Here is a 48558-nt window from a genome sequence, read left to right as displayed (position 1 = left end):
GTGCCGGCCGCTGGCCGGCAACCACAGACAATCCGGGAAGCCGGCCAGCGACCGGCACTACCCTCTCGAATTTGGCACACCCCTTGCAGCTTCCCGGGCAACGTTCCTGTGGGAGTGCACCGTGCGCAACCTGATTACCGACTACCTGGGCGTCCACGCCCAGGCCATGCCGTTGCGCGAACAGCGGATGAAGCTGATCGCCAGCAACCTCGGCAATGCCGACACTCCCGGCTACAAGGCCCAGGATCTGGACTTCGATGCCGCCCTGCGCCACGCCCAGGGGCAGGATGCCAATGGCCTGATGGCCACCACCCACGAGCAGCACTACGAGATCAGTAGTGGCCTGAACCCGTTCCAGATCGCGCGCGAAGGCGTGCAACCCAGCCTGGACGGCAACACCGTCGATCCCGATGCCGAGCGTGCCGCCTATGGCCGCGCCGCACTCGAATACCGCGCCTCGCTCAGCTTCGTCGAGAGCAAGGTGCGTTCCATGCTGACTGCGATCACGGGGCAATAAGCCATGAGCAACCTGCCGATCTTCGATATCGCCGGCTCCGCGCTGCAGGCGCAGTCGGTGCGCATGAGCACCATCGCCTCCAACCTCTCCAACGCCGACACCGTCGCCGGTTCCGCCGATGCCGTGTACAAGCCGCTGGAACCGATCTTCCAGGCAGTGACCAGCAAGAACGATCCGAACATCACGTCGGTGAAGGTCAAGGAGATCACCCAGAGCGAAGCCGCGCCGATCAAGCGCTATGAACCGGGCCACCCGCTGGCCGACGGTGATGGCTACATCTACCAGCCCGATGTCGATCCGGTGGCGCAGATGGTCAACCTGATCTCGACTTCGCGCAATTACCAGGCTGGCGTGGAGATGCTGACCACCGCCAAGGAACTGGCCCTGGCGACCTTGACCATGGGCCGCTGAGGCCCGCAGCACCGGATACCACCATGACCACCGCCGTCAACAACCAGACCAACCAGGACGTCTACGCCGCGCTCGGCCTGAACGCCCCGAACAGCAACGCCACCAAGAAGAAGAACACGCTGGACCAGGCCGATTTCCTGCGCCTGATGACCGAGCAGCTGCAGCACCAGGATCCGTTGAAGCCGATGGACAACACGCAGATGGTTGCGCAGATGGCGCAGATGTCCACCGTGCAGGGCATCACCGATCTGAACAAGACGGTGAAGGGTTTCCAGGAATCGATGGCCAGCGACCAGGTGCTGCGCGGTGCCGCTCTGGTTGGCCACCAGGTACTGGTGCCGTCGGAAAAGCTGGTACTGGAAAAGGAAGGCAGCGTCGAAGGCACGGTGGCTGCGCCCTCGGCCGGCATCGTGACCGTCGACATCACCGATGCCAACGGCACCAAGGTCACCTCGCTGAGCGTAGAAGCCAAGGCCGCTGGCGAAACCGCGTTTCAGTGGGACGGCAAGGATGCCAACGGCAAGCGCATGGAACCGGGCAAGTACTCCATCGTCGCCAACCACGTCGACACCGCCGGCAAGAGCACCAAGCTGTCCACCTTCGTGCAGGCCCCGGTGGAGAGCGTGACCGTCGGCTCCGACGGCCTGTACCTGAATCTCAAGGGCCTGGGCACGGCCCCGATCGACTACGTGCTCCGCGTCAGCTGAGCCGCACATTCCGCATCTACCAGGAGCATCCCATGGGCTTCAACGTCTCCCTGTCCGGCATCAATGCCGCCAATACCGACCTGAGCGTCACCGCCAACAACGTCGCCAACGTCAATACCGCCGGCTTCAAGCAATCACGCGCCGAGTTCGCTGACCTGTTCGCCTCCACCAGCTACGGCCTGTCGAAGAACCAGACCGGCTCGGGCGTGCGTGTTTCCAACGTGGCCCAACAATTCATCCAGGGCCACAACGAGCAGACCGGCCGCAGCCTGGACATGGCGATCTCTGGTGAGGGCTTCTTCACCATGAACATGAACGGCTCGCGCGTGTACTCGCGTGCCGGCAACTTCCAGACCGATTCCGCCGGCTATGTGATCAACCCGCAGGGCGCACGCCTGCAGGTGTTCGCGCCGAACGCCGATGGCACCAACTTCGATGCCGGCCGCCTGGTGGACCTGCAGCTGCTGACTACCGACAGCGCGCCGAAGCAGACCAGCGAAGTGAAGGTCGGTTTCACCCTGCCCGCCAACGCCAAGCAACCGACGGTCACCAATTTCGATCCGACCGACTCCAACAGCTACAACCACTCCAGCGGCGGCATCACCGTGTACGACTCGCTGGGCGTGAGCCACATCCAGGTCTCGTACTTCGTGAAAGGCGCCAACCCCAACGAGTGGACCGTGCGCAACTACGTGGATGGCCAGCCGGCCGGCGCACCGACCCCGGTGACGTTCGACAACAGCGGCAAGCTGACCAATCCTGCCAACGGCAAGGTCAGCCTCGGTACTTTCACCCCGACCACCGGCGCGGGCCAGCTGAACATGACGCTGGATATCAGCGGCTCGACCCAGTACGGCGAGAAGTTCGCGCTGCGCAACACCCAGCAGGATGGCTATGCCGCTGGCAAGCTCAACGAGATCACCGTATCGGAAACCGGCGTGGTCTATGCCCGCTACTCCAACGGCGACGACAAGCCCCTCGGCCAGGTCGCGCTGACCACGTTCAACAACACGCAGGGTCTGGAGCAGAAGGGCAACAACCTGTGGGTGGAGACGTTCGAGTCGGGCACCCCGCGCACCGGCATGCCGGACACCTCCAACCTCGGCAAGATCCAGGCCGGCTCGCTGGAAGCGTCCACCGTCGACCTCACCGAGCAGCTGGTCAACATGATCACCGCGCAGCGCAACTTCCAGGCCAACGCGCAGATGATCACCACGCAGGACCAGATCACCCAGACCGTCATCAACATCCGTTGATGACCTGCTGACCCCGTCACGGAACTCCCCGCATGGATAAAGCCCTTTACGTGGCGATGACCGGTGCCCGCGCCTCCCTGCAGGCGCAGGGTACGCTCAGCCACAACCTCGCCAACTCCGACACCCCCGGCTTCAAGGAAGCGCTGGCCAACACCGAAGCCTTCCCGATCCGTGGCCCGGGCTTTGCCTCGCGGGTGGATGCGCTGCATGTCGACGCCGGATTCAACCGCACGCCCGGTTCGCAGCACATCACCGGCAAGCCGCTGGACCTGTCCCTGCAGACCGGCACCTGGCTGGCCGTGCAGTCCAGTGACGGCAGCGAGGCGTACACGCGCGGCGCGGCGTTGTCGGTGACGCCGAACGGCCAGCTGGTGACCTCCAGCGGCCGTCCGGTACTGGATGACAACAACAACCCGATCGCCATTCCGCCCTACCAGGCGATGGAGATCGGTGCCGACGGCACGCTCTCGATTATCCCGCAGGGCGAAGGTCCGCAGACCATGGCGCAGATCGGTCGCATCAAAGTGGTACAGGCACCGGATGAACGCCTGGAGCGTGGCCTGGATGGCCTGTTCCGCAACACCGACCCGCAACAGCCGTTCGCACCGGCACAGGGCACGGCCGTGCACAGCGGCCAGCTGGAAGGCAGCAACGTGGATGCCGCTGGCGCGCTGGTGCAGATGATCCAGCTGCAGCGCCAGTACGAAATGCAGGTGCAGGTGATCAAGCACGGCGACGAAAACGCGCGCAGCGCCAACAGCATGCTGCGCCTGGGCAGCTGACGGAATTCCGGCGCCGGTTGATGCCGGCGCTGGCACACCGCTTGCACACCCGCATACAAGGGCCGCACCACGCGGCCGGCTTCAGCAGACAGGACATCGAAGATGAACCAGGCATTGTGGATCGCGAAAACCGGACTGGATGCGCAGCAGATGCGCATGTCGGTGGTTTCCAACAACCTCGCCAACACCAACACCACCGGCTTCAAGCAGGACCGTGCCAGTTTTGAAGACCTGCTGTACCAGCAGGTGCGCCAGCCCGGCGGCTCCTCGTCGGCGCAGACGCAGCTGCCCACCGGCCTGCAGCTGGGTACCGGCGTGCGCGTGGTCGCCACCGCCAAGAACTTTGAACAGGGTGGCCAGCAGCAGACCGGCCGCGCCCTGGACGTGATGGTCAATGGCCGCGGCTTCTTCGAAGTTCAGATGCCTGATGGCAGCTCGGCCTACACCCGTGATGGCTCGTTCAAGATCAACCAGGACAGCGAGCTGGTCACCAACAGCGGCTACCCGGTGCAGCCGGGCATCCAGATTCCCGAAGGCGCGCAGTCGGTGACCATCGGCACCGATGGCACCATCAGCGTGAAGATGGCCGACGGCGCCGCCTCGGTGGAAGTCGGCGCACTGACCCTGACCGACTTCGTCAATCCCGCTGGCCTGCAGGCACGTGGCGAGAACCTGTTCCTGGAGACCACTGCGTCCGGCCCGGCACAGAACGGCAACCCCGGCCTCAACGGCCTCGGCACTGTGGTGCAGGGCGCGCTGGAAGGCAGCAACGTCAACGTGGTGGAAGAGCTGGTGTCGATGATCGAAACCCAGCGCGCCTACGAGATGAACGCCAAGGCGATCTCCACCACCGACTCGATGCTCGGTTATCTCAACAACAAGCTCTGACCGGCCAAACCGGGAAACTGCCATGTCGCCCATTTCCAACTTCGCCCGCACTGCCCTCGCCTGCGCCGTGGCCGCCCTGCTCGGTGGCTGCGTGATCGCGGGCGACGTGCGCCCCTACCCGACGATGGCACCGATCCAGCCGATCATGCCGCCGCAGGCACAGCCGACCGCCGGCGCGATCTACGCTGCCGGCCCGACCCTGCAGCTGTATTCGGACCGGCGCGCGCGCGATGTTGGCGACCTGTTGACCATCACCCTGCTGGAAAACACCACCGCGCAGACCAGCGCCAACACGGCCACCAACAAGGAATCGAACCTGAGCCTGGGAACGCCGTCCATTCTCGGCGCTCCGGTCACCCTCGGCGGCAAGGACATCCTGAGTGCCACAGCCAAGGGCGCGCGTGACTTCACCGGCAAGGGCAACAGCGCGCAGAGCAACCGCCTGCAGGGCAGCGTCACCGTCACCGTGGTGCAGCGCCTGCCCAACGGCAACCTGGTGGTGCAGGGTCAGAAGAACCTGCGGCTCAACCAGGGCGATGAACTGGTGCAGGTGCAGGGCATCGTGCGCCCGGGCGACATCAGCCAGGACAACACCATTCCGTCCAGCCGCGTGGCCGAGGCCCGCATCGTCTACGGCGGCCGCGGTCCCGTCGCGCAGTCCAACGCGATGGGCTGGCTGAGCCGCTTCTTCAACTCCGGCCTGACGCCGTTCTGAGTATGGCCATGAAACTCTTCTCCTCTTCTTCCTGGCAGCGACGCATGGCGTCGTTCGTCGCGCTGATGCTGCTGGTCGTGGCTGCCCCGGCCAGCGCCGAGCGCATCAAGGACCTGGCCCAGGTCGGCGGCGTACGCGGCAATGCGCTGGTGGGTTATGGCCTGGTGGTCGGCCTGGATGGCAGCGGCGACCGCACCAGCCAGGCACCCTTCACCGTGCAGAGCCTGAAGAACCTGCTCGGCGAACTGGGCGTCAACGTGCCGCCGAACGTCAACCCGCAGCTGAAGAACGTGGCCGCCGTGGCGATCCACGCCGAACTGCCGCCGTTCGCCAAGCCGGGCCAGCCGATCGACATCACCGTGTCCTCGATCGGCAACGCGGTCTCGCTGCGGGGCGGTTCGCTGCTGATGGCGCCGCTGCGCGGTGCTGACGGCCAGATCTATGCCATCGCACAGGGCAACCTGATCGTCGGCGGCTTTGGTGCGCAGGGCAAAGACGGTTCCCGTGTCTCGGTGAACGTGCCCAGCGTCGGCCGCATTCCCAACGGTGCCACCGTTGAACGCGCCCTGCCCGACCCGCTGGCCAACGGCGGCGACATCACCCTGAACCTGCACAACAACGACTTCACCACGGTCTCGCGCATGGTTGCCGCGCTCAACAACGCCTTCGGCGAAGGTGCGGCGCGCGCGGTCGATGGCGTGACCGTGGCGGTCACCGCCCCGACCGACCCAGGCGCGCGCATCGGCCTGCTGGCACGCATCGAGAACCTGGAACTCACCCCCGGCAGCGCCCCGGCCAAGGTGGTGGTCAATTCGCGTACCGGCACCGTGGTCATCGGCCAGCAGGTGCGCGTGGGACCGGCGGCGATCTCGCATGGTTCGCTGACCGTGACCATCCAGGAAAACACCAACGTCAGCCAGCCCAATGCGCTGTCCGGTGGCCGCACCGTGGCCAGTCCGCAGTCGACCATCACCGCCACCAACGACGGCAGCCGCATGTTCAAGTTCAGCGGCGGCACCACCCTGGACGAGATCGTGCACGCGGTGAACGCGGTTGGCGCGGCACCGGGCGATCTCATCGCGATCCTGGAAGCCCTGAAGCAGGCCGGCGCATTGAGTGCCGAGCTCGAGGTGATCTGATATGCGCATCACTCCCGCATTCGATCTGCACCCGGCGCAACAGAACGATCCGGCCAAGATCGACAAGGTCGCGCGCCAACTGGAAGGCCAGTTCGCGCAGATGCTGGTCAAGAGCATGCGTGACGCCAGCTTCGGCGACTCGCTGTTTCCCGGCGAAAACAAGATGTTCCGCGAGATGTACGACCAGAAGATTGCCGAGGCGATGACCCGCGGCAAGGGCCTGGGCCTGTCGGGCATGATCAGCCGGCAGCTGTCCGGCCAGGCCGCCGAGGGCCCGGCGCTGGATACCCGCGTGGACCCGGCCAAGGCCAGTCGTGCCTACCAGCTCAATGCACCGGCCAAGCCGGCACCGTCGCTGCCGCTGGAAGACGGCAGCCAGGCGGTGCGCCTGCTGCAGCAGATGGCCGCCGGTGCGCAGCACGGTGCGCAGGCCGCGGTTGCGCCGATGGAACAAGCCCTGGACCTGATCGCCGGGCGCGAAAGCAGCAGCATGCACCGCTCGCTGGGCACCGACGATCCGTACATCGGCAGCCTGCAGGGCGAGGACTGGGCCGCCAACAGCGACCAGTGGTCGGCCACCGCCAGCAACCGCGGCACCGCCATCAGCCCGGCCGATGCGATGGCTACCCGCACCGCCGTCGCCCAGCTGGGCGAGCACACCCCGGAAGGCTTCGTTGCCAGCATCTGGCAGCACGCGCAGAGTGCAGCCAAGGAACTGGGCGTGGATGCCCGCGCCCTGGTCGCCCAGGCGGCGCTGGAAACCGGCTGGGGCAAGCGCCACATCAAGCATGCCGACGGTAGCACCTCGCACAACCTGTTCGGCATCAAGGCCAATGGCTGGAACGGCCAGCGCGCCGTGGCCGGCACCCACGAATATGTCGATGGCGTGCGCCGCAACGAGACCGCCAGCTTCCGCGCCTACAGTTCGCCGGCCGAGAGCTTCGCCGACTATGTGCGCCTGCTGAAGACCAGCCCGCGTTACCAGCAGGCCCTGCAGGCCGGCACCGACGTGCAGGGCTTCGCCCGCGGCCTGCAGCGCGCCGGCTATGCCACCGATCCGCGTTACGCGGCCAAGATCGCCGCGATCGCCGGCGGCCCGACCATCGAGCGCGCCGTCAGCGCCGTCGCCGATGCCGGCTCGCGCCTTGGCCAGACCTTCGCCAGCACCGCAACCGCGGCGCTGGGTATCACTCGTCGTTGAGGAACCCCATGTCCAGCGTACTTTCCACCGGTACTGGTGCCCTGCTCGCCTTCCAGCGTGCGTTGGCGACCACCAGCCACAACGTCGCCAACATCAACACCCCTGGCTACAGCCGGCAGAAGGTCGACTTCGCCACGTCTGATCCGCAGAACTACGGCTTTGGGGACGTTGGCAGCGGCACCCGCATCACCGATATCCGCCGTGCTGCCGACCAGCTGGCCATCTCGCGCCTGCTCGACAGCAGCGGCGAGCTGGCACGCCTGAAGCAGCTTTCGGGCATGGCCGACCGGGTGAATGCCCTGTTCTCGGACCCGGCCACGAATGTCGCCGGCTCCTGGTCCAACTTCTTCGACGCCGTCAGTGGCCTTTCGTCCAACGCGGCCGGCACGGCCGACCGGCAGAGCCTGCTCGATGGCGGCAAGGCCCTGGCGAGCCGCTTCGTGCAGCTCAACACGCAGATGAACAACCTGAGCAGCGAGGTCAACAACGGGCTCATTGCCGGCGCCACGGAAGTCAATCGCCTGGCGCAGGAGATTGCGCAGATCAACGGCGCCATTGGCAGCAACGTGGCCAACGCGGCGCCGGACCTGCTCGACCGTCGCGACCAGCTGATCTCGCAGCTGATCGGTTACACCGGTGGCACTGCCGTCGTCCAGGATGGCGGCGTGATGAACGTCTATACCGCAGGCGGCAATGCGCTGGTGGTGGGCACGACCGCGTCCAAGGTCACTACGGTGACCGATCCATACCAGCCCGAACGCCTGCAACTGGCGCTGGAAACCCAGGGCAACACGATCACGCTCGATCCCAAGGCAGTGGGCGGAAAGATCGGCGGCATGCTCGAGTTCCGCGATACCGTGCTGACACCGGCCCAGGCCGAACTGGGCAAGCTCGCCGTCGGCCTGGCCGAGAGCTTCAACCAGGCGCACCACCAGGGCGTGGACATGTACGGCAAGATGGGCGGCGACTTCTTCACCATCGGCAACCCACGCGTCACGCCCAACGCAAGCAATACCGGTACCGGCAGCCTCACTGCGACCTATGGTGACCTGTCCAAGCTGGAGGCACAGAACATCGTCCTCAAGTTCGACGGCACCCAGTGGCAGGCCACCCGCGCCGACACTGGCGCCACCGTTGCGTTGACCGGTACCGGCACGACCGCCGATCCGCTGGTGATCAATGGCGTCAAGCTGGTGGTCGGCGGCACCCCGGCCACCAACGACCGTTTCCTCCTGCAGCCGACCGCGGGCGTCGCCGGAAGCCTGGAAACCGCCATCACCGATCCCTCCCGCATCGCCGCAGCGGCAGCGGTCAAGGGTACGGCTGCACTGGCCAACACCGGCACCGGGAAGCTGACCGGCGTCACCGTCAACGATGTATCCAATCCGAACCTGCGCGATCCTGCCGCAATCGTGTTCACGTCGGCGACCACCTACACCATCAACGGTGGGCCGCCGCAGACCTACACACCGGGCCAGACCATCAGCGCCAATGGCTGGAGCTTCGTGCTGGACGGTGCACCGAAGGTCGGCGACACCTTCAATATCAGCCCTACTCCGGCAGGCTCGTCGGACAACAGCAACGCGGCAAAGCTGGCCAAGGTCGAGGACGCCAAGGCCTTCAACGGCGGCACCGTCACCCTCAACGGTGCGCTGGGGGGGTTGACCACGCAGGTCGGCGCGGCGGCACGTTCTGCCGAGTACTCGCTGGACGCGCAGCAGGTCATCACGGACAAGGCGCAGGCAGCCCGCGACGAGATCTCCGGCGTCAACCTGGATGAGGAAGCAGCCGACATGCTGCGGTTGCAGCAGGCCTATCAGGCCGCCTCACAGCTGATCTCCACCGCCGACAACATGTTCCAGACCATCCTGGGAGCCGTCCGTCGATGAGCAGCCGAATTTCCACCGGGATGATGTTCAACCAGTCCGTGTCGCTGATGCTCGCCAAGCAGTCGAAAATCAGCCACCTCGAGCAGCAGATCGCGACTGGCAGCAAGATCACCTCCGCCAAGGACGACCCGGTCGCTGCAGGTACGGCTGTTGGCCTGGACCGTGTCGTGGCCGGGCTCGAGCAGCTCGGCAAGAACGCCAACAGCGTGCAGAACCGCCTGGGCCTGCAGGAAAACGCCTTGGCTCAGGTCAATGAGCTCATGTCGCGCGCCGTGGAGTTGAGTATCCAGGCCAACAGTCCGGTGCCCAAGGCCAGTGACCTCAAGGCCATCGTCAGCGAGCTGAAGACCATCCAGGAAAGCCTGCTGTCGCTGGCCAATTCCAGGGATGGCAGCGGACGCTACCTGTTCGGTGGCAGCAACGACGCTGACGCCCCGTTCCAGCGAAGCGGCGGCACCGTGACCTACAGCGGTGACCAGAACCAGCGGCAGGTGGAGGTGGCACCGGGCCAACTGGTCTCCGACGCCCTGCCCGGCAGCGAGATCTTCATGCGCATCCCCACCGGCGATGGCCGTGTGGATGCCAGCGCGGCCGCCGGCAACACCGGCAGTGGCCTGTTGACCTCGGTCAGCCGTGACGGCAGCGGCAGCTGGGCCGGCGGCACGCTCAATGTCCGCTTCACCGGCACTGCCGAAGGTGCCTATGAGGTGGTTGATGGCACCGGCACGGTGGTCGGCAGCGGAACCCACAAACCCGGCGAAGACATTGTCGTTGGCGGCGTGCGCATGCGCATCGAGGGCAAGCCAGCCGCCGGTGATCAGTTCAACGTCAGCGACGCGGGTAGCCGCGACATCTTCTCCACCCTGGACAAACTGGTCGCCGCACTGGAAACCGACCCGTCCACCGAAAGCCAGCGCACGGCGCTGCAGAACACGCTGCAGTCCAGCATCCGCGACCTCAACAGGGCCTCGGAAACGATGATCGACGCCCGCGCCAAGGGCGGCGCCCAGCTGGCCGCCATCGATACCGCGGCCAGCGCCCGCGAAGCCACAGCCGTCACCGTCAAGAGCACCCTCTCGACGATGCGCGACCTCGATTACGCCGATGCCATCGGCCAATACAAGCTGGAGACCGCCGCCCTTCAAGCCGCCCAGACGATCTTCAGCCAGATGCAGGCGATGTCCCTGTTCAACAAGATCCGCTAGTCCCTTTCCTCGTTCCATCCGTCTTCCAGCACGGCGCGTCCCGCGCCTTCCACACCGAAACAACCGAGCAACCACGGAGAAGCACCATGGCACAGATCATCAACACCAACACCATGTCGCTGAACGCTCAGCGCAACCTGTCCACCAGCAGCAGCTCGCTGGCCACCTCGATCCAGCGCCTGTCCTCGGGCATGCGTATCAACAGTGCCAAGGACGACGCCGCCGGTCTGGCGATCTCCGAGCGGTTCACCACCCAGATCCGTGGCATCAACCAGGCCGCGCGCAACGCCAACGACGGCATCTCGCTGGCGCAGACCGCTGAAGGCGCACTGGGCGAAGTCGGCAACAATCTGCAGCGCATCCGCGAACTGGCCGTTCAGGCCCGCAGCGCGACCAACTCGGCCTCGGACCGCCAGGCGCTGAACGCCGAAGTGCAGCTGCTGAAGCAGGAAATCCAGCGCGTTGCGGAGCAGACCAACTTCAATGGCACCAGCCTGCTGGACGGCAGCTTCACCAACCAGGCCTTCCAGATCGGCGCCGACCAGGGCCAGACCATCAACATCTCGCAGATCACCAATGCGAATGTGCACATGCTGGGCAGCTGGACCAGTGCGTCAACTGATGGCTCGCTGACCGGTGCCGTGCCGAATACCGGCAACGTCGCCTCTACGGGAGCATTTGGCGCATTTACCCCGACAACCAGCACTGCAGCCTTCACCATTGACGTGGGCGGCATCAATATCGTCAACGTCGCCGACGCGTCTGGTGTGACGGAAACGAGTCTTCAGGCCGCGATCGATGGCAAAGCAGCGGCGCTCACGGCAGCTGGTATTTCCGTCTCAGGCGATGTCGCCACCGGCGACCTTACGTTCACCAAGTCCGATGGACAGACCCTCCAGGTGAACATGAGCACCGCTGCGGCGGCAACCTTCGGCAACAGCGACAAGGTCAAGGGTCCGCATACCGCCGGCGGGTACAGCCCGACCAGCTTCCAGCTTTCAGGCTCCAAGGGTTCGGCAACCATCGATCTGGATCCGGCAAAGAACGCCAGTGATCGTGCCACTCAGATGGTCAACGCGGTGAACGCAAAGACCCACGCCACCGGCGTGAGCGCGGCACTGGTGGATGGCAAGCTGCAACTGACCGACAAGGAAGGTAATGTCACTGTAGGCTTGGCCGGCACCACGGACGCGCCTGCACTTCTGAAGGAAACTGGCCTCGCCCCTGGCAGCTCCACGACCTACGCTGCCGGCAAGGCAACCGTTGGATTCGCTGATCTGGATATTTCGTCACAGGCCAACGCCGACAACGCCATCCTTGCGATGGATGCCGCGCTGCAGTCCGTCAATTCGGCGCGTGCCGATCTCGGTGCAATCCAGAACCGCTTCACCTCGACCATCGCCAATCTGAACACCAATTCGGAAAACCTGTCTGCTGCGCGCAGCCGCATCCGTGACGTTGACTACGCACAGGAAACCGCCGAACTGACCCGTGGGCAGATCCTGCAGCAGGCCGGCACGGCCATGCTGGCCCAGGCCAACCAGGTGCCGCAGAACGTACTGCGCCTGCTGCAGTCGTAATACCTGCACCACTCGAGCTGGAGCCGGGCCCCGCCATGCAGATGGCGGGGCCTTTTCGTTTGACCAGAGAAAAAGGATCGAAACTCCGCTAAAGGCCGGAGGGGTAGTGCCGTTATTGATTTCAGCAGCGGTAGCACACCCCTTGGGGGGGAGCCAGCCACTGCCCCCCGAAACCGGTCAGGCTGCTCTGCCGGACACACTGCCTACAAGGAAACCGCACCATGGCACAAGTCATCAACACCAACACCATGTCGCTGAACGCCCAGCGCAACCTGGGCACCAGCGGCGCCAACATGGCCACCACCATTCAGCGCCTGTCCTCGGGCATGCGCATCAACAGCGCCAAGGACGATGCCGCCGGCCTGGCGATCTCCGAGCGCTTCACCACCCAGATCCGCGGCGCCAACCAGGCCGCCCGCAACGCCAACGACGGCATCTCGCTGGCCCAGACCGCCGAAGGTGCACTGGGTGAGATCGGCAACAACCTGCAGCGCGTCCGCGAGCTGGCCGTGCAGTCGCGCAGCGCCACCAACTCGGCCTCGGATCGCCAGGCCCTGAATGCTGAAGTGCAGCTGCTGAAGCAGGAAATCCAGCGCGTCGCCGAACAGACCAACTTCAACGGCACCAACCTGCTGGATGGCACCTTCACCAACCAGGCCTTCCAGATCGGCGCCAACCAGGGCCAGACGATCAACATCTCCCAGGTTACCAATGCCAACATCAGCAAGCTGGGGAACTGGACGACCGCCTCGACGGATGGCTCCTTGACCGGCGGCGTCCCGAACACCGGCACCGCCACCACCTCCGGCAGCTTTGGTGGCTTCACCGTTCCGGCTGGTTCCGGCGCCTTCACGATCGATGTCGGTGGCGTGAATGTGTACACCAATAATGACGCCTCCACTGCCACCGCTGCCGCAATCGACACCGCCATTTCCGGTAAGACCGCTGAACTCGCCGCCAAGGGGATCGTTGCGTCGGGTACGGCAGCAGCTGGCAATCTGACCTTCACCAAGGCCGACGGGCAGAAGATGGAGGTCAAGCTCAGCGCTGACGCTGCAGGGGCATTTGACAATGGAAGCACGGTACAGGGCACGCACACTTCCGGTGGCTTCGGCAAGGCGAGCTTCACGCTCTCCGGCAGCACCGGCAGCGCTCAGATTGACCTGACCGCCGTTGGCAACGCCGGTGATCGTGCGACCCAGATGGTCAACGCAGTCAATGCCCAGACCCACAATACCGGCGTTACCGCGGCACTGGTCGAGGGCAAGATGCAGCTGACCGACAAGGCCGGCAATGTGACCATCGCGGTGGCCGGCACTACCGACGCTGCCACGTTGACCAAGGAAACCGGTCTGTCCGTAGGCTCGTCGGCGAACTACGCAGCAGGCAAGGCCGCCACTGGCTTTGCTGACCTGGACATCTCCTCGGTCAAGGGTGCCGACAACGCCATCCTGGCGATGGAGGCAGCCCTGAACTCGATCAACTCCGCCCGCGCCGACCTGGGTGCAATCCAGAACCGCTTCACCTCGGTGGTTGCGAACCTGAACACCTCGTCGGAAAACATGTCGGCTGCCCGCAGCCGCATCCGCGACGTGGACTACGCTTCGGAAACCGCCGAGCTGACCCGCAACCAGATCCTGCAGCAGGCCGGTACCGCCATGCTGGCCCAGGCCAACCAGTCCAGCCAGAACGTGCTGAGCCTGCTGCGCTGATCCAGCGGTAGTACAAGGCAACAACGGGAAGGGGGCGCAAGCCCCCTTCTTCGTGCCCGCTGGCGGATTGGCATGGGCCTTGCAGAAGGCTGGAGAGCGTTTCCACGCTCAAGCTCGCCCCTCCCAGGCCGATAGCAGGTGCAGGACACCCGCCCGGCCCGTCCAAGAAAAAGGATTCCCCTCATGGCCATCGGCACGATTGGTTCCGGCCTCGACATTCCCAGCCTGGTTGCACAGCTGACCGCCAAGGAACGCGAGCCCCGGGAAAAGCAGATCAACTCGGCGGGTGTTGCCGCCAGCGCCAAGCTTTCGGCGCTTGGCACCATCAAAAGCGGAATGACAGGTCTGCAGAGCGCGCTGAAGACCCTGGTCAAGGGTGTGGCCACCCCCGGCCTGAAAGTCAGCACGCCGACCGAGTCGAACTTCACTGCGACCCTGGACACCAGCACGACCGCCGGCAAGGCCGCTGCGGGCAGCCACCAGGTGGAAGTCAAATCCCTGGCACAGAACCAGAAGCTCAGTTCCAAGGCGTATACAAAGGACGCCGTGGTTGGCGACGGAACGCTGACGATCGCATACGGCGACAAGTCCATCAGCGTGAACATCGAACCCGGCGCGACGATGGAGAAGATCGCAGCCGAGATCAATTCCGCCGCCGAGAGCAAGGGCGTCACCGCGGCCGTGGTGACCGCCGACGATGGCATGCACCTGGTATTGACCGCCGTTGATTCCGGCAGCAAGGGCGCGTTGAAGGTCAGCGCCAGTGGCGGCAATGGCGGACTCTCCGAGCTGGCCTATGACGGCACATCCGCATCGAAGATGACCGAAATGGTGCCCGCCAAGGATGCGGTGGTGGTGGTGGATGGTTTCACCCGCACCAGCAGCTCCAACACGATCACCGACCTGGTACCCGGTATCAGTCTCACCCTGACCAAGGCGAAGGAAGGCGAGACGCAGACGCTGACCGTCACTCCGGACAACAGCACGCTGAAGACCAATCTCACGGCCTTCATCACCGCCTACAACGGCATCCAGACCACGTTGAAGAATTCCAGCGCTTACAACGCTGAGACGCGCACGGCCTCGACCATGACCGGCGACGCCATGGTCCGTGGCCTGCAGCAGCAGCTGCGCGCCCAGCTGAGTGCCAACGTCAACGACCTCAAGGATCTGGGCATCACCATTGCCGCCGACGGCAGCATGAGCCTTGATGGCGCCAAGCTCGACACCGCGCTGGCGAAGAACCCGGAGGCCGCCACCAAGCTGTTCGGTGCAGAGGGCGCGCTGGGCAAGCCGATGACCGAACTGCTCAAGAGCAGCCTGGACGCGACTACCGGCACGATCACCCAGCGTACGGCGACCTTGAACAAGCAGATCAAGGCACTGGAAAAGCAGCTGGACGAGCTGGACAAGAACATGGAAAAGGTGGCCGACCGCTACACCAAGCAGTTCACCGCGATGGAAAAGATGGTCACGCAGATGCAATCGGCCGGCGGCTCGCTCATCCAGCAGCTCGGCAACTGATTTCCAGGCATTTTTCCGGCGCAGTCGGTACTCAAGTAGAGCCCCGGCTGCGCCGATAACCCGTTAGACCCGTGCCGAACCCCTCAACCCACGCGGATGGGCAGGCATTCCAGGAGACTTCCCCTATGTACGGTTCCAATCGGCAGTTCGCCGAGCAGTACCGAAAAGTCGGCGTGACCACCTCGGTCGTCGATGCCGATCCACACAAGTTGGTAGCGCTGCTGCTGGCCGGTGCCTGCGAGCGCATCCGCACCGCTGAAGCCTCTTTGCAGCAGAATGACCAGGCGCGCAAGGGCAAGGCCATCGGCGAAGCCTGCGCCATCGTCGGCCACCTCAACGGCTCGCTCGATCACGAAGCCGGTGGCGAGATTGCCGGCAATCTGTCGGCACTGTACGACTTCGTCATCATGCGCCTGACCGAGGGCAACCTGCACAACGATCCGACCGCACTGAAGGAAGCCCTGGGCTTGATGGTGGAGATCGACTCGGCCTGGAACGCGATTCCGGCAGACCAGCGCCAGGTCACCAAAGCGGTGGCGCCATGAACCTTCAGACTATGCACGACGCCCTTGATACGCTGGAAACCAGCCTCGAGGGCGAGGACCACGACACCAGCGAACGCCTGATGGCCGAACACCTGGAAGCCGTGGCTGCCCTGTCGCTGATTGTCGAGCGCCCCAGTGATGCCGCCATCCTCGCGTTGCGTGACCACCAGCAACGCGTACTGGCGCGCATGATCTCCCTCCGCGATGAAGCCGCAGCTCACCTGAAGCACACCGGCCGCTCCCTTCGCGCGGCGCATGCCTACCTGCAGGCAGAATCACTCGCATGACCCAACTGCCGACCACGTCGCTGCACCACCCCGCCGAAAGCGAGCTGTTCGACGAAACGCTCAGCTGCGAGCTGGCCTTGCCGGCCGAGTTCCAGGCAGGCAGCGCCGCCGGTCGCACCAGCAGTGCCGAAGGCCTGCTGCGCAGCCTGGCCTTGGTCGAGGACAGCCGCGTTGACGAGCACGACGACCGCAATGAGTCCAGCCTGCAGCTGCAGCGGCTGGAAGCCAAGCTGGATCTGGCAATGGTGCTGCTCGGCCGTCTGGTACGCCAGCAGGGCCAGGAACTGACGCTGCGCCCCGTGCGCTGGTCACGCCGCGGCATCCGCCTGCAGCTGGGGCCGCGCAGCGGCGCCAGCCCCGGCCAGGCCGGCCTGGTGCGCCTGCAGCCCAGCGACTGGTTGCCTGACCATATCGACCTGCCCGTGGAAGTGATCGCCGAAGCGGCGGACGGTGGCGGTGGTCATTACCTGTGGCTGCGTTTCCAGCGTCTTGGCGATGGCCTGGAGATGGCAATGGAGCGGCATCTGTTCCGCCTGCATCGCCGCCAGGTGGCCGAAGCACGCCGCGCCCGCTGAAACCTGCCACCATGACGCCGGATGGACAGCCCTTGGCGCGCCCGTTCAGCTAAGTTAAGGTGGACTCCCCTCACGGACCTCCAACGTGCCTGTGCGAGTTCTCATCGTCGACGATCACACCCTGGTCCGCGCCGGCCTGGCGCGGCTGCTGCAGGGGTTTGCCGACGTGCAGCTCGTCGCCGAGGCCAGCAATGCCGAGCAGGCACTGCAGCTGGCCCTGCAGCACGCCCCGGACGTGATCCTGATGGACCTGTCACTGCCCGGCCGCACCGGCCTGGAAGCCCTCAGCGACATCCGCCTGCGCGCCCCCGGCACGCGGGTGGTGATGATGACCATGCACGACGACGCCGCACACGTGCGCGATGCACTCGATCGCGGTGCGGTCGGGTTCCTGGTCAAGGATGCCGCACCGCAGGAGCTTGAACTGGCGCTGCGTGCCGCGCACGCCGGCCAGGTGTTCCTGAGCCCGCAGATCTCCGCCAAGATGCTGGCACCGATGCTCGGTCGCGAGAAACCCACCGGCATCGCCGCACTGTCGCCGCGTCAGCGCGAGATCCTGCGCCGCATCGGCAAGGGCGAAAGCAACAAGGAAATCGCCGCCGACCTCGGCATCAGCGTCAAGACAGTGGAAACCCACCGCGCACGCATGATGGAGTCGCTGGGCTGTCGCCGCGCCAACGATCTGCTGCTGCTGGCCGCGCGCCACCAGCACGAGCTGGAGTGATCCTCCGCGAAGGAGGTCAGATCCGCACTGACGACGAATTCCCGTCACCCCGACACGCCCCGACAGGAATCCGTACACGGCGCAGCCCGCTTAACCCGGCACCCACACCGGGAATCAGCAACTTAGCGGCGATCATCGTCAACATTCCGCGACTATGTAGGGAATACCCCTACACCCTGTCAGGACATTCACGAAGCCCCTCAGGAACCCCCTGATTCCGCCCCCGCCGGATCAAAAGCAAGATGCGTTCCACAAGGCGCCGGGGAGCGGTGCCGGGGAACCACGATGAAGGCTGCACTCTCGGCCCAGCTGGGCCAACAACTTCACCTCACCCCGCAGTTGCTGCAGTCGATCCGGCTGCTGCAGCTTGATGGCCTGCACCTGGAACAGGAAATCCAGCGCCTGCTGGACTCCAACCCGCTGCTGGAGATCGAAGAGGCTGAAGCACCCACCGCAGAAGCCACCGAGGCCGGCGCCACCACGCTGGAAACCGCTGCGTTCGACGAGCTGCCCGAGTCGTCGATGTGGGACGTGGCCGGCGCCAGCTGGCAGGACGGCGACGACGACCGCATGGCGCGCATCGCCGCCGGCGAATCGAGCGACCCGCAGCTGCGCGTGCTGCAGCGCCTGTCGCTGGACATGGATGACCGCGAGCTGGCCGTGGCCGCCTTCTGGCTGGACCATTGCGATGAGGCAGGCTACCTGCAGGCACCGCTGGACCAGCTGCAGCTGCTGGCCAGCGCCCAGTTCGACATCGCCGCCGACGGCGTGGAAGCCATCCGTCAGCAGCTGCTGCATGGCGAGCCGGCCGGCATGGCCGCACAGGACCTGCGCGAAGGCCTGCAGGCCCAGCTGCGCAGCCTGCACGGCGTAGTCCCCGCCCGCCACCTGGCCGCCCGCATCCTCGATGGCGCGCTCGAGGCGCTGGCCGCCCACGACTACCCCGCCCTCGCCCGCCTGCACGACGCCGAGATCGACGACGTGCGCGAGGCGGTGCGCCTGATCCTCTCGCTGCAGCCGCGCCCGGGTGACAGTCTGCTGCCCGAACGCAATGCCGTGGTGGTGCCGGACGTGGTCGCCTGGCACGCCGACGACCAGTGGAAGGTGGCGCTGAACCCGGCGACCAGCCGCCGCGTCTCGATCAACAGCCAGTACGAACAGGCCCTGGCCGAGACCAGCGAGGCCGCACCGGCACTGCGCGAAATGCTGCAGGAAGCGCGCTGGTTCAGCCGCGGCCTGTCGATGCGCTACGACACCCTGCTGCGCACCGCGCGGGTGATCGTCGAGCGCCAGGCCGCGTTCCTGGTGCGTGGCGAGGAGGCCATGGCGCCGCTGACCCTGAAGGAAGTGGCCGAGGAAATCGGCATGCACGAGTCCACCGTCTCGCGCATCACCACCGGCAAGTTCCTGCAGACCCCGCGCGGCACCTTCGAACTGAAGCACTTCTTCGCCGTGCGCCTGGAAGGCGCCAGCGTCTCCGGCCAGGCCGTGAAGGCCATGGTCCGCCGCCTGATCGACGCCGAACCGGCCGGCCGGCCGCTGGCCGACGAGGCCATCGCCGGCCTGCTGTCGCGCCAGGGGGTGAACATTGCCCGCCGAACCGTCGCAAAATACCGAGAACAACTGGACATCGCCCCGGCCCGTGAACGGCGCCGGCTTGGCGCCAGGCAACCGCAGCTGGCCCGGGTGGGCTGAAAAGGATGTTGGACATGAACAAGCTCACGGTCCTGCTGGTCGATGACCACGAGGGCTTCATCAACGCGGCGATGCGCCATTTCCGCAAGATCGACTGGCTGCAGATCGTCGGCAGCGCCGGCAACGGCCTGGAAGCGATCGAACGCTCGGAAACGCTGCGCCCGCAGGTGGTGCTGATGGACCTGGCGATGCCCGAAATGGGCGGCCTGCAGGCCACCCGCCTGATCAAGTCGCAGGACGATGCACCGTACATCGTGATCGCCAGCCACTTCGACGACGCCGAGCACCGCGAACACGCGCTGCGTGCCGGCGCCGACAATTTTGTCAGCAAGCTGTCCTACATCCAGGAAGTCATGCCGATCCTGGAAGGCCTCAGGGAGGATCGATCGTGAGCGAATCGCGCATCCTGGTGCTGGACAACGACGCCGTGCGCGCAGAGCGCACCGTTGCCCTGCTGGAATTCATGGATTTCAACCCGCGCTGGGTTTCCGACGCGGCCGACTTCGACCTGGGTCGCCAGCGCCAGAACGACTGGATGGCCGTGATCGTCGGCAGCCTGGACGACACCGCTGCCAGCACCGCGCTGTACAACTGGCTGGGCGGCAGCAGCCTGCCGCCGCCGGTGCTGCTGGCCGACGGTGATGCCGCAGCCTTTGCCCATCAGCACGGCCTGCACGAAGCCAACATCTGGCCGCTGGAAACGCCGCTGCGCCATGCGCAGATGGAAGCCCTGCTGCGCCGCGCCAGCCTCAAGCGCCTGGACGCCGAGCACCAGGCCGGCGCCGCCCAGGACCAGGGCCCGACCGGCAACGGTCCGGCGGTTACCGAGCTTCGCACCATGATCGAACAGGTGGCCGCATTCGACACCACCGTGCTGGTGCTGGGCGAATCCGGTACCGGCAAGGAAGTGGTGTCGCGCGCGATCCACCAGCGCTCGCCGCGCCGTGATGGCCCGTTCGTGGCGATCAACTGCGGCGCCATTCCGGCCGACCTGCTGGAAAGCGAACTGTTCGGCCACGAGAAGGGTGCCTTCACTGGCGCACTGACCGCGCGCAAGGGTCGTTTCGAAATGGCCGAAGGCGGTACCCTGCTGCTGGACGAAATCGGCGACATGAGCCTGCCGATGCAGGTGAAGCTGCTGCGTGTGCTGCAGGAGCGCAGCTTCGAGCGCGTCGGCGGCAACCAGACCATCCGCTGCAACGTGCGTGTCGTGGCCGCGACCCACCGCGACCTGGAAACCCGTATTGCCGAAGGCAAGTTCCGCGAGGATCTGTTCTACCGCCTCAACGTGTTCCCGATCGACGTGCCCGCCCTGCGCGAGCGTCGCGAAGACCTGCCGGCACTGGTCGAAACCATTGCCGCGCAACTGGCCCGTACCGGCCGTGGCGAAGTGCGCTTCACTCCGGAAGCCCTGCAGGCCCTGGCCGGCTACGAGTGGCCGGGCAACGTGCGTGAGCTGACCAACCTAGTCGAGCGCCTGGCGGTGCTGCATCCGGGCGGTTCGGTGCGCGTGCAGGACCTGCCGGCCCGCTACCGTGGCGACGCTGCACTGGCAGCGGTGGCCGCACCGGCACCGGTACAGCCGACGGCGAGCGAAGAACGCCTGGACCTGCGCAGCTTCTCGTTCCACACCCCGGGCGGCGGCAGCCAACCGGCACTGGAGCACGGCATTGCCGTCAATCGCGCCGCAGCACCAGCGGCGCTGCCCGATGAAGGCATGGACCTGCGCAACCATATGGCCAACATCGAACTGGGCCTGATCAACGAAGCACTGGAACGCACCCAGGGCGTGGTCGCCCACGCCGCCCAGCTGCTCGGCCTGCGCCGCACCACCCTGGTGGAAAAGCTGCGCAAGTACGGCATCGAACGCGAGCAGGCCGAACTGGCCGGCTGAACCTCGCGACCAGCATGAAGGGGGGCACGAACGCCTGGGCTTGCCCGGGCGTTGGTGTTTCCAGTACCAGGGGGTCAGATCCCTTTCCTGCGGAAAGAGATCTGACCCCATTGCATTTGCACGTTTTCCTAAAGACATCACCGCCGCAGTGCGGAGCATGGCAAGGACATCCCAACGAGGTCCCACCATGCATCGCCTCACCCTGCTCGCCGCCTTGCTCTGCCCGCCCCTGGCCAGCGCCGCCGACTGCACCCTGCCCACCACACTGGACCAGCGCCAGTTCACCAACCTCAGCGACCCGCTGTACGCACCGGACAACCCCAATGCCGGACGCATGGTGCAGGTCAGCTTTACCGGCAGCCAGTACGTGCTGGACATCCTCGGCACCGACCTCCGCATCGGCGGCAGCTACCGCTATCAGCGCCTGGCCCCGCACATCGCGGAAATCGAGATGACTGAAGCCCACCCCGCAGGACCGGCCCACTACACCCTGCTGCTGACCTGCCAGACCAATCACCAGGGCCGTTTCATCTACACCCAGCACGACGGCCCCATCGCACCCCGCCAGCGCCAGAATTCCGGCCGCTGGACCCTGCAGCCATAGGCCAGAAAACCGACGCCGGTTAAATGGCGCCTTCAATGGGGTAAGAGCCCGTGCCGACCAGAACGTGTCGACCAAGGTCGACACCCACCATGGGCAGTCCATGCTCGTCCGTCAGATCGCAGGACATTGTCGAAGGCGGGGTGGGTCCGGTTGCGGGGGCGTGAGCCGCATGGATGCGGCGACCGAGCCTCCATGGACGGATTTACGGCGTCCCCCGCAACCGGACCCACCCCGCCACCCCACGGATAGCCCGATTTTGACGTTGATGTTGACGTGGCGTCGGCGGGTGCAGGGCGCAGCCCTGCCAGCACCCCCAACCCTCACTTCACTGAATCGAAAACCGGTTTCGGCACGGCACTTGCACTGGCTACAGCAGACAACCCCATCCCTGTTTCTGGAACCGTTGCAGATGTCCCACTCCGTCACTTCGATCCTTTCGCAGATCCGCTCCTATCAGACCCAGATGGGACAGCCGGCGCTCAACCCGCTGGGCGAAACGCCGCGCAGCAACGCCCTGCCGGGCACGGTGCTGGATGCACCGCAGGCCCAGCCGGCCAGCTTCACCGAAACCCTGCGTGGTGCGATTGCCGGCGTCAACGACGCGCAACAGAAATCCGGCGCCCTGGCAAAAGCCTTCGAAATGGGCGACCCCAGCGCCGACCTCGCCAAGGTCATGGTCGCCTCGCAGCAGTCCCAGATCGCCTTCCGCGCCACCGTGGAAGTCCGCAACCGTCTCGTCCAGGCTTACCAGGACGTGATGAACATGCCGCTGTAAGGAATAGAGACGCATGGCACTGACGCTCTCCAAGGACAGCCTGAACGCCGAAAAGGCCGGGCAATGGTTCGACCGCCTGCAGAGCCTGCAGATCACCCGTCGGCTGGGCCTGATGGCGATGATCGCGGTGGCGGTGGCGGCAGGCCTGTCCGTGTTCTTCTGGTCGCAGAAGCCGGGCATGGTCCCGCTGTACACCGGCCTGGACCAGAAGGCCACCGCTGAAGCGACCGACCTGCTGCGTGCCGCGCAGATTCCGTTCGCGCTCGACCCGGCCACCGGTGGCATCACCGTGCCGGAAAAGAACCTGCACGACGCCCGCCTGAAGCTGGCCGGCTCCGGCCTGACCGACAGCGGCAAGCTCGGCTTCGAGCTGATGGAACGCGACCCGGGCTTCGGCGTCAGCCAGTTCGTGGAAAGCGCGCGCTACCAGCATGCGTTGGAAACCGAGCTGTCGCGCACCATCAACACGCTGCGCCCGGTGCGCGATTCGCGCGTGCACCTGGCCATTCCCAAGCCCAGCGCCTTCACCCGGCAGCGTGACGTGGCCAGTGCCTCGGTCACCCTGGAACTGCGTGGCGGCCAGCAGCTGGAACGCAGCCAGGTCGACGCCATCGTGCACATGGTCGCGGCCAGCATTCCGGACCTCGCTCCGGAACGGGTGACCGTGGTCGACCAGAGCGGACGCATGCTCAGCATCACCGACCCGAACAGCGAAGCGGCAGTCAATGCGGCCCAGTTCGAGCAGGTCCGCCGCCAGGAAACCTCGTTCAACCAGCGCATCCGCGAGCTGCTGGAGCCGATGACCGGTCCTGGCCGCGTCAATCCGGAAGTGAGCGTGGACATGGACTTCTCGGTAACCGAGGAAGCCCGTGAGCTCTACAACGGTGAACCGCAGAAGCTGCGCAGCGAGCAGATGAGCGAGAACACCACCAGCACCCCGGGCCCGCAGGGCGTGCCGGGCGCGACCAGCAACAGCCCGCCGGGCCAGCAGGCCGCACCGGCAACCGCACAGACTCCGACCGAAAGCAGCAAGAACGCGACCCGCAACTACGAGCTGGACCGCACCCTGCAGCACACCCGCCAGCCGGCCGGCCGCATCAAGCGCGTCTCGGTGGCGGTGCTGGTGGACAACGTCCCGCGCGCCGGTGCCAACGGCAAGATGAGCCCGCAGCCGCTGTCGGCCGCCGAACTGACCCGCGTCGAGGCGCTGGTCAAGCAGGCCGTCGGCTTCAACGCCGAGCGTGGCGACACCGTGTCGGTGATGAATGCCCCGTTCGTGCGTGACACCACGCCGGTCGAAGGCCCGGCATGGTGGGAGCTGCCGTGGGTGCACGACGCCGGTCGCATGCTGCTGGGTGCCGTGGTGGTGCTGGCATTGCTGTTCGGTGTGCTGCGCCCTGCACTGCGCGCGATCACCGGCCAGAACAAGAAGAACGACGAACAGGCACTGGAGCCGCATACCGCGGACGTGCAGCTGGTCGATGACGATGGCATGCCGCTGCCGGCGCTGGGCGCCGACCGGGCCAGCCTGGGCGGGCCGGATGCGCTGGCCCTGCCGGTGGATTCATATGAGGAACGACTGCGGATGGCGCGTGAAGCCGTGAAGACCGACTCCAAGCGCGTGGCCCAGGTGGTCAAGGGTTGGGTGGCCAATGACTGAGGCACCACTGACCGGCGTGCAGCGCGCCGCCGTACTGTTGCTTTCGCTGGGTGAGCTGGATGCGGCCGAAGTGCTGCGCCACATGGAACCCAAGGAAGTGCAGAAAATCGGCATCGCCATGGCCACCATGACCGACATCACCCGCGAGCAGGTGGAACGGGTGATGGACCAGTTCGGCCAGGAGCTCGGCTCGAAGACCTCGCTGGGCGTTGGCTCGGACGACTACATCCGCAACATGCTGGTGCAGGCGCTGGGCAGCGAGAAGGCCGGCAACCTGATCGACCGCATCCTGCTCGGCCGCAACACCACCGGCCTGGACGCACTGAAGTGGATGGACCCGCGCGCGGTGGCCGACCTGGTGCGCAACGAGCACCCGCAGATCATCGCCATCGTGATGGCGCACCTGGAAACCGACCAGGCCGCCGACGCGCTGAAGCTGCTGCCCGACCGCACGCGCGTGGACGTGCTGCTGCGCATCGCCACCCTCGATGGCATTCCGCCGAACGCGCTCAATGAGCTCAACGAGATCATGGAGCGCCAGTTCGCCGGCAACCAGAACCTGAAGTCGTCCAACATCGGCGGCGTGCAGTGCGCGGCCAATATCCTGAACTTCATGGACAGCGGCCAGGACCAGGCGATCCTGGGCGAGATCGCCCGTATCGACGCGCCGTTGAGCAACCGCATCCAGGACCTGATGTTCGTGTTCGACGACCTGGTCGACCTCGACGATCGCGAGATGCAGCTGGTGCTGCGCGAAGTGAGCGGCGAGCGCCTGGGCCTGGCACTGCGCGGTGCCGACATCAAGGTGCGCGACAAGATCACCCGCAACATGTCGCAGCGCGCGGCCGAAATCCTGCTGGAAGACATGGAAGCCCGCGGCCCGGTGCGCCTGTCCGACGTGGAAGGCGCGCAGCGCGAGATCCTGGCCATCGTCAAGCGCATGGCCGATGAAGGCACCGTCACCATCGGTGGCAGCGCGGAGGCCATGCTGTGAGCAACGTCGTGCGCTGGCTTGCCCCGGACCTGCTGGCCCAGCCCGAACCGGTGCTGGATCAGGCGGATGCGTTCGAACTCACCGAGCCGGACCCGGAACACGAGCCGGAGCCGCCGCTGCAGCTGCCGACCCTGGAGGAAATCCAGGCCATCCAGGACAGCGCCGAGAAGGAAGGTTTCCAGCACGGCCATGCCGAAGGCTATGGCCAGGGCCAGGCCGAAGTGCGTCGCCTCGCTGCGCAGATCGAAGGCATCCTCGACAACTTCAGCCGACCACTGGTGCGGCTGGAGAACGAAGTGGTCGGCGCACTGGGTGAGCTGGCGGTGCGCATCGCCGGTGCGCTGGTCGGCCGCGCCTATGAAGCCGACCCGGCACTGCTGGCACAGCTGGTCGGTGAGGCCATCGACGCGGTGGGTGGCAGCACCCGGGAAGTGGAAGTGCGACTGCACCCGGACGACATCGCCGCCCTCGCCCCGCTGTTGAACCTGCCGCCACAACAGCGCCTGGTGCCAGACACCAGCCTCAGCCGCGGCGATCTTCGCGTGCACGCCGAAGCCGTGCGCATCGACGGCACCCTGGAAGCCCGCCTGCGCGGCGCGCTGGACGCGGTGATCCGCCAGACCGGAGCCAATGCATGAACCCCGATCAGCAGCCGACGCCGCCACCGGCCGACTGGGCCATGGCCCGCAACCTGCGCCTGGCCCGTCGCCTCGATGGCCTGCGTGTGGATACCGCCCATGGCCGCGGCCTGATCCGCGAAGGCGTACTGCGTCGCGCGGTCGGCCTGACCCTGGAAGCGGTCGGCTGCGAGGCGCCGCTCGGCGCCAGCTGCAAGGTGGAAGTGGTCGATGGTGGCTGGGTCGATGCCGAAGTGGTCGGCTTCGCCGGCGAGCGCACCTACCTGATGCCCAGCGCCGAACTGCACGGCCTGTTGCCCAATGCCCGGGTGGTGCCGTCCGCGCGCCGTGGCGGCGTGGAAGTGGGCGAAGGCCTGCTCGGCCGCGTCATCGACAGCGATGGCGTGCCGCTGGATGGCAAGGGCCCGATCCGCGCCGAAGGCCACGTCGGCATGGCCGGCGTGTCGATCAATCCGTTGGCGCGTGAACCGATCACCCAGCCGCTGGACGTGGGCGTGCGCGCGATCAACGCGCTGCTGCCGATCGGCCGCGGCCAGCGCGTCGGCCTGTTCGCCGGTTCCGGCGTCGGCAAGTCGACGCTGCTGGGCATGATGACCCGCTATACCGCCGCGGACGTGATCGTGGTCGGCCTGATCGGTGAACGTGGCCGCGAAGTACGCGACTTCGTCGAGACCACGCTGGGCGAAGAAGGCCTGCGCCGCGCCGTGGTGGTCGCCAGCCCCGCCGACCGTCCGCCGCTGGCGCGCCTGCACGGCGCCTACCGTGCCACCGCCATCGCCGAGTGGTTCCGCGACCAGGGCCTGAACGTGCTGCTGCTGATGGATTCGCTGACCCGCTTCGCCCAGGCCCAGCGCGAGATCGGCCTGTCGGTGGGCGAACCGCCCACCACCCGCGGCTACCCGCCGTCGGTGTTCGCCAAGCTGCCGGCGCTGGTCGAGCGTGCCGGCAATGGTGCCAAGGGCCGTGGCTCGATCACTGCGTTCTACACGGTGCTGACCGAAGGCGACGATCCGCAGGATCCAATCGCCGATGCAGCGCGCGCGATCCTCGACGGCCACATCCTGCTGTCGCGGCGCGTGGCCGACAGTGGCCTGTACCCGGCCATCGACGTTGAATCGTCGGTCAGCCGCGTGGTCACGGAAATCGCCGACGAGCCGTGGCGCCTGCGCATCCGCAAGCTGAAGCGGCTGGTCTCGGCCTATTCGGCCAACCGCGACCTGATCGCCATCGGTGCCTACCAGCGCGGCAACGACGCGGCCACCGACGAAGCCCTGGAACGCTGGCCGGAAATCATGGAGTTCCTCGGCCAGGACGTCGCCAAGGCCGCAGATCTCCCGCACAGCCAGGCGGCACTGCAGCGCCTGGTGGAACAAGAGAGTTAAGCCATGAACCAGTCCAAGCGCATCGATCCCCTGCTCAAGCGGGCCCAGGAACACGAGGACGCAGTCGCCCGCGATCTGGCCGAACGCCAGCGCGTGCTCGATACCCATCTATCGCGACTGGACGAACTGCGCCGCTATGCCGAGGAATATGCGAACGCGCAGATGGCAGCGACCAGCCCGGCGCAGCTGCTGAACCGGCGCGCCTTCCTCGACCGTCTCGACAGTGCGGTGGAGCAGCAGCAGGCCACGGTCAACGGCAACCGCGAAAAAGTGGAAGCCGAGCGCGCCCGCCTGATCCTGGCCAGCCGTGACAAAGCTGTGCTGGAACAGCTGGCCGCCAGCTACCGCGCACAGGAAAAGGTGGTGACGGACCGCCGCGACCAGCGCGAGATGGACGACATTGGCGCGCGTCGCGCCCGCCTGGTACAGGCCGAAGATCAGGACGGCGCCGAGCAGGGAGGCCGCTCGTGATGCCCGCGCCATTGGCCAGCAGCGCCAACGCGCAGCCACAGCATTCCGGCAGCAGCGCCCCCCGCGCACCACGCGGTGATGGCAACAAGGGGTTCAGCCAACTGCTGCAGGGTGGCTCGCCGGCTGCCGATGCACCCTCGAAACCCTCGAACTCGCCCATGCCGTCCACGCAGGGACCGGCATCGGACAGTACTGGCCAGGCCGGCGCCGAGCGCAGGCCGGACAGCGCTGCCGCCCCCGAAGAGACCGCCGCCACGGTGCCCACATCACCGGCCAAGCCGGTTGCCGAAAAGGACACCCCGGCCGCGACCGAGGAAGCCCCGTGGCCGCCACTCGGCCTGGCTGGGCTGGTGCTGGCGGTACCGGCGCCTGCCGATCCTGCCGCCGCTCTGCCAGCAATGGCTGCAACGGCTACCGACGCAGACGGCAACGCACTACCCGCCCCCGCAGCACTACCGGCCGCCGCAGCCCTGCCATCCACAGCGGCGGCTGCCACATCGTCCACCACCAGCAGCGGCACCGACCAGACAGCCACATTGCCGTTGCCTGAACTGGTGCTGCCCGGCAAGCGCAACGAGCGTGGCGAAGGCAGCGACGCACCCCTCATCGGCGACCGTGCCGCAGCGCCGCTGCTGCATGCGCCGGGCAACGCGGCTGTGCAGGATCTGAAAGCCGCACTCGCGACCGGCAACGCCATCTTCAATGGCGAGCCGACTCCGAAGCCGGTGCTCGGTGACGATGGTTTCGACCAGGCCGTCGGCGCGCGCCTTGGCTGGCTGGCCGACCAGAAGATCGGCCACGCCCACATCCGGTTGAGTCCGGACGACATGGGCCCGGTCGATGTGCGCCTGCAGTTGAACGGCGACAAGGTGCATGCCAGCTTCAGCAGCCCACACGTGGATGTGCGCCAGGCACTGGAGAACAGCCTGCCGCGCCTGCGCGAACTCCTCGGCGAGCAGGGCTTCCAGCTGGCTCATGCTGATGTTGGTCATCAGGCGCCCGGTGGTGACGGCAATGCGTCAGGCCAGGCCCGTGGCGGCGGCATCGCGGGTGACGGAGAACCGTCGCCGGGCGAGGCCAGCGTGTCGTCTGCGCAGTTGATCCGCCAGCGCGGGTTGCTGGACGCGTACGCCTGACAAGCGTGCCAACCAAGGTTGGCACCCACCAGAGCGGGACGGTTGGCACCCACCAGGGCACCGGGGCAATAGAGCAGCAGCTACCCGTATCGCGTTGGTGGGTGCGGAGCGTGCTCCGCACGGCCCCACCGCCCCCCGACGGAATTCCGTCGCACCCCTCTGCCCCGGCTCCGGCACACCCCTTGCATATCCCGGTGAAGCAACCCTCAGGAGCTTCACCCCGTGGCCGCAGCCGCTGACAAAACCAAGAAGACCGCCGAGAAGGACAAGGCCGCCAAGCCGCGCAGTCCGATCCTGATCACCGCATTGGTGGCCGTGCTCGCCGCCGCTGCCGCCGGTGGCGGCGTCTGGTTCTTCACCCAGTCCAAGCACGAAGAGAAGACCGCGCAGGCCCCGAAGAAGGCCAGCACTCCGGCACCGGCGCAGTACTTCGCGCTGGACCCGGCCTTCGTGGTCAATCTCAACGGCCCGGTCGACGGCCCGCGCTACCTGCAGCTGGAAGTGCAGCTGATGACCCGCGACCCAGCCGCACTGGAAGCGATCAAGACGCATGCGCCAGCCATCCGCGCACGCCTGCTGATGCTGTTCTCGCAGGTCAGCCCGGACCAGATCGCCGACATCGCCGGCAAGCAGAAGCTGCAGGCCGCTTCGCTGGCCGAAGTGCAGAAAGTGCTCAAGGCCGAGACCGGCAGCAACGGCGCCGACGATCTGCTGTTCACCAGCTTCGTGACCCAGTAAGGGCCCACCGATGAATGATCTGCTGTCCCAGGACGAGATCGATGCCCTGCTCCACGGCGTGGACAGTGGCGCGGTCGAGACCGATGCGGAACCGCCGTCAGGCGAAGCACGTTCGTACGACTTCGCCAGCCAGGACCGCATCATCCGCGGTCGCATGCCGACCCTGGAAATGGTCCACGAGCGCTTCGCGCGCCTGTGGCGGATCGGCCTGTTCAACCTGATCCGCCGTTCGGCCGAACTGTCGGTGCGCGGCATCGAACTGATCAAGTTCAACGACTACATGCACTCGCTGTATGTGCCGACCAACCTGAACCTGATCCGCTTCAAGCCGCTGCGCGGTACCGGCCTGATCGTGTTCGAACCGACCCTGGTGTTCGCCATCGTCGACAACTTCTTCGGCGGCGACGGGCGCTACCCCACCCGCATCGAAGGCCGCGAGTTCACCGCCACCGAAATGCGGGTGATCCACCTGCTGCTGAAGCAGACCTTCGCCGACCTTCGCGAGGCCTGGGCACCGGTGATGGATGTCGACTTCGAGTACATCAACTCGGAGATCAACCCGCACTTCGCCAATATCGTGACGCCGCGCGAGTACGTGGTGGTGTGCCGCCTGCACGTCGAACTCGACGGCGGCGGCGGCGACATCCACGTCACCCTGCCGTATTCGATGCTGGAACCGATCCGCGAGCTGCTCGACGCTGGCATCCAGAGCGACCGCAATGATCGCGACGAAAGCTGGGGCCAGACCCTGCGCGAACAGCTCAACATCGCCGAGGTGACCCTGTCCAGCGTACTGGCCAGCAAGCGCATGACCCTGCGTGACCTGACCCAGCTGAAGGTCGGCGACATCCTGCCGATCGAGCTCAGCCCGCAGGTGCCGCTGTGCGTGGAGAACATCCCGGTGTTCACCGGCGAGTTCGGCATCGCCAACGGCATGAACGCCGTGAAGATCACCGCTACCCATCCGCCGGGCACCCGTCCGCGCGCACCCGTCATCCAGGAAGACCCGCAATGAACGATATCGACGCCCTCGAACCGACCCCGGCCCAGTTCGGCACCCTGCAGGCCGAAGAAGGGGCCGGCGCCGACCTCAACCTGGACGTGATCCTCGACGTGCCGGTGACCCTGTCGCTGGAAGTCGGTCGTGCCCGCCTGCCGATCCGCAACCTGCTGCAGCTCAACCAGGGCTCGGTGGTGGAACTGGAACGCGGCGCCGGCGAATCGCTGGATGTGTTCGTCAACGGCACCCTGATCGCCCACGGCGAGGTGGTGGTGATCAACGACCGCTTCGGCGTTCGCCTGACCGACGTGGTCAGCCCGAGCGAGCGGATCCGGAGACTGCGTTGAGCCTGCTGGCCTCAACACTGCTGGCGGTCGGCAAGACCGCCGCTCCGGTCGGCCCGCAGATCGGCCAGCACGCAGCCGCCGCACCGAGCCTGTTCGGCGCGGTGCTGGCGCTGCTGGCAGTGCTGGCGCTGGTCATCGGCCTCGGCTGGCTGCTCAAGCGCCTGCCCGGCAGCGGCTTCCGCCCGGCCGACGGCATGAAGGTGGTGGCCAGCCTGAGTGTCGGTGCCAAGGAGCGCGTGGTGGTGGTCGAGGTCAACGGCCAGCAGCTGCTGCTGGGCGTCACCGCTGGCGGCATCAACACCCTGCACACCCTGCCCGAACCGCTGCCGGCGCCCGCGCCGGTGCGCGTGCCGGACTTCAAGAACCTGCCGAATTTCGCCCAGCTGCTGCAGCAGCGGCTGCGCAAGGACCCCTGACATGCGTGTCACCCGTACCCGTCTTGCCACCCTGATGCCGTGGCTGCTGATGCTCGCCCTGTGCCTGTTGCCGGCGCTGGCCTTCGCCGCACCCGGTGCCCCGACCACGCCGCTGCCGGACATCAATGTCGGCAAGATCGGCGGTGCACCGGTCAGCCTGCCGCTGCAGACCCTGCTGCTGATGACCGCGATCACCCTGATCCCGTCCATGCTGCTGGTACTGACCTCGTTCACCCGCATCATCATCGTGCTGGGCCTGCTGCGCCAGGCACTGGGTACCGGGCAGACGCCGTCCAACCAGGTGCTGCTGGGCCTGGCACTGTTCCTCACCGCAATGATCATGCTGCCGACCTGGGACAAGGCCTGGAGCACCGGCATGGCGCCGTACCTCAACGGCGAGATCGACTTCCAGACCGCCTGGACGCTGACCACCACGCCGCTGCGCGGCTTCATGCTGGCGCAGATCCGCGAGACCGACCTGATGACCTTTGCCGGCATCGCCGGGCATGGCACCTACGCCAGCCCCGATGCGATCCCGTTCCCGGTTCTGGTCGCCTCGTTCGTTACCAGCGAGCTGAAGACCGCCTTCGAAATCGGCTTCCTGATCTTCATCCCGTTCGTGATCATCGACCTGGTGGTGGCCAGCGTGCTGATGTCGATGGGCATGATGATGCTGTCGCCGATGCTGGTGTCGGCACCGTTCAAGATCCTGCTGTTCGTGCTGGTGGATGGCTGGGTGCTGACCGTCGGCACCTTGGCGGCGAGCTTCAATCCGGCGTGATTTGAACTGCAGTCGAGCATGGCTCGACGCTACATAACCAGATGGAACCCGAATGACTCCCGAACTTGCCCTGACCGAACTGCGTGGCGGCCTGATCACCGTGTTGTGGGTGGCCGGCCCGCTGCTGCTCACCGTGCTGGTGGTCGGTGTGGTGGTGGGCGTGGTGCAGGCCGCGACCCAGCTCAATGAGCCGACCATCGCCTTCGTTGCCAAGGCGGCGGCGCTGACCGCGGTGCTGTTCGCGCTGGGCAGCCTGCTGATCGGCCACCTGGTGGAGTTCACCACGCTGCTGTTCCAGCGCATTCCACACCTGATCGGCTAGGACACGCGCTTCGATGGACGCCGCCACCCAGATGGCTGCCGACGGCCTGCAGGCCTTCGGCATGATCGGCACCGTGCTGTGGACCATGCTGCGCATCGGCGCAGTGGCCATGGCCATGCCGATGGTCGGTACCCGTGCCGTACCCGCGCGGGTGCGCGTGGTGCTGGCTGGCACCCTGGCCATCGCGCTGGCGCCGCTGCTGCCGCCGGTACCGGACTGGACCGGTTTCGATGCCGCCACGGTCCTTACCATCGCCCGTGAACTGGCCATCGGCGTATCCATCGGCTTCCTGCTTCGGCTGGTGTTCGAGGCCGGCGCGATGGCCGGCGAACTGATCGCCCAGGGCACTGGCCTGGCCTTCGCGCAGATGAGTGACCCACTGCGTGGCGGCACCTCCGGCGTGATCGGGCAGTGGTTCTATCTGCTGTTCGGCCTGCTGTTCTTCACCGCCAACGGGCACCTGGCGCTGATCTCGCTGGTGGTGGACAGCTACCGGGCGCTGCCGATCGGCGCCCCGCTGCCGGACCCGCACGCCTTCTTCAGCATCGCCCCAACCTTCCTGCTGACCGTACTGCGCGGCGCATTGACCCTGGCGATCCCGCTGACCGTGGCAATGCTGGCGGTGAACCTGGCGTTCGGCATCCTGGCCCGTGCGGCCCCGGCGCTGAACCCGATCCAGCTCGGCCTGCCAGTGTCGCTGCTGCTGGGCCTGTTCCTGCTGGCGCTGCTGGCCGGGGAAATGGGTCCGCCGGTACAGCGCCTGTTCGATGCCGCCTTCCAGGCTGCGGACACGGTCACACACTGACCGGATCATCACGTTTTACTGCTTGCCCTTCCCCCGGGTCTGCGCGTTAGAGTGAATACGCGGCAACCGGGGGGATGCCGCACGTGGCCGGCGCCGTGCGTCGGCCTGCCTCATGCATGCCCCACCGTGGTTTCCGTCGACAGGCAGGTCCGGGAGACTGACGAATGCTGGTAGGCACGTACAACCCGTGGCTGGTGGCGATCTCGCTGCTGGTGGCCGTGATGGCTTCGTACACCGCGCTGGCGATGGCCGGGCGCACGGTCACCGCACCCGGCAAGGGCGCGGCGTGGTGGTGGCGCCTCGGTGGTGGCTTCGCCATGGGCCTGGGCATCTGGTCGATGCACTTCATCGGCATGCTCGCCTTCGACCTGCCCATTCCGCTCGGCTACGACCTGCCCATCACCCTGCTTTCCCTCGCATTGGCGATCGCCTCATCGGTGTTCGCGCTATGGCTGGTTTCGCTGCGTACCCTGCCCCACCCGCGGTTGGCCGGTGGCGCGCTGCTGATGGGCACCGGCATTGCCGGCATGCATTACGTTGGCATGGCCGCAATGCGCATGCAGCCGGGCATCGACTACGACCCGGGCTGGCTGCTTTTTTCGCTGATGGTGGCGGTGGCCGCCTCGTGGACGGCGCTGTACGTGGCGTTCCGCCTGCGCGCGCAGCGCACCCGTGTCGGCGACCGGCTCGCGGCTGCCGGCCTGCTCGGGCTGGCCATCGTCGGCATGCACTACACCGGCATGGCCGCCGCGCGCTTTCCGGAAGGCAGCATCTGCGGCGCAGCCGTCGGCGATGGGCTGCAGAGCGAATGGCTGGCCATGCTGGTGGTGGTGCTGACCGTCGCCATCCTGGCCGTGGTGCTGGTGGTCTCCTGGCTGGACCAGCGGGTGGAGGCGCAGCTGCTGCGCCTGCGCAATTCCCTGTTGAGTACCTCGCTGACCGACGCACAGCAGGAACTGACCCAGGCCGCACTGCACGACCCGCTTACCCGCCTGCCCAACCGCCTGCTGCTGCAGCGGCGCATCGTGCAGGCGCTGGCCGAGGCCGAACAGGGCGGCAGCCGCTTCGCGGTGATGTTCATGGACCTGGATGGCTTCAAGCAGGTCAACGATGCCTACGGCCACCAGGCCGGCGATGCACTGTTGGTTGCGGTGGCCGAACGCACGCGCCAGCTGCTTCGGCCCAACGACATGCTGGCCCGTCTGGGCGGTGACGAATTCGTGCTGGTGGTGCGCATCGAGCACGACGAGGACCTGCCGACCCTGGCCCGGCGCATCCTGCAGGCGGTCGGCAGCGGGCCGTTGCTGGCCGACAACGAACTGCAGGTGACCGCCAGCATCGGCGTGGCGATCTGTCCGGATCACGCTGCCAGCGAGCGGCAGCTGATGGCCTTTGCCGATGCAGCGATGTACCAGGCCAAGGAATCCGGACGCAACGCCTTCGTGCTGTTCGCCGACTGGATGAATGACAGCGCCGAACAACAGTTCCGGCTGCTGGCCGACCTGCGCCGGGCCATCGGCAGCGAGCAGCTGTTCCTGCACTACCAGCCGAAGATCCAGGTAGCCACGCAGAAGGTGGCCGGTGCCGAAGCGCTGATCCGCTGGCGCCATCCGGAGCATGGCCTGATCCCGCCGGACCGCTTCATCCGGCTGGCCGAACGCAGCGGTGCGATCAATGAGATCGGGCGCTGGGCGCTGGACCAGGCCTGCCAGCAGCTGCGCCGCTGGCACGATGCCGGCCACGAGGGCTGGTCGATGTCGGTGAACCTGTCGCCGGTGCAGTTCAGCTCGCCGCACCTGCTGCAGGATGTGCGTGAAGTGATCGAACGCTACGACATTGCCCCACGCCACCTGGTGCTGGAGATCACCGAGAACACGGTGATGCGCGATACCGATACCAGCCTGCGCCTGCTGCAGGCGCTGTCGGCACTGGGCGTGGGCATCTCCATCGATGACTTCGGCACCGGCTATTCCAGCCTGCTGTACCTCAAGCGGTTGCCGGCCACCGAAATCAAGATCGACCACGCCTTCGTACGCGACCTGGAGCACAGCGCCGAGGACGTGGTGATCGTCTCGGCGATCGTGGCGCTGGGCCACGCGCTGGACATGGATATCGTCGCCGAAGGCGTGGAAACCGCCGCGCAACGCGCCTACCTGGAGCGGCTGGGCTGCGACTACCTGCAGGGCTACCTGCTCGGCCGCCCGGTGGATGCGGCGCGCTTCATGCAGCTGCACGATCTGCCCCGGCCTCGGGTGGAGCTGGCGCAGAGCCCGCCGACGCAGCACCCGCCGGGGTAACTCCAGGCTGCGCTCCCACCTGCACCTGCTCTGGTAGATGCCAACCTTGGTTGGCACATGAACCCATCACGGAACGGTTCTTGCACGCACCCCGGCATCCCCTGCCGCAGTGCCCGTGATGTCCGAGAACGAATCCGCCGGCGAAAAGACCGAACAACCTACCGAAAAACGCCTGCGCGACGCCCGTGAACAGGGCAACCTGCCGCGCTCGCGCGAGCTCGGCACGGCCGCCGTGTTCGGCGCCGGCGTACTGGCGGTGATGGCCATGAGCGGCTCGATCGGCCGTGGTGCAAGCGCCTGGATGAAGCATGCACTCAGCCCGGAACAGAGCCTGCGGCAGAACCCAAAGGCGCTGTTCGGCCACTTCGGCGACCTGCTGCTGCAGTTCATGCTGGTGATCGCGCCGCTGGTGCTGGTCTGCCTGCTGGCCAGCTTCGTCGCCCCGCTGGTGATGGGCGGCCTTCGCTGGTCGCAGAAGGCGATGATGCCCGACTTCAACCGCATGAACCCGATGAGCGGGCTCAAGCGCCTGTATGGCCCGGAAGCCATCGCCGAGTTCACCAAGTCGTTGTTGCGCGTGGCTTTTGTCGGCGTTGCCGCCGGGCTGGTGGTGTGGACCGGCTTCGACACCCTGCGCGGGCTGATCCACCACCCGCTGGAGACCGCCATCACCGACGGCCTCGGCTTCACCCTGCGCCTGCTGCTGGCCACCGCCGGCGCCATGCTGGTGCTGGCGGCCATCGACGCCCCGTACCAGCGCTGGAACTGGATGCGCAAGCTGAAGATGACCCGTGAAGAGCTGCGTCGCGAAATGAAGGAAAGCGAGGGCAGCCCGGAGGTAAAGGGCCGAATCCGCCAGCTGCAGCAGCAGATGGCCAACCGCCGGATGATGGAGGCGGTGCCCACTGCCGATGTGGTGGTGGTCAACCCCACCCACTACGCGGTGGCCCTGAAGTACGAAGGCGGCGCCATGAACGCCCCCAAAGTGGTCGCCCTGGGTGTGGACGAGACCGCGCTGCGCATCCGTGAAGTGGCCGACGGCAACAAGGTGGCGATCGTCTCCGCCCCGCCTTTGGCACGCGCCTTGTATCGGGAAGGCCAACTCGGAAAGGAAATCCCCGTGAGACTGTATTCGGCCGTCGCCCAGGTCCTGTCCTACGTCTACCAGCTGCGCGCCTGGCGCACTGGCCCGATGCCGGACGCCCCGCACATCCAGGTGGATGAATTCGGCAAGGGAGGCCGCCCGTGAGCGCCCAGCCCTCCACCGGTTTCAACACCCGCCGCGCGCTGGAAATGATCCGCCAGGGCCTTGGCGCACCGCTGATCGTGCTGGCCCTGCTGGCCATGGTCGTGGTGCCGCTGGCCGCACCGGTGCTCGATGCCCTGTTCACCTTCAACATCGCCATCTCGCTGATGGTGCTGCTGGCGGTGGTCTACGTGAAGCGCCCGCTGGACTTCACGATCTTCCCGATCGTGCTGCTGATCACCACCATGCTGCGGCTGGCGCTGAACGTCGCCTCCACCCGCGTGATCCTGCTGAACGGCCAGAACGGCCACGACGCGGCGGGCAAGGTCATCGCCGCCTTCGGCGAATTCGTGATCGGCGGCAACTACGCGGTCGGCATCGTGGTGTTCGCCATCCTGACCATCATCAACTTCGTGGTCATCACCAAGGGCGCCGGCCGCGTCTCGGAAGTGACCGCGCGCTTCATTCTGGACGCGATGCCCGGCAAGCAGATGGCGATCGACGCCGACCTCAATGCCGGTTTGCTGACGCGTGAAGAAGCCAAGCTGCGCCGTGAAGAGGTCCGCGAGGAAGCCGATTTCTACGGCGCGATGGACGGTGCCAGCAAGTTCATCCGTGGTGATGCCATTGCCGGCATCCTGATCCTGTTCATCAACATGCTCGGCGGCCTGGCCGTAGGCGTGCTGCAGCATGGCATGCCGTTCGGCGATGCCGCTGCCACCTACACCCTGCTGTCGATTGGTGATGGCCTGGTGGCGCAGCTGCCGGCGCTGCTGGTCTCCAGCGCCGTGGCCATGCTGGTCACCCGCGCCTCGCGTTCGCAGGACATGGCCCAGGCCATGACCGGCCAGGTGTTCGGGCAGTACCGTGCGCTGGCGATCACTGCCGGCATCATCGGCGTGGTCGGCCTGGTGCCGGGCATGCCCAACGTCGCTTTCCTGACACTGTCCGCGATCCTCGGCTTCATCGCCTGGAAGGTCTACCGCAAGGGCAAGGCCGCGGCCACCGATCCGGCAGCCGCAGGCAATGACGCTGCCGCGCTCAACGCACTCGGCCGCCCGGCCGCGCCGGCTCCGACTGCCGAACTGAGCTGGGACGAACTGCGCCCGGTCGATCCGCTGGGCCTGGAGGTCGGCTATCGGCTGATTCCGCTGGTGGACAGCAACCAGGGCGGCGAACTGATGGCACGGATCAAGGGCGTGCGGCGCAAGCTGACCCAGGACGTTGGTTTCCTGATCCCCTCGGTGCACATCCGCGACAACCTGGAGCTGCCGGCCAACGGCTATCGCGTGCTGGTGCATGGCGTACCGGTGGCCACCGCCGAGATCCACCCCGACCGCGAACTGGCGCTGGACCCGGGCAGCGCCCTCGGCGCACTGGAAGGCATCGCCGGCAAGGACCCCGCGTTCGGCCTGGACGCGACCTGGATCCAACCGCACCAGCGTGCCCAGGCTGAAACGCTGGGCTATACCGTGGTCGATCCAGCCACCGTGGTGGCCACCCATCTGTCGCACCTGATCCGCGAACACGCGCCCGAGCTGCTCGGCCACGAGGAAGTGCAGCACCTGCTGGCCAACCTGGCCAAGAGCGCACCCAAGCTCGTCGAAGATCTGACGCCGAAGGCACTGCCGCTGTCGGCGGTGGTGCGCGTGCTGCAGAACCTGCTGGTCGAGCGCATTCCGATCCGCCAGTTGCGCAAGATCGCCGAAGCGCTGGTCGAACACGCGCCCAGCAGCCAGGACCCGGCCGTGCTGACTGCCGCCGTGCGCACCGCACTGGGCCGCTTCATCGTGCAGGAGATCGCCGGAATGTCGGCGGAGCTGCCGGTGTTCACGCTCAACCCACAATTGGAACGTGTCTTGCAGGAGTCCACGCAGGGCAACGGCGCCGCGCTGGAACCCGGACTCGCTGAGCGACTGCACCAGAGCCTGGCCGAATGTGTCAGCAAGCAGGAAGCCCGCAACGAGCCCGCGGTCGTGCTGGTACCCGGCCCGGTGCGCGCCGCGCTGGCCCGCCTGGTCCGCCACAGCGTTCCGTCGCTGTCGGTCCTGGCCTACAGCGAGGTGCCGGAGGACAAGCGCCTGAAGCTGGTCGGAACGATCAGCTGACGCCGCCCTCCGATGCGCCAGAAAACAGACACCACTTTCGAACCAACGCAACAGACAGATACCAAGGGGAACCCGCACCGTGCAGACCACCGACCACCCGAGTTCTCCGACCGCCACCCCGCCGTCTTCGTCCCGTGACCACAGCATGAAAATCAAACGATTCGTCGCCGCCGACATGCGCTCGGCCATGAACCTGGTGCGCAAGGAACATGGTCCTGACGCCGTGATCCTGTCCAACCGCCGGATCGAGGAAGGCATCGAGATCGTCGCCGCCGCCAACTACGACGAGAGCGCCGTGCAGCGTGCACTGGAAGCCTCGCGTCGTGACATCGCTCCGCCGCCGGCGCCGAAGCCGCGCACCGCCGCCGACGCGGTGATCGCCGCGGTCACCCGCCGCCGCAGCAATACCCCGGCACCGGAACCGGTCGCCGCAACCACCTCGGCCGTGGCGGCCCTCGCCCGCGCTGCGGTCGGCGCCACCGGCCGCACCCTGGACAGCGCCGACGAGATCGTGCCGACCCGCGGCAGCACCGGCTTCGCCGCCACCCTCGCGCGCGCCGCCGTCAACGAACCGGCGCTGCCGGATCAGATCTTCGCTCCGTTCGCCGAAGCCATCGTCGCACCGGCGCCCAGCACCGCCGCACCGGCCAACCGCGCCCGCTTCCAGATCGACCCGCCGCACGAGACGCATCACGAAAGCGCGGCGTCGGCCGTGCAGCCGCCGCCGCTGCCGACCGCTGCCGTGACCGAAGCGCAACCCGGGATCGTCGCCAGCGAACCGGCACCGGTCGAAGCCAGCGACGAAACCGGCGCTGCCCCCGTGCTGGCCCCAGCCCCGGCACTGACCCTGGTGGCCCAGGACGACGCCGAGATCCGCCAGCTGCGCCAGGAAGTGGCCGGCATGCGCCATGTGATCGAGCGCGAGATGAACCGCTTCACCGACGAGCGCCTGCGCGGCTGCCCGGTGCGCGCCACCGCGCTGGACCTGATGGACGAGTATGGCTTCGATGCCGGCCTGGCCCGCGACGTGGCCATGCAGATCCCGCTGGAGACCGAAGCCCACCGTGGCCGCGGCCTGATGCTGGGGCTGATTTCGCGCAAGCTGCCGATCGCCCCGGTCGACCCGCTGGAAGAAGGTGGCGTGATCGCCCTGGTCGGCCCGACCGGCGCCGGCAAGACCACCACCATCGCCAAGCTGGCCTCGCGCTTCGCCGAGAAGCACGCGCCGCGTGACGTGGCCCTGGTCACCACCGACACCACCCGCATCGGCGCCCGCGAGCAGCTGTACGGCTACGGCCGCCAGCTCGGCATCGCGGTGCACGAGGCCAACAGCGGCACCGACCTGGACCAGCTGCTGGAACGCCTGAAGGACTACAAGCTGGTGCTGATCGACACCGCCGGCCTGGGCCCGCGCGACCGCGCCCTGGCCGCCCAGCTGCAGTGGCTGCGTGCCGCCCGCCAGGTCCGCACCCTGCTGGTGCTGCCGGCCAACACCAGCTTCGGCGACATGGACGAGGTGGTCCGCCGCTTCGGCGCCGCCAACCTGCAGGGCTTGGTACTGAGCAAGCTGGACGAGACCGGCCGCTTCGGCAACGCCCTGTCGGTGGCCGTGGATCATGCCCTGCCGATCACCTGGGTGACCGATGGCCAGGACGTCCCGGAGGACCTGCACCGGGCCAGTGCAGCCAATCTTGTACTTCGCCTTGAAGATTTGCGCCGCGCGGCCGATATGCCCTGCAACCCGGAGTTGAACCATGCCGTCGCGTGAGTACGCCAAGCTGACCAAGACCTTCCCGCTGTCGGCCACCCGCAGCGAGCCGCTCGGCCCTGTGCGCACCATTGCGGTCACTGGCGGCAAGGGCGGCGTGGGCAAGACGAATGTGTCGGCCAACCTGGCCGTGGCACTGGCTGGCATGGGCAAGCGCACGCTGCTGCTGGACGCCGACCTCGGCCTGGCCAACATCGACGTGATCCTGGGCCTGAACCCCACCTTTACGCTGGCCGACCTGGTCGCCGGCCGCTGCACGCTGGATGACGTCATCGTCGAAGGCCCGAACGGCGTGCTGGTGGTCCCGGCCGCATCCGGCCGCCGCCACATGGCCGAGCTGGCCCCGGCCGAGCACGTTGGCCTGGTCAACGTGTTCTCCGAACTGGAGCGCGAGCTGGACATCATGGTGGTGGACACTGCCGCGGGCATCACCGATGGCGTGCTGACCTTCTGCCAGGCCGCACAGGACACCGTGGTGGTGGTCTGTGACGAGCCGGCCTCGATCACCGACGCCTACGCACTGATCAAGGTGCTGTCGCGCGAGCGTGGCGTGGACCGCATCCAGGTGGTGGCCAACATGGTGCGCGACCCGAACGAGGGCCGCGTGCTGTACGAGAAGCTGACCCGCGTCTGCGAGAAGTTCCTTGCCGATGTCTCGCTGAACTACCTGGGCTGCGTGCCGCAGGATGACTGGCTGCGCCTGTCGGTGCAGCGCCAGCAGCCGGTGGTGAAGGCCTATCCGTCCAGCCCGGCGGCGCTGGCGATCACCGAGATCGCGCGCCGTACCGCGCGCTGGCAGGCGCCGACCGAACCGCGTGGCGGCGTCGAGTTCTTCCTCGAACGCATCCTCAAGCAGCGTGGGGTGACGGCATGAAAGGCGCAGCCCAGTACAGGGAAGTGCAGCGCTCGGCGGCGAACGAAGTCATCGCCCAGCATTCGGACCTGGTGCGGCGCATCGCCCACCACCTGGCCGCGCGCCTGCCGGCCAGCGTCGAGGTCGACGACCTGATCCAGGCCGGCATGATGGGCCTGATCGAAGCCTCGCGCAGCTATGACGCCGACCAGGGTGCTTCTTTCGAGACCTACGCCTCGATCCGCATCCGTGGTTCGATGATCGACGAGATCCGCCGTGGTGACTGGGTCCCGCGCTCGGTGCACCGCCGTGCACGTGATGCCGCCGCCACCATCCGCCGCCTGGAACAGAGCAGTGGCCGTGCCGCCAGCGCCACTGAAGTGGCCGCCGCGATGGAGATGCCGCTGCCCGAGTACCTGCGGCTGATGGAAGACGCTGCACGTGGCCAGGTGCTGAGCCTGGAATCGCGCATCGAGGACCAGGGCGAGCTGGACACCGTCGCCCAGGGCGGGCCGACCCCGCAGCAGGTACTGGAGCGCGGCGAGTTCGGTCGCGAGCTGGGCAAGGCCATCGGCCACCTGCCCGAGCGCGAACAACTGGTGCTCTCGCTGTACTACGAGCAGGAACTGAACCTGAAGGAGATCGGCGCGGTGCTCGGCGTGAGCGAGTCGCGGGTCTGCCAGATCCACGGCCAGGCGGTACTGCGCCTGCGTGGCCGGCTGAAGCTGTTCGAGGCTGCCGACGCAGGCCTCGAAGAATGAACATCCCCGAGGCGGCTGCCCCCGGCCGTCCGGAATGAACAACAAAGGAATTCTGCTTTGAACAAGAACATGCGCATCCTGATCGTCGACGACTTCTCGACCATGCGTCGAATCGTCAAGAACCTGCTGGGCGATCTGGGCTTCACCAATACCGCCGAAGCCGAGGACGGGCATGCCGCGCTGTCGCTGCTGCAGAGCCAGCCGTTCGATTTCGTGGTCACCGACTGGAACATGCCGGTGATGACCGGCATCGAGCTGCTCAAGGCCATCCGTGCCGATGCCAAGCTGAAGACCCTGCCGGTGCTGATGGTCACGGCAGAAGCCAAGCGCGAGCAGATCATCGAAGCCGCCCAGAGCGGCGTGAACGGCTACATCATCAAGCCGTTCACCGCGCAGACGCTGGAAGAGAAGCTCGGCAAGATCTTCGAACGCCTGGCGGCCAGCGCCTGATGGATACCACGGTCGACAAGAACGCCCTCGCCCTGCGCCTGCAGGAGGCCCTGGACGCACTCGAGTCCGGTGACGAGACCGCCTGGCGGCAGCGCATCGACGGGCTGGTCGCGCTGCGCACGCAGCCGATGATGAGCGGCCTCTCGCGGCTGGCCCGCGAGCTGGGACAGGCGCTGGGCGAACTGCCGACCGTGCCGAGCGAAGCCGGCGAACTGGACGACGCCTGCGCGCGACTGGACCACGTGGTGGCGATGACCGAACAGGCCACGCACCGCACCCTGGACCTGGCCGAGGAATGCCGCAGCCTGACCGAACAACTGCGCGCCGAAGGCCTGCAGCCGGGCCAGGACGCGCAGCTCGAGCGCATCCGCCACAACCTGACCGAGATCGCCCTGACCCAGAGCTACCAGGACCTGACCGGGCAGATCATCCGTCGCGTGGTCGGCATCGTCCGCCGCGTGCACGAAGGCTTCGGCGCGCTCGGCCTGCCGCCGGAACAGCATCGCACCGACCCGGAACTGGCCGGGCCGGCACTGAAGGGACTGGACCGCCACGCGGTCTCGCAGAACGACGCCGACGACCTGTTGTCGGATCTGGGGCTGTAAGCATGAGCGCGGTATCCGACGACATCACTGCCGATTTCATCATCGAGGCGCAGGAGATCCTGGATCGCCTCGGCGAACAGCTGGTGTCGCTGGAGCAGGCACCGCAGGACAGCGACCAGCTCAACGCGGTGTTCCGCGGCTACCACACGCTCAAGGGCGGCGCCGGCTTCCTCGGCGTCACCGCCATGGTCGAGCTGTGCCATGCCGCTGAAGAGGCGCTGGGCGCCGCACGTGCCGGCCAGGCCGTGCTGCAGGCCCACCACTTCGACGCGGCCCAGCAATCGCTGGACTACCTGCAGTCGATGCTGGACGCGGTTTCCTCCGGCACCGAGCCGGGCTATGCGCCGCCGGACCTGATCGCACAGTTCGACGTGCACGGCGGTGCCGTGGCTGCACCCGCCGCCGCCGCAGCACCCACCGCGGGTGGCAGCGACCTGATCACCGACGACGAATTCGAGGCTCTGCTCGACCAGCTGCATGGTGGCAACGCGCCGACCGCGGTCGCGCCAGCGAAGAAGGCCGACGACGGACTGATCAGCGAAGACGAGTTCGAAGCCCTGCTCGACCAGCTGCACGGTGGCGCGGCACCGGGCACCAAGCCTGCGGCCGTGGTGGCACCGGCACCGATCGCAGCGCCGCGCCCGGTCGCCGCACCGGCACCGGCGGCGAAGCCGGCCGCCAAGCCGCTGGCCGAGGCCGAACATACCGTGCGCGTGGACACCAAGCGCCTGGACGCGATCGTCAACCTGATCGGCGAACTGGTGCTGTCACGCAATCGGCTCAAGACCCTGCGTGCACGCCTGCGCGATGAAGAGCTGGACCGGGCCGTGTCCACTCTGGATATCGCCACCGCCCGCCTGCAGTCGGCAGTGATGCGCACCCGCATGCAGCCGGTGGGCAAGGTGTTCTCCCGCTTCCCCAAGGTTGCCCGCGACGTCGCCCGCTCGCTGAAGAAGGAAGTGGACCTGGAACTGATCGGCGCCGAGACCGAGCTCGACCGCAACCTGGTCGAAGCGCTGGCCGACCCGCTGGTGCACCTGGTCCGCAACGCCATCGACCATGGCGTGGAAATGCCCGACCTGCGCGAGGCACAGGGCAAGCCACGGATGGGCCATGTGCGCCTGTCCGCACAGCAGGAAGGCGACTACGTCAGCATCGAGGTACAGGACGATGGCGCCGGCATCGACCCGGAAAAGCTGCGCGCCAAGGCGCGCGAGAAGGGCCTGATCGATCCGGAAGCCGCCGCGCGCCTGAGCAGCGAGGAGTGCCTGCACCTGGTGTTCCTGCCCGGCTTCTCGACCAAGCAGCAGGTCACCGACATCTCCGGTCGTGGCGTCGGCATGGACGTGGTGCAGTCACGCATCCGCGAACTGAGCGGCCAGATCCAGATCCAGTCGGAACTGGGCCGTGGCAGCCGCTTCCTGATCCGCGTGCCGCTGACCCTGGCGATCCTGCCGACCCTGCTGGTGCAGGCCGGCGAGGACGTCTATGCGCTGCCGCTGGCCCGCGTGATGGAAGTGCTGCACGCGCCGCGCACCTCGCTGGGCTGGTTCGATGGCCGTGCCGTGCTCGACCGCCGCTCGCACACGCTGCCGCTGGTCGATCTGCGCCAGTGGCTGGATGTGACGCCGGCCGCCTCGCCGCTGCTGACCATCGTGGTGCTGCAGGCTGGCGAAGCGCGCTTCGGGCTGGTCGTGGACCAGGTACGCGGGCGTGAGGAAGTGGTCATCAAGCCGCTGCCGAAAGCGCTGCGCGGCCTGCGCGGTTATGCCGGTGCAACCTTGATCGGCGATGGTCGCATGGCGCTGATCCTGGACGTGGACGGGCTGCGATGAACCCCGCCGGGCCATGCCCGGCGCCCCGAAAACTGTGACTACCGTCTGTACGCGATCTACCGGTGTCTCAAGTCCCATTCATACACGCCGATACCGGAACCATGGATAGACTCAGCCTCATTGGACTCTTTCTCGCCCTGGCCTCGCTGGTCGGCGGCAGCATCCTCAAGGGCGCCGGCCTGGCGTCGTTGTGGTCGCCTGCGGCGTTCGTGATCGTCATCGTCGGCACCGTCGCCGCGATCCTGCTGCACACCTCGCCGGCGGTGTTCAAGCATGCCTTCAAGATCGTGCGCTGGGTCGTGCGCCCGCCGCACAGCGATCGCCGCGAACTGATCCAGCAGATCGTCGAGTGGAGCAACATCGCCCGCCGCCAGGGCCTGCTGGGCCTGGAATCGCAGGTGGAGGCGCAGCAGGACCCGTTCCTGCGCAAGGGCCTGCAGCTGCTGGTGGACGGCGTCGAGCCCGAATCGATGCGGCACATGCTGGAAATCGAACTGGGCAGCCAGGAACACCAGGACCAGGCCGGGGCCAAGGTCTTCGAAGCGATGGGCATCTATGCACCGACGCTGGGCATCATCGGTGCCGTGCTTGGCCTGATCGCGGTGATGAAGAACCTGGCCGACCCGAGCAAGCTCGGCCACGGCATCGCCGCAGCGTTCACCGCCACCATCTACGGCATCGCCTCGGCCAACCTGCTGTTCCTGCCGGTGGCCGCCAAGCTCAAGAGTGTGATCTCGCACAACACCCGCGACCGCGAAATGGTCATTGAAGGCCTGATCTCGATCGCCCAGGGCGAAAACCCGCGCAACATCGAAACCAACCTCTCCGGCTTCCTGCACTGACATGGCCCGCCGCAAGCACCACGAAGAGCACGCCAACCACGAAGCATGGGCGATCCCCTATGCCGACCTGATGACGCTGCTGCTCGCCTTCTTCGTGGTCATGTACGCGATTTCCTCGGTGAACGAAGGCAAGTACCGGATCATGGCCGACGCACTGACCGATGCCTTCGGGGGCGCGCCGCGCACGATCAATCCGGTACAGGTCGGCAACAAGCAGGTGCAGGGTGGCGGCTGGGACAGCCCCTCGGTGATCAAGTCCGGCACCAAGATCGGGCCCTCGGCGCCTGCGCCGTCGCACGACCCGACCCTGCTGCCGTCGATGGCCTCGCAGATGCGCATGCCTGTTTCGGTGCACAACCAGGAGCAGATCGCGCGCGCCGAGCGCCAGCTCAACAGCATCGCCGACCGCCTGACCGCCGCACTGGCGCCGCTGATCGACCGCGGCATGATCAGCGTGCGCCGCACCGAGCTGTGGATCGAAGTCGAGATCAACAGCGACATCCTGTTCCCCACCGGCTCGGCGGCGCTGGACATGCATGCGCGGCAGACCCTGGCCAGCCTGGCCGAGGTCCTGCGCGACGTGCCCAACAGCGTGCGCGTGGAAGGCCACACCGACAACGTGCCGATCGCCACCGCCACCTTCCCGTCGAACTGGGAACTGTCGGCCGGGCGCGCGGCCAGCGTGGTGCACCTGTTCGCCGACCAGGGCGTGCAGCCGTCGCGGCTGGCGATGGTCGGCTACGGCCAGTTCCGCCCGCGCGAAGAGAACGACAGCGCGCAGGGCCGCAACCGCAACCGCCGGGTGATGGTCATCATCCTGGCCGACACCTCGCACTCGGTGGACCCGCTCGGCCAGCGCCTGAACGCAGCCACCGGCGCCACCCGGAACACCGATACCGAACAAGCCGCGGCAACTCCGGCTACCGCCCCCACCTCCCCCATCGCACCGGTGAAGTTGCCGCCGGTGCCGGCTGGCAGCCGCGTCGGCGCCGCCGTTCCCCCGGCAATGAAGGAGTAATCCGATGCGCATCTGGGCAGTCGCCAACCAGAAGGGCGGAGTCGGCAAGACCACCACCACCCTCGCCCTCGGCCGCGGACTGGCCGCACTTGGCCATCGCGTGCTGCTGATCGACCTCGATCCGCACGCCTCGCTCAGCCGCGCGTTCGGCGTACCGGTGGACCCGCCGCCGGCTGGCGTGCTGGAGCTGTTCGGCGCCCCGCCCGCCGATCTTTCCAGCCTGTGCCATGCCAGCAGCATCCATGGCCTGGACTATGTCTGCGCACAGTCCGCGCTGGCCACGCTGGAACGCCGCAGCGCCAACCAGCCCGGCCTTGGCCTGGCACTGCAGAATGCGCTTGCGCGCCACCAGGGCCAGCACGACTACATCCTGCTGGACTGCGCGCCCACCCTCGGCCTGTTGATGATCAATGCGCTGGCCGCAGCCGATCGCCTGATCATCCCCACCCAGGCCGAGCCGCTGGCCCTGCATGGCCTGGATGGCATGGTCCGCACCGGCGAGATGGTCGAACGCTCGCGCCGCCGCCCGCTGCCGATCTCGATCCTGCCGACCCTGTTCGACCGCCGCACCCGCGCCGGCAACGAGTCGCTGCGCACGATGCAGGATCGTCACGGCACCCGTGTGTGGGAAGACGCGATTCCGATCGACACCCGCATCAGCAACGCCGCCGGCCTGACCCTGCCGAGCGTTGGTGAGGATTACCCGGGCCGCGGCCTGGCCGCCTATCGCCGCGCGCTGAACTGGATCCTCGGCGAGGATGCCCGCGCCCTGGAGCAGGCCGCATGAACAGCACCGGTGTACTGGACGACTACCTGGACGAACTGCTGGGCGAAGCGATCGCCGTGGCACCACCGGCTGCACCGCCGCCGGCGAGCGACGAAGCGTGCCCAGCAATTGCAGCCGACGCCAAACGCGAGCCGGCCTGGGATGACCTGCCGGCCGAGGTGATCTACGAAACCGAGACCGTCGCCGCTGCGCCTGCCGTCGACAACGCCGCACTCGAAGCCGCCTTCGAGGCGGCCGCAACGGCTGAGCGCGAGCCCACCTGGGACGATCTGCCCGCCGAAGTGATCTACGAAACGGAGACTGTTGCTGCTGCCACGGCAGAGGACGACGCAGCACTGGAGGCCGCCTTCGAGGCCGCCGCAATGCCTGTCGCCGCCCCCGAGCGCGAACCGACCTGGGATGACCTGCCTGACGAGGTGATCCACGAGACGGCCCCTGCTCCCGCCACCGCCAAGTCCGGCCCGGAACCTACATGGAACGACCTGCCGGACGAAGTGATCTACGAGACCGATCCGGCCGACAGCCATCGACTCGCCCACACCGACAGCCCCGGCCTGGAGGCCGCGTTCGAGGCCGCTGCAATGCCTGTCGCCGCCCCCGAGCGCGAACCGACCTGGGATGACCTGCCTGACGAGGTGATCCACGAGACGGCCCCTGCTCCCGCCACCGCCAA

Annotated in this window: 48 protein-coding genes and 1 pseudogene; all 49 read left to right on the top strand. The window is 66.9% G+C overall.

What is annotated here, in order from left to right; genetic code table 11:
* Nucleotides 1-121: 121 nt before the first annotated feature.
* Nucleotides 122-517 carry a flagellar basal body rod protein FlgB gene (gene flgB / locus ACMZ91_RS07350; protein ID WP_005409576.1) on the top strand — a complete coding sequence of 132 codons (396 nt, stop codon included), beginning with the start codon at nucleotides 122-124 and terminating at the stop codon, nucleotides 515-517.
* Between the two features lie 3 nt (nucleotides 518-520).
* Nucleotides 521-928, top strand: a complete 408-nt coding sequence (gene flgC / locus ACMZ91_RS07345) for a flagellar basal body rod protein FlgC (RefSeq protein WP_010485892.1) — start codon at nucleotides 521-523, stop codon at nucleotides 926-928.
* Between the two features lie 23 nt (nucleotides 929-951).
* Entirely contained in the window at nucleotides 952-1635 is a 684-nt protein-coding gene (locus ACMZ91_RS07340; protein ID WP_049421924.1) for a flagellar hook assembly protein FlgD, read from the top strand.
* A 32-nt stretch (nucleotides 1636-1667) separates the two neighbouring features.
* A complete protein-coding gene (gene flgE / locus ACMZ91_RS07335; RefSeq protein ID WP_107431886.1) occupies nucleotides 1668-2891 on the top strand; it encodes a flagellar hook protein FlgE in 1224 nt (407 codons plus the stop codon).
* Nucleotides 2892-2923: 32 nt separating this feature from the next.
* Entirely contained in the window at nucleotides 2924-3673 is a 750-nt protein-coding gene (locus ACMZ91_RS07330) for a flagellar basal body rod protein FlgF (protein ID WP_049398110.1), read from the top strand.
* Between the two features lie 102 nt (nucleotides 3674-3775).
* Nucleotides 3776-4561, top strand: a complete 786-nt coding sequence (gene flgG, locus ACMZ91_RS07325) for a flagellar basal-body rod protein FlgG (RefSeq protein ID WP_005409571.1) — start codon at nucleotides 3776-3778, stop codon at nucleotides 4559-4561.
* 22 nt (nucleotides 4562-4583) lie between these two features.
* The gene (flgH, locus tag ACMZ91_RS07320; RefSeq protein WP_010485899.1) at nucleotides 4584-5276 is read left to right on the top strand and encodes a flagellar basal body L-ring protein FlgH; all 693 of its coding nucleotides are present in this window, start codon (nucleotides 4584-4586) and stop codon (nucleotides 5274-5276) included.
* Between the two features lie 2 nt (nucleotides 5277-5278).
* Nucleotides 5279-6415 carry a flagellar basal body P-ring protein FlgI gene (locus tag ACMZ91_RS07315; protein ID WP_049421917.1) on the top strand — a complete coding sequence of 379 codons (1137 nt, stop codon included), beginning with the start codon at nucleotides 5279-5281 and terminating at the stop codon, nucleotides 6413-6415.
* A gap of 1 nt (nucleotide 6416) precedes the next feature.
* On the top strand, nucleotides 6417-7616 hold the full coding sequence (gene flgJ / locus ACMZ91_RS07310) for a flagellar assembly peptidoglycan hydrolase FlgJ (protein ID WP_197612173.1): 1200 nt from the start codon (nucleotides 6417-6419) through the stop codon (nucleotides 7614-7616).
* An 8-nt stretch (nucleotides 7617-7624) separates the two neighbouring features.
* Nucleotides 7625-9505 carry a flagellar hook-associated protein FlgK gene (gene flgK / locus ACMZ91_RS07305; protein WP_414576458.1) on the top strand — a complete coding sequence of 627 codons (1881 nt, stop codon included), beginning with the start codon at nucleotides 7625-7627 and terminating at the stop codon, nucleotides 9503-9505.
* A complete protein-coding gene (flgL, locus tag ACMZ91_RS07300; protein ID WP_049398114.1) occupies nucleotides 9502-10710 on the top strand; it encodes a flagellar hook-associated protein FlgL in 1209 nt (402 codons plus the stop codon). Before flgK ends, flgL begins: the two co-directional genes overlap by 4 nt.
* A gap of 86 nt (nucleotides 10711-10796) precedes the next feature.
* Complete coding sequence (locus tag ACMZ91_RS07295) at nucleotides 10797-12290, top strand: flagellin N-terminal helical domain-containing protein (RefSeq protein ID WP_414576456.1); 1494 nt, start codon at nucleotides 10797-10799, stop codon at nucleotides 12288-12290.
* 221 nt (nucleotides 12291-12511) lie between these two features.
* The gene (locus tag ACMZ91_RS07290) at nucleotides 12512-14002 is read left to right on the top strand and encodes a flagellin N-terminal helical domain-containing protein (protein WP_414576454.1); all 1491 of its coding nucleotides are present in this window, start codon (nucleotides 12512-12514) and stop codon (nucleotides 14000-14002) included.
* A 183-nt stretch (nucleotides 14003-14185) separates the two neighbouring features.
* Nucleotides 14186-15526 carry a flagellar filament capping protein FliD gene (gene fliD / locus ACMZ91_RS07285; protein ID WP_049421909.1) on the top strand — a complete coding sequence of 447 codons (1341 nt, stop codon included), beginning with the start codon at nucleotides 14186-14188 and terminating at the stop codon, nucleotides 15524-15526.
* A gap of 125 nt (nucleotides 15527-15651) precedes the next feature.
* Nucleotides 15652-16071 carry a flagellar export chaperone FliS gene (gene fliS, locus ACMZ91_RS07280; protein ID WP_049398118.1) on the top strand — a complete coding sequence of 140 codons (420 nt, stop codon included), beginning with the start codon at nucleotides 15652-15654 and terminating at the stop codon, nucleotides 16069-16071.
* Nucleotides 16068-16358: a hypothetical protein gene (locus ACMZ91_RS07275; RefSeq protein WP_134950603.1), complete on the top strand. Its 291-nt coding sequence runs from the start codon at nucleotides 16068-16070 to the stop codon at nucleotides 16356-16358. Before fliS ends, ACMZ91_RS07275 begins: the two co-directional genes overlap by 4 nt.
* The gene (locus tag ACMZ91_RS07270; RefSeq protein ID WP_010485910.1) at nucleotides 16355-16933 is read left to right on the top strand and encodes a PilZ domain-containing protein; all 579 of its coding nucleotides are present in this window, start codon (nucleotides 16355-16357) and stop codon (nucleotides 16931-16933) included. Before ACMZ91_RS07275 ends, ACMZ91_RS07270 begins: the two co-directional genes overlap by 4 nt.
* Before the next feature lie 91 nt (nucleotides 16934-17024).
* Nucleotides 17025-17657, top strand: a complete 633-nt coding sequence (locus ACMZ91_RS07265) for a response regulator (protein WP_032970105.1) — start codon at nucleotides 17025-17027, stop codon at nucleotides 17655-17657.
* 285 nt (nucleotides 17658-17942) lie between these two features.
* Nucleotides 17943-19352 (top strand): RNA polymerase factor sigma-54, encoded by a 1410-nt coding sequence (gene rpoN / locus ACMZ91_RS07260; protein WP_414576450.1) that lies wholly within the window; start codon nucleotides 17943-17945, stop codon nucleotides 19350-19352.
* Between the two features lie 14 nt (nucleotides 19353-19366).
* A complete protein-coding gene (locus tag ACMZ91_RS07255; protein ID WP_010485922.1) occupies nucleotides 19367-19744 on the top strand; it encodes a response regulator in 378 nt (125 codons plus the stop codon).
* Nucleotides 19741-21246, top strand: a complete 1506-nt coding sequence (locus ACMZ91_RS07250) for a sigma-54 dependent transcriptional regulator (protein WP_132810057.1) — start codon at nucleotides 19741-19743, stop codon at nucleotides 21244-21246. The genes ACMZ91_RS07255 and ACMZ91_RS07250 overlap by 4 nt, the downstream gene beginning before the upstream one ends.
* A gap of 187 nt (nucleotides 21247-21433) precedes the next feature.
* Nucleotides 21434-21850: a hypothetical protein gene (locus ACMZ91_RS07245; RefSeq protein WP_414576448.1), complete on the top strand. Its 417-nt coding sequence runs from the start codon at nucleotides 21434-21436 to the stop codon at nucleotides 21848-21850.
* Between the two features lie 409 nt (nucleotides 21851-22259).
* Nucleotides 22260-22625, top strand: a complete 366-nt coding sequence (gene fliE, locus ACMZ91_RS07240) for a flagellar hook-basal body complex protein FliE (protein ID WP_005409552.1) — start codon at nucleotides 22260-22262, stop codon at nucleotides 22623-22625.
* 13 nt (nucleotides 22626-22638) lie between these two features.
* Nucleotides 22639-24285 carry a flagellar basal-body MS-ring/collar protein FliF gene (gene fliF, locus ACMZ91_RS07235; protein ID WP_125432504.1) on the top strand — a complete coding sequence of 549 codons (1647 nt, stop codon included), beginning with the start codon at nucleotides 22639-22641 and terminating at the stop codon, nucleotides 24283-24285.
* A 7-nt stretch (nucleotides 24286-24292) separates the two neighbouring features.
* The gene (gene fliG, locus ACMZ91_RS07230) at nucleotides 24293-25279 is read left to right on the top strand and encodes a flagellar motor switch protein FliG (RefSeq protein ID WP_024958226.1); all 987 of its coding nucleotides are present in this window, start codon (nucleotides 24293-24295) and stop codon (nucleotides 25277-25279) included.
* Nucleotides 25276-25917: a FliH/SctL family protein gene (locus ACMZ91_RS07225; protein WP_049421898.1), complete on the top strand. Its 642-nt coding sequence runs from the start codon at nucleotides 25276-25278 to the stop codon at nucleotides 25915-25917. Before fliG ends, ACMZ91_RS07225 begins: the two co-directional genes overlap by 4 nt.
* Complete coding sequence (locus ACMZ91_RS07220; RefSeq protein WP_032129207.1) at nucleotides 25914-27299, top strand: FliI/YscN family ATPase; 1386 nt, start codon at nucleotides 25914-25916, stop codon at nucleotides 27297-27299. Before ACMZ91_RS07225 ends, ACMZ91_RS07220 begins: the two co-directional genes overlap by 4 nt.
* A gap of 3 nt (nucleotides 27300-27302) precedes the next feature.
* Nucleotides 27303-27770: a flagellar export protein FliJ gene (gene fliJ, locus ACMZ91_RS07215; protein WP_005416437.1), complete on the top strand. Its 468-nt coding sequence runs from the start codon at nucleotides 27303-27305 to the stop codon at nucleotides 27768-27770.
* Nucleotides 27770-28906: a flagellar hook-length control protein FliK gene (locus tag ACMZ91_RS07210; RefSeq protein ID WP_414576445.1), complete on the top strand. Its 1137-nt coding sequence runs from the start codon at nucleotides 27770-27772 to the stop codon at nucleotides 28904-28906. Before fliJ ends, ACMZ91_RS07210 begins: the two co-directional genes overlap by 1 nt.
* A 222-nt stretch (nucleotides 28907-29128) precedes the next feature.
* Complete coding sequence (locus ACMZ91_RS07205) at nucleotides 29129-29644, top strand: flagellar basal body-associated FliL family protein (protein ID WP_049421892.1); 516 nt, start codon at nucleotides 29129-29131, stop codon at nucleotides 29642-29644.
* A gap of 10 nt (nucleotides 29645-29654) precedes the next feature.
* Nucleotides 29655-30659, top strand: coding sequence for a flagellar motor switch protein FliM (fliM, locus tag ACMZ91_RS07200; protein ID WP_032129211.1), 1005 nt, complete (start codon nucleotides 29655-29657; stop codon nucleotides 30657-30659).
* Entirely contained in the window at nucleotides 30656-30991 is a 336-nt protein-coding gene (fliN, locus tag ACMZ91_RS07195; protein WP_012510967.1) for a flagellar motor switch protein FliN, read from the top strand. Before fliM ends, fliN begins: the two co-directional genes overlap by 4 nt.
* Nucleotides 30988-31407: a flagellar biosynthetic protein FliO gene (fliO, locus tag ACMZ91_RS07190; RefSeq protein WP_080356502.1), complete on the top strand. Its 420-nt coding sequence runs from the start codon at nucleotides 30988-30990 to the stop codon at nucleotides 31405-31407. Before fliN ends, fliO begins: the two co-directional genes overlap by 4 nt.
* A gap of 1 nt (nucleotide 31408) precedes the next feature.
* The gene (gene fliP / locus ACMZ91_RS07185; RefSeq protein WP_032129213.1) at nucleotides 31409-32188 is read left to right on the top strand and encodes a flagellar type III secretion system pore protein FliP; all 780 of its coding nucleotides are present in this window, start codon (nucleotides 31409-31411) and stop codon (nucleotides 32186-32188) included.
* 52 nt (nucleotides 32189-32240) lie between these two features.
* Complete coding sequence (locus tag ACMZ91_RS07180) at nucleotides 32241-32510, top strand: flagellar biosynthetic protein FliQ (protein ID WP_012510965.1); 270 nt, start codon at nucleotides 32241-32243, stop codon at nucleotides 32508-32510.
* A 13-nt stretch (nucleotides 32511-32523) separates the two neighbouring features.
* Complete coding sequence (gene fliR, locus ACMZ91_RS07175) at nucleotides 32524-33315, top strand: flagellar biosynthetic protein FliR (RefSeq protein ID WP_414576441.1); 792 nt, start codon at nucleotides 32524-32526, stop codon at nucleotides 33313-33315.
* 164 nt (nucleotides 33316-33479) lie between these two features.
* On the top strand, nucleotides 33480-35612 hold the full coding sequence (locus ACMZ91_RS07170; protein ID WP_197655719.1) for a putative bifunctional diguanylate cyclase/phosphodiesterase: 2133 nt from the start codon (nucleotides 33480-33482) through the stop codon (nucleotides 35610-35612).
* A 118-nt stretch (nucleotides 35613-35730) separates the two neighbouring features.
* The gene (gene flhB, locus ACMZ91_RS07165) at nucleotides 35731-36861 is read left to right on the top strand and encodes a flagellar biosynthesis protein FlhB (protein WP_049461531.1); all 1131 of its coding nucleotides are present in this window, start codon (nucleotides 35731-35733) and stop codon (nucleotides 36859-36861) included.
* 44 nt (nucleotides 36862-36905) lie between these two features.
* On the top strand, nucleotides 36906-38966 hold the full coding sequence (gene flhA / locus ACMZ91_RS07160) for a flagellar biosynthesis protein FlhA (protein ID WP_177178903.1): 2061 nt from the start codon (nucleotides 36906-36908) through the stop codon (nucleotides 38964-38966).
* A gap of 145 nt (nucleotides 38967-39111) precedes the next feature.
* A complete protein-coding gene (gene flhF / locus ACMZ91_RS07155) occupies nucleotides 39112-40734 on the top strand; it encodes a flagellar biosynthesis GTPase FlhF (RefSeq protein ID WP_049461532.1) in 1623 nt (540 codons plus the stop codon).
* Nucleotides 40721-41608 carry a MinD/ParA family ATP-binding protein gene (locus tag ACMZ91_RS07150; RefSeq protein WP_049401182.1) on the top strand — a complete coding sequence of 296 codons (888 nt, stop codon included), beginning with the start codon at nucleotides 40721-40723 and terminating at the stop codon, nucleotides 41606-41608. Before flhF ends, ACMZ91_RS07150 begins: the two co-directional genes overlap by 14 nt.
* Nucleotides 41605-42348, top strand: a complete 744-nt coding sequence (locus tag ACMZ91_RS07145; RefSeq protein WP_049401180.1) for an RNA polymerase sigma factor FliA — start codon at nucleotides 41605-41607, stop codon at nucleotides 42346-42348. Before ACMZ91_RS07150 ends, ACMZ91_RS07145 begins: the two co-directional genes overlap by 4 nt.
* Before the next feature lie 57 nt (nucleotides 42349-42405).
* Nucleotides 42406-42798 carry a chemotaxis response regulator CheY gene (gene cheY, locus ACMZ91_RS07140; RefSeq protein ID WP_006365466.1) on the top strand — a complete coding sequence of 131 codons (393 nt, stop codon included), beginning with the start codon at nucleotides 42406-42408 and terminating at the stop codon, nucleotides 42796-42798.
* Nucleotides 42798-43403, top strand: a complete 606-nt coding sequence (locus ACMZ91_RS07135; protein ID WP_032129220.1) for a protein phosphatase CheZ — start codon at nucleotides 42798-42800, stop codon at nucleotides 43401-43403. The genes cheY and ACMZ91_RS07135 overlap by 1 nt, the downstream gene beginning before the upstream one ends.
* A gap of 2 nt (nucleotides 43404-43405) precedes the next feature.
* Nucleotides 43406-45238 carry a chemotaxis protein CheA gene (locus ACMZ91_RS07130; RefSeq protein ID WP_049401174.1) on the top strand — a complete coding sequence of 611 codons (1833 nt, stop codon included), beginning with the start codon at nucleotides 43406-43408 and terminating at the stop codon, nucleotides 45236-45238.
* 101 nt (nucleotides 45239-45339) lie between these two features.
* Entirely contained in the window at nucleotides 45340-46080 is a 741-nt protein-coding gene (locus tag ACMZ91_RS07125; RefSeq protein ID WP_010482457.1) for a flagellar motor protein, read from the top strand.
* A gap of 1 nt (nucleotide 46081) precedes the next feature.
* The gene (gene motD, locus ACMZ91_RS07120) at nucleotides 46082-47098 is read left to right on the top strand and encodes a flagellar motor protein MotD (protein ID WP_049461533.1); all 1017 of its coding nucleotides are present in this window, start codon (nucleotides 46082-46084) and stop codon (nucleotides 47096-47098) included.
* Nucleotides 47099-47102: 4 nt separating this feature from the next.
* A complete protein-coding gene (locus ACMZ91_RS07115) occupies nucleotides 47103-47885 on the top strand; it encodes a ParA family protein (protein ID WP_005413243.1) in 783 nt (260 codons plus the stop codon).
* Nucleotides 47882-48558 (top strand): annotated as a pseudogene (locus ACMZ91_RS07110) (chemotaxis protein CheW); the annotation flags it as partial. The gene ACMZ91_RS07115 and the pseudogene ACMZ91_RS07110, both read left to right, overlap by 4 nt.

Source organism: Stenotrophomonas sp. FR024 (assembly GCF_047500745.2).
Taxonomy (GTDB): domain Bacteria; phylum Pseudomonadota; class Gammaproteobacteria; order Xanthomonadales; family Xanthomonadaceae; genus Stenotrophomonas; species Stenotrophomonas maltophilia_A.
This window is presented reverse-complemented; position numbering and strand designations above follow the sequence as displayed.

Excerpts from the sequence above, each read along its gene's own strand:
- flgC (WP_010485892.1), top strand. The coding sequence starts at position 521 with ATGAGCAACCTGCCGATCTTCGATATCGCCGGCTCCGCGCTGCAGGCG.
- ACMZ91_RS07340 (WP_049421924.1), top strand. The coding sequence starts at position 952 with ATGACCACCGCCGTCAACAACCAGACCAACCAGGACGTCTACGCCGCG.
- flgE (WP_107431886.1), top strand. The coding sequence starts at position 1,668 with ATGGGCTTCAACGTCTCCCTGTCCGGCATCAATGCCGCCAATACCGAC.
- ACMZ91_RS07330 (WP_049398110.1), top strand. The coding sequence starts at position 2,924 with ATGGATAAAGCCCTTTACGTGGCGATGACCGGTGCCCGCGCCTCCCTG.
- flgG (WP_005409571.1), top strand. The coding sequence starts at position 3,776 with ATGAACCAGGCATTGTGGATCGCGAAAACCGGACTGGATGCGCAGCAG.
- flgH (WP_010485899.1), top strand. The coding sequence starts at position 4,584 with ATGTCGCCCATTTCCAACTTCGCCCGCACTGCCCTCGCCTGCGCCGTG.
- ACMZ91_RS07315 (WP_049421917.1), top strand. The coding sequence starts at position 5,279 with ATGGCCATGAAACTCTTCTCCTCTTCTTCCTGGCAGCGACGCATGGCG.
- flgJ (WP_197612173.1), top strand. The coding sequence starts at position 6,417 with ATGCGCATCACTCCCGCATTCGATCTGCACCCGGCGCAACAGAACGAT.
- flgK (WP_414576458.1), top strand. The coding sequence starts at position 7,625 with ATGTCCAGCGTACTTTCCACCGGTACTGGTGCCCTGCTCGCCTTCCAG.
- flgL (WP_049398114.1), top strand. The coding sequence starts at position 9,502 with ATGAGCAGCCGAATTTCCACCGGGATGATGTTCAACCAGTCCGTGTCG.
- ACMZ91_RS07295 (WP_414576456.1), top strand. The coding sequence starts at position 10,797 with ATGGCACAGATCATCAACACCAACACCATGTCGCTGAACGCTCAGCGC.
- ACMZ91_RS07290 (WP_414576454.1), top strand. The coding sequence starts at position 12,512 with ATGGCACAAGTCATCAACACCAACACCATGTCGCTGAACGCCCAGCGC.
- fliD (WP_049421909.1), top strand. The coding sequence starts at position 14,186 with ATGGCCATCGGCACGATTGGTTCCGGCCTCGACATTCCCAGCCTGGTT.
- fliS (WP_049398118.1), top strand. The coding sequence starts at position 15,652 with ATGTACGGTTCCAATCGGCAGTTCGCCGAGCAGTACCGAAAAGTCGGC.
- ACMZ91_RS07275 (WP_134950603.1), top strand. The coding sequence starts at position 16,068 with ATGAACCTTCAGACTATGCACGACGCCCTTGATACGCTGGAAACCAGC.
- ACMZ91_RS07270 (WP_010485910.1), top strand. The coding sequence starts at position 16,355 with ATGACCCAACTGCCGACCACGTCGCTGCACCACCCCGCCGAAAGCGAG.
- rpoN (WP_414576450.1), top strand. The coding sequence starts at position 17,943 with ATGAAGGCTGCACTCTCGGCCCAGCTGGGCCAACAACTTCACCTCACC.
- ACMZ91_RS07255 (WP_010485922.1), top strand. The coding sequence starts at position 19,367 with ATGAACAAGCTCACGGTCCTGCTGGTCGATGACCACGAGGGCTTCATC.
- ACMZ91_RS07245 (WP_414576448.1), top strand. The coding sequence starts at position 21,434 with ATGCATCGCCTCACCCTGCTCGCCGCCTTGCTCTGCCCGCCCCTGGCC.
- fliE (WP_005409552.1), top strand. The coding sequence starts at position 22,260 with ATGTCCCACTCCGTCACTTCGATCCTTTCGCAGATCCGCTCCTATCAG.
- fliF (WP_125432504.1), top strand. The coding sequence starts at position 22,639 with ATGGCACTGACGCTCTCCAAGGACAGCCTGAACGCCGAAAAGGCCGGG.
- ACMZ91_RS07220 (WP_032129207.1), top strand. The coding sequence starts at position 25,914 with ATGAACCCCGATCAGCAGCCGACGCCGCCACCGGCCGACTGGGCCATG.
- fliJ (WP_005416437.1), top strand. The coding sequence starts at position 27,303 with ATGAACCAGTCCAAGCGCATCGATCCCCTGCTCAAGCGGGCCCAGGAA.
- ACMZ91_RS07210 (WP_414576445.1), top strand. The coding sequence starts at position 27,770 with ATGCCCGCGCCATTGGCCAGCAGCGCCAACGCGCAGCCACAGCATTCC.
- fliM (WP_032129211.1), top strand. The coding sequence starts at position 29,655 with ATGAATGATCTGCTGTCCCAGGACGAGATCGATGCCCTGCTCCACGGC.
- fliN (WP_012510967.1), top strand. The coding sequence starts at position 30,656 with ATGAACGATATCGACGCCCTCGAACCGACCCCGGCCCAGTTCGGCACC.
- fliP (WP_032129213.1), top strand. The coding sequence starts at position 31,409 with ATGCGTGTCACCCGTACCCGTCTTGCCACCCTGATGCCGTGGCTGCTG.
- ACMZ91_RS07180 (WP_012510965.1), top strand. The coding sequence starts at position 32,241 with ATGACTCCCGAACTTGCCCTGACCGAACTGCGTGGCGGCCTGATCACC.
- fliR (WP_414576441.1), top strand. The coding sequence starts at position 32,524 with ATGGACGCCGCCACCCAGATGGCTGCCGACGGCCTGCAGGCCTTCGGC.
- ACMZ91_RS07170 (WP_197655719.1), top strand. The coding sequence starts at position 33,480 with ATGCTGGTAGGCACGTACAACCCGTGGCTGGTGGCGATCTCGCTGCTG.
- flhB (WP_049461531.1), top strand. The coding sequence starts at position 35,731 with ATGTCCGAGAACGAATCCGCCGGCGAAAAGACCGAACAACCTACCGAA.
- flhA (WP_177178903.1), top strand. The coding sequence starts at position 36,906 with ATGATCCGCCAGGGCCTTGGCGCACCGCTGATCGTGCTGGCCCTGCTG.
- flhF (WP_049461532.1), top strand. The coding sequence starts at position 39,112 with ATGAAAATCAAACGATTCGTCGCCGCCGACATGCGCTCGGCCATGAAC.
- ACMZ91_RS07150 (WP_049401182.1), top strand. The coding sequence starts at position 40,721 with ATGCCGTCGCGTGAGTACGCCAAGCTGACCAAGACCTTCCCGCTGTCG.
- ACMZ91_RS07145 (WP_049401180.1), top strand. The coding sequence starts at position 41,605 with ATGAAAGGCGCAGCCCAGTACAGGGAAGTGCAGCGCTCGGCGGCGAAC.
- ACMZ91_RS07135 (WP_032129220.1), top strand. The coding sequence starts at position 42,798 with ATGGATACCACGGTCGACAAGAACGCCCTCGCCCTGCGCCTGCAGGAG.
- ACMZ91_RS07130 (WP_049401174.1), top strand. The coding sequence starts at position 43,406 with ATGAGCGCGGTATCCGACGACATCACTGCCGATTTCATCATCGAGGCG.
- ACMZ91_RS07125 (WP_010482457.1), top strand. The coding sequence starts at position 45,340 with ATGGATAGACTCAGCCTCATTGGACTCTTTCTCGCCCTGGCCTCGCTG.
- motD (WP_049461533.1), top strand. The coding sequence starts at position 46,082 with ATGGCCCGCCGCAAGCACCACGAAGAGCACGCCAACCACGAAGCATGG.
- ACMZ91_RS07115 (WP_005413243.1), top strand. The coding sequence starts at position 47,103 with ATGCGCATCTGGGCAGTCGCCAACCAGAAGGGCGGAGTCGGCAAGACC.